General features: G+C 67.9%; 41 protein-coding genes and 1 pseudogene. 32 read left to right on the forward strand and 10 right to left on the reverse strand.

Features of this window, described 5'->3' with window-relative positions; translation table 11 throughout:
• Positions 1 to 224: 224 nt before the first annotated feature.
• Positions 225 to 1136 carry a diacylglycerol/lipid kinase family protein gene (locus C1876_RS14395; protein WP_114547420.1) on the reverse strand — a complete coding sequence of 304 codons (912 nt, stop codon included), beginning with the start codon at positions 1134 to 1136 and terminating at the stop codon, positions 225 to 227.
• 70 nt (positions 1137 to 1206) lie between these two features.
• Between C1876_RS14395 and rnd the strand changes: the two genes are divergently transcribed.
• The 6 genes from rnd (at position 1207) to C1876_RS14425 (ending at position 6632) form a co-directional block, all read left to right on the forward strand.
• The gene (gene rnd, locus C1876_RS14400) at positions 1207 to 2352 is read left to right on the forward strand and encodes a ribonuclease D (protein WP_114547421.1); all 1146 of its coding nucleotides are present in this window, start codon (positions 1207 to 1209) and stop codon (positions 2350 to 2352) included.
• A gap of 179 nt (positions 2353 to 2531) precedes the next feature.
• Positions 2532 to 3203, forward strand: coding sequence for a zinc metallopeptidase (locus C1876_RS14405; RefSeq protein ID WP_114547422.1), 672 nt, complete (start codon positions 2532 to 2534; stop codon positions 3201 to 3203).
• A gap of 9 nt (positions 3204 to 3212) precedes the next feature.
• Positions 3213 to 4586, forward strand: a complete 1374-nt coding sequence (xseA, locus tag C1876_RS14410) for an exodeoxyribonuclease VII large subunit (protein ID WP_114547423.1) — start codon at positions 3213 to 3215, stop codon at positions 4584 to 4586.
• On the forward strand, positions 4583 to 4840 hold the full coding sequence (xseB, locus tag C1876_RS14415; RefSeq protein WP_114547424.1) for an exodeoxyribonuclease VII small subunit: 258 nt from the start codon (positions 4583 to 4585) through the stop codon (positions 4838 to 4840). Before xseA ends, xseB begins: the two co-directional genes overlap by 4 nt.
• Positions 4841 to 4886: 46 nt before the next feature.
• Positions 4887 to 5240, forward strand: coding sequence for a histidine triad nucleotide-binding protein (locus tag C1876_RS14420; RefSeq protein ID WP_114547425.1), 354 nt, complete (start codon positions 4887 to 4889; stop codon positions 5238 to 5240).
• Positions 5241 to 5417: 177 nt separating this feature from the next.
• Positions 5418 to 6632: an acetate/propionate family kinase gene (locus tag C1876_RS14425; RefSeq protein WP_114547426.1), complete on the forward strand. Its 1215-nt coding sequence runs from the start codon at positions 5418 to 5420 to the stop codon at positions 6630 to 6632.
• A gap of 209 nt (positions 6633 to 6841) precedes the next feature.
• On the opposite strand, the gene pta is transcribed toward C1876_RS14425, so the two are convergent.
• The gene (gene pta, locus C1876_RS14430) at positions 6842 to 7843 is read right to left on the reverse strand and encodes a phosphate acetyltransferase (protein WP_114547427.1); all 1002 of its coding nucleotides are present in this window, start codon (positions 7841 to 7843) and stop codon (positions 6842 to 6844) included.
• A 159-nt stretch (positions 7844 to 8002) separates the two neighbouring features.
• Between pta and glf the strand changes: the two genes are divergently transcribed.
• Positions 8003 to 9217: a UDP-galactopyranose mutase gene (gene glf / locus C1876_RS14435; protein ID WP_114547428.1), complete on the forward strand. Its 1215-nt coding sequence runs from the start codon at positions 8003 to 8005 to the stop codon at positions 9215 to 9217.
• Positions 9218 to 9221: 4 nt separating this feature from the next.
• A complete protein-coding gene (locus C1876_RS14440; protein ID WP_114547429.1) occupies positions 9222 to 10244 on the forward strand; it encodes a glycosyltransferase family 2 protein in 1023 nt (340 codons plus the stop codon).
• Positions 10245 to 10325: 81 nt separating this feature from the next.
• On the opposite strand, the gene C1876_RS14445 is transcribed toward C1876_RS14440, so the two are convergent.
• Positions 10326 to 12041, reverse strand: a complete 1716-nt coding sequence (locus C1876_RS14445; RefSeq protein ID WP_114547430.1) for an OPT/YSL family transporter — start codon at positions 12039 to 12041, stop codon at positions 10326 to 10328.
• A 147-nt stretch (positions 12042 to 12188) separates the two neighbouring features.
• Here C1876_RS14445 and C1876_RS14450 point away from each other — a divergent pair, with 147 nt between their 5' ends.
• The 3 genes from C1876_RS14450 to cydC all read left to right on the forward strand — a co-directional run bounded on the left by C1876_RS14450 (position 12189) and on the right by cydC (position 17129).
• The gene (locus C1876_RS14450; protein WP_114547431.1) at positions 12189 to 12989 is read left to right on the forward strand and encodes a type III pantothenate kinase; all 801 of its coding nucleotides are present in this window, start codon (positions 12189 to 12191) and stop codon (positions 12987 to 12989) included.
• 147 nt (positions 12990 to 13136) lie between these two features.
• A complete protein-coding gene (locus C1876_RS14455) occupies positions 13137 to 13604 on the forward strand; it encodes a YbaN family protein (protein ID WP_114547432.1) in 468 nt (155 codons plus the stop codon).
• Positions 13605 to 13607: 3 nt separating this feature from the next.
• On the forward strand, positions 13608 to 17129 hold the full coding sequence (gene cydC / locus C1876_RS14460) for a thiol reductant ABC exporter subunit CydC (RefSeq protein ID WP_114547433.1): 3522 nt from the start codon (positions 13608 to 13610) through the stop codon (positions 17127 to 17129).
• Between the two features lie 170 nt (positions 17130 to 17299).
• Here the strand turns inward: cydC and yfcE are convergent, their stop codons facing one another.
• The 4 genes from yfcE to C1876_RS14480 all read right to left on the reverse strand — a co-directional run bounded on the left by yfcE (position 17300) and on the right by C1876_RS14480 (position 21588).
• Positions 17300 to 17830, reverse strand: coding sequence for a phosphodiesterase (gene yfcE, locus C1876_RS14465; protein ID WP_114547434.1), 531 nt, complete (start codon positions 17828 to 17830; stop codon positions 17300 to 17302).
• 58 nt (positions 17831 to 17888) lie between these two features.
• Positions 17889 to 18530: a TorD/DmsD family molecular chaperone gene (locus C1876_RS14470; RefSeq protein WP_114547435.1), complete on the reverse strand. Its 642-nt coding sequence runs from the start codon at positions 18528 to 18530 to the stop codon at positions 17889 to 17891.
• A gap of 109 nt (positions 18531 to 18639) precedes the next feature.
• Entirely contained in the window at positions 18640 to 19179 is a 540-nt protein-coding gene (locus tag C1876_RS14475; RefSeq protein WP_114547436.1) for a 4Fe-4S dicluster domain-containing protein, read from the reverse strand.
• Positions 19180 to 19182: 3 nt separating this feature from the next.
• Positions 19183 to 21588, reverse strand: a complete 2406-nt coding sequence (locus C1876_RS14480) for a molybdopterin-containing oxidoreductase family protein (protein WP_114547437.1) — start codon at positions 21586 to 21588, stop codon at positions 19183 to 19185.
• Positions 21589 to 21880: 292 nt separating this feature from the next.
• Between C1876_RS14480 and C1876_RS14485 the strand changes: the two genes are divergently transcribed.
• Complete coding sequence (locus C1876_RS14485; RefSeq protein ID WP_158544705.1) at positions 21881 to 23347, forward strand: helix-turn-helix transcriptional regulator; 1467 nt, start codon at positions 21881 to 21883, stop codon at positions 23345 to 23347.
• Here C1876_RS14485 and C1876_RS14490 read toward each other — a convergent pair.
• On the reverse strand, positions 23326 to 24552 hold the full coding sequence (locus C1876_RS14490) for a deoxyguanosinetriphosphate triphosphohydrolase family protein (RefSeq protein WP_114547439.1): 1227 nt from the start codon (positions 24550 to 24552) through the stop codon (positions 23326 to 23328). The genes C1876_RS14485 and C1876_RS14490 overlap by 22 nt on opposite strands.
• A 177-nt stretch (positions 24553 to 24729) precedes the next feature.
• Here C1876_RS14490 and C1876_RS14495 point away from each other — a divergent pair, with 177 nt between their 5' ends.
• Positions 24730 to 25170, forward strand: coding sequence for a helix-turn-helix domain-containing protein (locus C1876_RS14495; protein ID WP_114547440.1), 441 nt, complete (start codon positions 24730 to 24732; stop codon positions 25168 to 25170).
• A 7-nt stretch (positions 25171 to 25177) separates the two neighbouring features.
• Here C1876_RS14495 and C1876_RS14500 read toward each other — a convergent pair whose 3' ends face one another.
• On the reverse strand, positions 25178 to 26347 hold the full coding sequence (locus tag C1876_RS14500) for a baeRF8 domain-containing protein (protein ID WP_114547441.1): 1170 nt from the start codon (positions 26345 to 26347) through the stop codon (positions 25178 to 25180).
• A 199-nt stretch (positions 26348 to 26546) separates the two neighbouring features.
• On the opposite strand from C1876_RS14500, the gene C1876_RS14505 reads away from it, so the two are divergent.
• From C1876_RS14505 to C1876_RS14540, 8 genes are all read left to right on the forward strand, one after another.
• Positions 26547 to 26738: a hypothetical protein gene (locus C1876_RS14505; RefSeq protein ID WP_114547442.1), complete on the forward strand. Its 192-nt coding sequence runs from the start codon at positions 26547 to 26549 to the stop codon at positions 26736 to 26738.
• Positions 26739 to 26747: 9 nt separating this feature from the next.
• A complete protein-coding gene (gene dnaG / locus C1876_RS14510; protein WP_114547443.1) occupies positions 26748 to 28607 on the forward strand; it encodes a DNA primase in 1860 nt (619 codons plus the stop codon).
• Positions 28608 to 28679: 72 nt separating this feature from the next.
• Entirely contained in the window at positions 28680 to 29108 is a 429-nt protein-coding gene (locus C1876_RS14515; RefSeq protein WP_114547444.1) for an NfeD family protein, read from the forward strand.
• Between the two features lies 1 nt (position 29109).
• On the forward strand, positions 29110 to 30069 hold the full coding sequence (locus C1876_RS14520; RefSeq protein ID WP_114547445.1) for an SPFH domain-containing protein: 960 nt from the start codon (positions 29110 to 29112) through the stop codon (positions 30067 to 30069).
• A gap of 155 nt (positions 30070 to 30224) precedes the next feature.
• The gene (gene def, locus C1876_RS14525; protein WP_114547446.1) at positions 30225 to 30776 is read left to right on the forward strand and encodes a peptide deformylase; all 552 of its coding nucleotides are present in this window, start codon (positions 30225 to 30227) and stop codon (positions 30774 to 30776) included.
• A 1-nt stretch (position 30777) separates the two neighbouring features.
• Entirely contained in the window at positions 30778 to 31734 is a 957-nt protein-coding gene (gene fmt, locus C1876_RS14530) for a methionyl-tRNA formyltransferase (RefSeq protein WP_114547447.1), read from the forward strand.
• Entirely contained in the window at positions 31727 to 33157 is a 1431-nt protein-coding gene (locus C1876_RS14535; protein WP_114547448.1) for a transcription antitermination factor NusB, read from the forward strand. Before fmt ends, C1876_RS14535 begins: the two co-directional genes overlap by 8 nt.
• Before the next feature lie 28 nt (positions 33158 to 33185).
• The gene (locus tag C1876_RS14540; protein ID WP_114547449.1) at positions 33186 to 34616 is read left to right on the forward strand and encodes a winged helix-turn-helix domain-containing protein; all 1431 of its coding nucleotides are present in this window, start codon (positions 33186 to 33188) and stop codon (positions 34614 to 34616) included.
• Here the strand turns inward: C1876_RS14540 and C1876_RS14545 are convergent.
• Positions 34586 to 35599 (reverse strand): EAL domain-containing protein, encoded by a 1014-nt coding sequence (locus tag C1876_RS14545; protein WP_114547450.1) that lies wholly within the window; start codon positions 35597 to 35599, stop codon positions 34586 to 34588. The two genes, C1876_RS14540 and C1876_RS14545, sit on opposite strands and share 31 nt — an antisense overlap.
• A gap of 269 nt (positions 35600 to 35868) precedes the next feature.
• Between C1876_RS14545 and C1876_RS14550 the strand changes: the two genes are divergently transcribed.
• The 11 genes and pseudogenes from C1876_RS14550 to C1876_RS14600 all read left to right on the forward strand — a co-directional run bounded on the left by C1876_RS14550 (position 35869) and on the right by C1876_RS14600 (position 45711).
• Positions 35869 to 36450, forward strand: a complete 582-nt coding sequence (locus C1876_RS14550; RefSeq protein WP_114547451.1) for a helix-turn-helix domain-containing protein — start codon at positions 35869 to 35871, stop codon at positions 36448 to 36450.
• Between the two features lie 117 nt (positions 36451 to 36567).
• The gene (locus tag C1876_RS14555) at positions 36568 to 38349 is read left to right on the forward strand and encodes an AMP-binding protein (RefSeq protein WP_114547452.1); all 1782 of its coding nucleotides are present in this window, start codon (positions 36568 to 36570) and stop codon (positions 38347 to 38349) included.
• A complete protein-coding gene (locus C1876_RS14560) occupies positions 38349 to 39104 on the forward strand; it encodes a nucleotide-binding protein (protein ID WP_114547453.1) in 756 nt (251 codons plus the stop codon). Before C1876_RS14555 ends, C1876_RS14560 begins: the two co-directional genes overlap by 1 nt.
• Before the next feature lie 73 nt (positions 39105 to 39177).
• On the forward strand, positions 39178 to 39384 hold the full coding sequence (locus C1876_RS14565; RefSeq protein WP_114547454.1) for a 4Fe-4S binding protein: 207 nt from the start codon (positions 39178 to 39180) through the stop codon (positions 39382 to 39384).
• Between the two features lie 3 nt (positions 39385 to 39387).
• Entirely contained in the window at positions 39388 to 40467 is a 1080-nt protein-coding gene (locus C1876_RS14570) for a 3-methyl-2-oxobutanoate dehydrogenase subunit VorB (RefSeq protein ID WP_114547455.1), read from the forward strand.
• A gap of 3 nt (positions 40468 to 40470) precedes the next feature.
• Positions 40471 to 41319 (forward strand): thiamine pyrophosphate-dependent enzyme, encoded by an 849-nt coding sequence (locus C1876_RS14575; protein ID WP_114547456.1) that lies wholly within the window; start codon positions 40471 to 40473, stop codon positions 41317 to 41319.
• Positions 41316 to 41852 (forward strand): 2-oxoacid:ferredoxin oxidoreductase subunit gamma family protein, encoded by a 537-nt coding sequence (locus C1876_RS14580; RefSeq protein WP_114547457.1) that lies wholly within the window; start codon positions 41316 to 41318, stop codon positions 41850 to 41852. Before C1876_RS14575 ends, C1876_RS14580 begins: the two co-directional genes overlap by 4 nt.
• Before the next feature lie 12 nt (positions 41853 to 41864).
• Positions 41865 to 42416, forward strand: a complete 552-nt coding sequence (locus C1876_RS14585; RefSeq protein ID WP_114547458.1) for a helix-turn-helix domain-containing protein — start codon at positions 41865 to 41867, stop codon at positions 42414 to 42416.
• A gap of 193 nt (positions 42417 to 42609) precedes the next feature.
• Complete coding sequence (locus C1876_RS14590; RefSeq protein WP_114547459.1) at positions 42610 to 44283, forward strand: AMP-binding protein; 1674 nt, start codon at positions 42610 to 42612, stop codon at positions 44281 to 44283.
• Positions 44284 to 44432: 149 nt separating this feature from the next.
• Positions 44433 to 44717 (forward strand): annotated as a pseudogene (locus C1876_RS14595) (peptide chain release factor-like protein); the annotation flags it as partial.
• A gap of 133 nt (positions 44718 to 44850) precedes the next feature.
• Positions 44851 to 45711, forward strand: coding sequence for an aldo/keto reductase (locus C1876_RS14600; RefSeq protein WP_114547461.1), 861 nt, complete (start codon positions 44851 to 44853; stop codon positions 45709 to 45711).
• Positions 45712 to 45749: the final 38 nt, after the last annotated feature.

Genomic DNA, 45749 nt, shown 5'->3' on the forward strand with positions numbered 1-45749 from the left:
CCCCCCCCCATTGCGTTCGCGATGAGGGTCCATCCCCCTCCCTTTTTTTGCGCCCGCGATGGCGCTAAGGGATCAACCCGTCCTTCTGCGGGCGCAACCAGGGGCTTCCCCCCATGGCGCCCGCGAAGCGCAGGGAACCCGCACGTTCCCCTGCGGGCGCAAATAGGGGGGGGCGATGGCGTCAAGGGCACGACGGGGGGTCGGGCGTTCGCCCCGCTCCCTTTCTATTCTCCGGCGAACAGCTCGTAGCCTTCTTCGCTGACGAAGAAGCGGGCGGCTCTCGGTACGATGCGGGCTGAGAACGGCGTCATGAGGCGCGTGGCTTCGCCGTCGTACTGCACTTCCATGGGCGGGTCGGCCACGACGCGCACCTCGCGCGCGCGGTGAATCTCGAGGGCCCCCGTGCGGTCGGGGAATTCGCCGCCGCGGTCGAGCAGGCCGGCCAGCACGGCGGGGATCAGCTCGAAGGCCGTCTTCGCCTTGAGCACCACCACGTCGAACTCGCCGTCGCGCGGCGCGTTGTCGTGGGTCACCGTGATGTCGAACTGTATCTTCGAGAAGTTGACCAGCAGGATGCCCAACCCGTCGCTTTCCACCTGACGGCCGTCGAGGTCGATGGTGAAATGCGACTTCTGCGGCATCGGGTTGAAGACGGCGGCCGAAAGGTACGCCATGGGCCCGAACAGGCGCTTGCCCGCCTCGGCGCCGTGCATGATGGCCGCGTCGTAGCCTGCGCCCGCCATGATGCCGAAGCCGAACTTGCGGTCGGCCACCTCGATCTCGCCCAGGTCGAAATCGAGCGTGCGACCCTCCCGCACCATCTTCGCCAGCGCGTGGGGCTCCATGGGCGAGGCCAGGTTGAGGGCCAGCAGGTTCGCGGTGCCGGCGGGGAAGGGCAGGACGGGAACCTCGGTGTTCGCCAGCAGGTAGCTCACCGTGGCGACGGTGCCGTCGCCACCGCTCGCGATGACGGCGTCGAAGGACGCGGCGTCGTGCAAAAGCGCGCTCACGTCGGTGGTTCCGTCCGTCGAACGCAGGCACGCCTCGTCGCCGTCCTTGACGAACGCCCGCACGAAATCGTACACGGCGCCTTCTCCGAAGCCGGATGAGAGGTTGTTGATGACGAGCAGTTTCACAGATTCCCTTTCAGTTGCTATGATGGCATGGTACAACATGAGCAAGGAAACACAAAGTAAGGAACACCCGGTGTACATAGCAAACCAAGAAAACCTCGTGGCGTTCGTCGAGCGCGCCATGCATTCCAGCGTGCTCGCCATCGACACGGAGTTTCTGCGCGAGAAAACCTACTACGCGAAGCTGTGCTTGATTCAACTCGCAACCGACGACGAGACGGCCATCGTCGACCCCTTCGCAGTGGGCGATCTGCGCGTGCTGGCGCCCGTGCTGCGCAATGAAAACGTGATGAAGCTGTTCCATGCGGGCAACCAGGATCTCGAGATCCTGCTGCGCGAGGTGGGCGTGCTGCCGCGCCCGCTGTTCGACACGCAGGTGGCCGCCGCGCTTCTGGGGCACACGCAGCAGATCGGCTATGCGGCGCTCGTGCATGCCGAGTGCGGCGTGACGCTCAAGAAGATCGACTCCTTCACCGACTGGTCGCGGCGCCCGCTGTCCGACTCGCAGCTCGAGTACGCCGCCGACGACGTGGTGTACCTGCCGCGCATGTACGAGCGTATGCGGGCGCAGCTCGTGGAGCTCGGGCGACTCGCATGGCTCGACCGCGACTTCGAGGACATGGGCGACCCGAAGCGCTACGAGACGAACGAGCGCGAGCGCTACAAGCGCCTCAAGCGCGTTTCGCAGCTGTCGCGCCGCCAGCTGTCGGCGGCCCGCGAGGTGGCGGCCTGGCGCGAGCTGGAGGCCCAGCGACGCGACGTGCCCCGCAAGTGGGTGGTCACCGACGAGCAGATCGTGGAGGCGTGCAAGCGCGAGGCCCGCTCCATCGACGACCTGTTCATGGTGCGCGGCCTGTCCGACCGCCTGTCCACGAAGGACGCGCGCACGGTGGTGGCGCTCATCTCCGCGGCGGTGGACGCCTCGCCCGACTCGTGGCCCGAGCCCGACCGCTGCGGCAAGAACGAGCCGAACGTGGACGCGGAGCTCGACCTCATGTGCGCGCTCGTGCGCCTGCGCGCCAAGCAGAACGGCGTGGCGTTCCCCACGCTTGCCAGCCACGACGATCTGTCGCGCGTCGCGCGCGGCTATCGCGAGGGCGTCGATCTGCTGCGGGGGTGGCGACGCGCCCTCGTGGGCGAGGAGCTGCTCGAGCTTCTGGAAGGCAAGCTGAGCCTCAGCATCGACGGCACCGACCTCAAGGTGGAGCGCCGGGGCTGAGCGCGGGCGGCGCGCGTCCGCCGCAACGGTAACGGGACGGTGACGAGCGTTTGGTGATTTGACAGAGCTTGTCCCTGTGTTTTCGGGCGATTTGCCCATCCGGTATACTTGTCGAAGACAACGAAGCGCACGGCCGAACACGGCCGCGCGATACCCCTTTTGAAGGAGTGAAATACCCCATGTTCGGATTGAGTAGTGGATACCTGCTGCTGATCGTCGCGACGCTCGCCATCGGCGGCGTGGCAACCTGGTACGTGAACTCGCAGCTGAAGAAGTACACGCACGTGCCCATCTCCACCGGTCTCACCGGCGCCGAGGCTGCGCGCCGCATGCTTCGCTACTACGGCATCGGCGACGTGGAAGTGCGTCGCGGCGGCCCGGGCCAGGACTTCTTCGACCCGCGGTCGAACTCCGTCACGCTGTCGCCCGACGCCTTCGACGGCCGCTCCATCACGGCGACGGCCACCGCATGCCACGAAGTGGGCCATGCGTGCCAGTACGACCAGGGCTACGCGCCCATGAAGATCCGCGGGGCGCTCGTGCCCGTGGTGAACCTCGCGTCGAACGCGTGGATCTTCCTGCTGATGCTCGGCATCTTCATGCAGATCGCGCAGCTCACTACGCTCGCCATCATCATGTACGCCGCCGTGGTCATCTTCCAGCTGGTCACGCTGCCGGTGGAGTTCAACGCCTCGTCGCGCGCCATGGTCTACATGAACACGACGGGCCTGCCGCAGGCCGAGCAGACCGGCTCGTTCAACGTGCTGCGCGCCTGCGCCCTCACCTACGTGGCCGCGGCCCTCACCTCCATCCTGCAGCTCTTGTGGCTGCTCGGCCAGCGCCGGGACTAACGGCGCGCCATGGGGAACGGGGAGAAGGGCTCCGAAGCGCTGTCCGTGTCGGGCGCCATGGCGCTTGCGAAGGGCGCGCTTGAAGGCGTGACCGTGCGCCTGATGGGCGAGGTGTCCGAGGTGTCGAACAAGCCCGGCTACAAGGCCGTGTACTTCACCGTGAAGGACCCGAGCGCGGCGCTGCCGTGCATGATGTGGAACAACCGCTTCCAGGCGTCGGGCGTGCGCCTGGCCGTGGGTCAGCTCGTGGAGCTGACCGGGCGCTTCACGCTCTACGCGCCGAAGGGCCGCATGAACTTCGACGTGTTCTCCATCGCGCTCGCCGGCGAGGGCAACCTGCGCCTGCAGGTGGCGAACCTCGCCCGCAAGCTGGAGGCCGAGGGCCTCATGCGTCCCGAGCGCAAGCGTCCGCTGCCGGCGTATCCGGTGGCCATCGGCCTGGTCACCTCGCCGCGCGGCGCCGCCGTGCACGACGTGCTGCGCACGCTGCGCCGTCGCTTCCCCCTCGCGCGCGTGCTCGTGGCGGGTGTGGCGGTGGAGGGCGCGCAGGCGCCCGCGGGCATCGTCGAGGGCATGCGCGCCGTGGTGCGTGCGGGCGCCGAAGTGGTGCTCGTCGTGCGCGGCGGCGGCTCGTTCGAGGACCTCATGCCGTTCAACGACGAGGGTTTGGCCCGCATGATCGGGAAGTGCCCCGTGCCCGTGGTGACCGGCATCGGGCACGAGCCCGATACGTCCATCGCCGACATGGTGGCCGACGTGCGCGCCTCCACGCCGACGGCGGCGGCCGAGGCCGTGAGCCCGGCGCGCGAGAGCCTTGCGCGTCTGTTCGAGGCGCGGTGCGGCTCGCTGCGGGCCAGCATGGGACGCGCGCTCGACCGCGCGGGCGCCGAAGTGCGCCGTTGCGCCACGCGCCCGCTATTCTGCGATGCGCAGCTGCTGTACGCCACCGAGGCGCAGATGCTCGACATGGCCGCCGACCGCCTGTTCCGGGCGCTGCCGGCGAATCTCGCGCGCGACGAGGCGCTCGTGGAGCGACAGCGCGAGCGGCTCGCATGCGCGCTGCCGGCGAGCCTCGACCGCGATCGGGCGCGCCTCGAGCACGAACGGGAGCGCCTGGCCTCGTGCGGCGGCGCGCTCGTGCCGCGCTTCGGGCAGCAGGCGGCGCTCGCGGCGGCGCGCCTGCACGACCTGTCGCCCCTCGCCGTCATCGGCCGCGGCTACGCCATCGCGCGCACGCCCGAGGGCGCCGTGGTCAAAAGCGTGGACGCCGCGCCGCCCGGCTCGGCGGTGGACGTCACCGTGGCCGACGGCGTGCTGGCCTGCCGGGTGGAGCAGACGCGCCGCGTGGATACCGAAATCATCGAGTGGGAGGATGCATCATGATCGAGAACCCTGAATTGAAGCCCATCGAGGAGTTGACGTTTCGCGAGGCCATGGCCGAGCTCGACGGCATCGTGGGCGTGCTGGAAAGCAACTCGCTCGAGCTCGAGGACAGCCTGAAGAGCTACGAGCGCGGCGTTTCCCTGCTCGCGGCCCTGCAAGGCCGCCTCACGGAGGCGCAGCAGAAGGTGGACGTGCTCATGGGCGAGCTCGTGGCCGACGCCGACGACGGCGCGCGCGACACGAACCTGTCCTAGCGGGGAAAACCGGCGTTCGGGAAGCCGTTTCGAGAAGGAGAAGGATATGCGCAAGGAAGACTGCCTGTTCTGCAAGATCGTGGCGGGGGAGATCCCTTCGACGAAGGTGTACGAGGACGACCGCGTGCTCGCGTTCGAGGACGTGAACCCGCAGATGCCCGTGCACACGCTCATCGTGCCGAAGAACCATTACGACAACATCGGCGACGCCATCCCCGACGAGGAGCTGGGCTACCTGTTCAACACCGTGAAGAAGGTGGCGGACCTCAAGGGCATCGCCGAGAGCGGCTACCGCGTCATCGTGAACACGAACGACGATGCGCAGCAGTCGGTGCACCACATTCACGTGCACGTGCTGGGCGGCGCGCCCATGAACTCGGGCGACCCGTCGGCGAAGTAGCGTTTACCCTGTTGAGGAGCGTATTACGAGGCCGTTGCATCCCCTGGCGATGCGGCGGCCTCTTCCGTGTTTTCGGTGAGCGGCGCGCCGCTGGCCGATACTGAGGCCCGTTTGCATGCGGGCGTTGCCGCCCACGCCTAAAATAAGCGTTTTAGGAATACTGAAGGAGGCAGGTCGTTGAACGTACTAGTCATCAATGCGGGATCATCTTCCTTGAAGTACCAGCTGGTCAACGTCGAGCAGCAAGAGCTGCTGGCGAAGGGCATCTGCGAGCGCGTCGGTTCCGCCGAGGCGTTTCACAAGCACGGCCTCGATAAGAACGAGGAAGTCATCGACGCCAAAATGGCCGACCACGACGACGCCATGGCGCTCGTGCTCGACTCGCTGACGAGCGGCCCCGCGAAGGCCATCGACTCGCTCGATGAGATCGACGCCGTGGGACATCGCATCGTGCAGGGCGGCAAGTACTTCGACCGTTCCGTGCTCATCGACGCCGACGTCATCGAGAAGATCGACGAGCTGGCCGAGCTGGCCCCGCTGCACAACAAGGCCGCCCTCATGGGCATCAACGCGTGCCTGAAGCACATGCCGGAAACGCCCATGGTGGCCGTCTTCGACACGTCGTTCTTCCAGACGCTGCCCCCGAAGGCCTTCATGTACCCGCTGCCCTACGAGCTGTACGAGAAGTACGCCATCCGCAAGTACGGCGCGCACGGCACGTCGCATCGCTACATCTCCGAACGCGCCGCCGTCGTGCTCGACGAGCCGCTCGAAGACCTCAAGCTCATCACCTGCCATCTGGGCAACGGCTGCTCGATGTCGGCCATCGACCACGGCGTGGCCGTGGACACGTCCATGGGCCTCACCCCGCTCGACGGCCTCATGATGGGCACGCGCTGCGGCGCCGTGGACCCGGCCATCGTGCCGTTCATCATGGAGCACGAGAACCTGAGCGCCTCCGAGGTGAACGACCTCATGAACAAGAAGTCGGGCCTGCTGGGCATCTCCGGCATCTCGAACGACCTGCGCAGCGTCCGCGACGCCTCCGAGCAGGGCCACGAGCGCGCCATGCTGGCCTACGACATGTACTCGAACTCGGTGAAGAAGTACATCGGCCAGTACATCGCCGTCATGGGCGGCGTCGACGCCATCGTGCTCACCGCCGGCGTGGGCGAGAACTGCGAGAAGATGCGCCGCATGATCTTCACGGGCCTGCAGCCTCTCGGCATGATCCTCGACGAGGAGAAGAACCGCCAGCGCGGCTTCGAGCGCGAGATTTCCACCGAGAGCTCCCCGGTCAAGATCATCATCATCCCCACGAACGAGGAATACATGATCGCCCGCGACACCTACGAGATCCTCCACGAAAAAGTAGACGTTCCGCTGGTGTAAAGGGAAAAGAGAGAAGCCCCCGGCATGCCGGGGGCTTCTCTCTTTCGCTCCCTCTGGGGAGTCCCTTCCCGTTTTTTGCGCCTGGGAACGGCTCCGGGAGCCCCAAAAAAAGCGCCAGGCGCAACCAGGGAGTCTTCCCGGTTGCGCCCGGCGCACGATCACCAAATCCCCAGCGCGCCGTCAGGCGCAAAATGGGGGAGGGCGCCAGTTTACTCCGCGTTCTTCTTCGCTTGCGCTTGCACGCAGGTTATCGCGATCACGCCTACGATGTCGTCGGCGGTGCAGCCGCGGGAGAGGTCGTTCACGGGGGCGGCGATGCCCTGGGTGATGGGGCCGTAGGCTTCGGCCTTCGCGAGGCGCTGGACCAGCTTGTAGCCGATGTTGCCGGCGTCGAGGTCGGGGAAGATCAGCACGTTCGCGCGGCCGGCCACGGGGGAGTCGGGGGCCTTCGAGGCGCCGACGGAGCCCACGATGGCCGCGTCGAGCTGCAGCTCGCCGTCGAGCGCGAGCTCGGGCGCAAGCTCCTTGGCGATCTCGGTGGCCTCGACCACCTTGGCGGAGTCGTTGTTCTTCGCCGAGCCGTAGGACGAGTGCGACAGCAGCGCCACGGCGGCGTCGGTGCCCATGAGCGTCTTCCACGACTTCGCGGAGTTCACGGCGATGTGCGCGAGCTTCTCGGCGTCGGGCTGTACTTCCAGGCCGCAGTCCGAGAACAGGAACGTGCCCTGCTGCCCCAGGTCGCAGTCGGGTACCACCATGACGAAGAACGAGCTGACCAGCTTCACGCCCGGCGCGGTCTTGAGAATCTGCAGGCAGGGGCGCAGCACGTCGCCCGTGGCGTGGCACGCGCCGGCCACCATGCCGTCGGCGCCGCCCGTCTTCACCATCATCACGCCGAAGTACAGGACGTTGTCCATGAGCTCCTCGGCCTGCTCGGGCGTCATTCCCTTCGCCTTGCGCAGCTCGTAGAGCTGCGTTGCGAACCCGGCGCGCAAATCGGACGTGCGCGGGTCGATGACGCGCGCGCCGTCAAGCGCGTACGAGCTGGCTGCGATGGCGTCCGCGTCGCCCAGGATGACCAGGTCGGCGATGTCGTCGGCAAGGATGCGCTCGGCGGCGGCCAGCGTGCGCTCGTCGTCGCCCTCGGGCAGCACGATCGTCTGACGGTCCGCTTTGGCGCGGGCGAGCATCGTTTCCAGGAATGAACTCATCGGCTCGGTCCTTTCTAAACTTGTCGTTTTTCGGATACCTGTATGATAGTGCCCCGGCGGGGAGAAATCCCCTATATAATGCATTCTCGGTGCAGATGCGCATATTTTGGGCCGGAAAGGCCCTTTCAAACTACAGAAGAAAAAGAGGAAGGTTCCCCTATGGGCGTGCGGTACTGTGATTTCAGGGACATTGACCGAGGCGACTTCGACGCGGTGGTCGTGGGCAGCGGGTTCGCCGGCGGCGTCATGGCGCGCGAGCTGGCCGAGCGCGGCGGCAAGCGCGTCCTCGTCATCGAGAAGCGTTCCCACATCGGCGGCAACATGTACGACGAGGCCGACGAGGCGGGCATCCTCGTGCACCGTTACGGGCCCCATATCTTCCACACGAACGACGAGCGCGCCTTCGACTACGTGCGCCGCTTCACCGAGTGGCGCGACTACCAGCACGAGGTGCTGGCCGACTGGTACGGCACGTACATGCCGGTGCCATTCAACAAGAACTCCATGGAGATCGCCTTCGGCGAGGAGCGCGCCTCCGAGCTCATCGAGAAGCTCATCGCCACGTTCGGCGACGAGCGCAAGGTGACCATCACCGAGCTGCGCAGCCTCGACGACCCCGACCTCACCGAGGTCGCCGACTTCATCTACAAGAACGTGTTCCTCTACTACACGCAGAAGCAGTGGGGCCTCACGCCCGAGGAAGTGGACCCGAGCGTCACGGCGCGCGTGCCCGTGTTCCTGTCGCGCGACAACCGCTATTTCCAGGACGCCTTCCAGGGCATGCCGCTGCACGGCTACACCCCGCTGTTCGAGCGCATGCTCGACCACGAGAACATCGTCGTGTGCCTGGACACCGAGGCCGAGAACGTGTTCGAGCTGGAATTCGAGAGCGACGAGGAAAACGCGCCGCTGTCCGCCATCCTCATCAAGGACGCGCCGTTCACGGGCCCCATCATCTACACCGGCCCGCTCGACGAGCTGTTCCTGTCGCGCTTCGGCCGCCTGCCGTACCGCAGCCTCGACTTCGTGTACGAGACGCACGACGCCGAGCACGTGCTGCCTTGCGGCACGGTGAACTTCACGGTGACCGAGGACTACACGCGCATCACCGAGTTCAAGTACCTCACGGGGCAGGAAAGCGACAAGGCCACCATCATGAAGGAGTACAGCCACTCCTACGACGACCCGAAGAAGCAGACGCCGTACTACGCCATCATCAACGACGAGAACGCCGCGCACTACGAGCGCTACCGCGCGCTCACCACGTCGCTCGAGAACTTCCATCCGCTCGGGCGTTTGGCCGAGTACCGCTACTACAACATGGACGTCATCATCGGCCGCGCGCTGGCGCTCGCCGACGAGCTGGTGGGGTAGCATCATGAAGACCATCTCATTCGCCGTGCCATGCTTCAACTCGGCGGCGTACATGGACAACTGCATCGAGTCCATCCTCAAGTGCGGCGACGATATCGAGATCCTCATCGTCGACGACGGTTCCACGAAGGACGACACGGCGGCGAAGGCCGATGCCTGGCAGGAGCGCCACCCCGACCTCATCCGCGCCATCCACAAGGAGAACGGCGGGCACGGCTCGGCGGTGAACACGGGCCTGGCCAACGCGACGGGCCGCTACTTCAAGGTGGTGGACTCCGACGACTGGCTCGACGAGCACGCCATGGCCGAGATCATGGCCTACCTGCGCCGTCAGGCCGAGCTGCCGCATCCCACCGATCTCGTCATCGGCAACTACGTGTACGAGAAGGTGCACGAAGGCTCGCGCACCATCATGCACTACCGCAACGTGTTCCCCGAGGGCCGCGAGTTCGGCTGGGAGGACGTGGGCCACTTCGGGCAGAGCCAGTACCTGCTCATGCACTCGGTGATCTACCGCACCGACCTGCTGCGCGACATGGGCCTCAAGCTGCCGGAGCACTGCTTCTACGTGGACAACATCTTCGTGTACGTGCCGCTGCCGCACGTGAAGACCATCTACTACCGCGACGTGGACATGTACCGCTACTTCATCGGCCGCGAAGACCAGAGCGTCAACGAGAACGTCATGATGGGCCGCATCGACCAGCAGCTGCGCGTCACGCGCCAGATGATCGACGCGGTGCGCCTGCCCGACGACGTGTCCGAGCGGCGCCTCGAGCGCTACATGGAGAACTACCTGTCCATGATGATGTGCATCTGCTCCATCTTCCTGCGCATGATCGACACCGACGAGGCCGAGGACAAGCGCGAGGCCATCTGGGACTACCTCAAAGAGCACAACCCCGATGCCTACCGCCCCATCCGCCGCAGCACGCTCAACATGGGCACGAACCTGCCCACGAGCTTCGGTCGCCGCATCGGCATCACCGGCTACCGCATGGCCCAGAAGATCTTCAAGTTCAACTAGCGCGCGGGACGGATTCCGCCCCGAACGTAAGCGCCGCCGGATGATCCGGCGGCGCTTTTGCGTTCCGGCGCTCCTGCGCCTCTACGCGCCCAGTCCGGCGGCTACGGCGGCCAGGGCCACCAGCACGCCGACGATGGACTCGCCGCCCAGCAGGCCGGACGACACGATGAGGCCCGTCTCGCCCTGCGCCTTCTCCTTCTCGGCCGCCGCTTCGGGCGCGAGCTTCGCGCGGCGGCGCTTGCACACGGCGTCGTAGACCACCTTCGCCATGGCGCCGAGGAAGGCGGTGAACGACATGTAGAAGGGCAGGTAGATGCCCAAGCCCAGCATCATGGCGGGGAAGTTCAGCAGGTAGAGGCCGAAGCCGAGCGCCAGTCCCAGCGCGAAGGCAGGGATGGATGGGATGCCGGACACCATGGTGGCCACGACGGAGGCCTGCGCCGAGACGAACGAGGCCGTCGGTCCGAACGACTCGGGGCCGTAGGCGCTCACGAGGACGGCCATGACCGCCACGGCCACCACCGCGCCGATGACGGCGCCGATGGCCTGGCCGATCCACTGCGCTTTCGGGCTCGTGCCCAGCACGTGGCCGGCGTGGAAGTCGTTCATCACGTCGCCGGCGAGGCCGCACGCCACGGCCACGATGCCGGCCACGAAGAACAGCTGCACTTGCGGCAGGCTGGACACGGCGGCCACGGCCAGCAGCACGATGAGGCCGAAGATCTCCATGGGGTCGATGCCCGTCTGCCCCACGCTCTGCGCGCTCATGGCCGTGGCCACCCACGCGAGCGCCACCACGATGACGGCCGGCATGGGCCCCAGCTGCAGGCCGAAGCAGATGAGCAGCGCCACGGCGGCCACGGCGCATGCCGCGAGGCCGGCGGAGAGGCGCAGGCGGCTGCGCTTGGCGCCCTTCGGCTGCGCAGGCGCGTCGCCGTCGGCCGTGGCCGCGCCGAACGTCACCGCGCCGCGCGTGTCCTTGAGCATGCGGAACGCCTTCGGCAGGATGTTCTTGAAGATGACGCCCAAGCCCGCGCCCATCATGACGCCCATGCCGAGGCTCGACACGATGCCCTGACCGGCGGCGATGTCCCACAGCCCCGCGGCGGAGCCGCCTGCGATGATGCCGAAGTTCGCCAGCACCGCGCCCGCGAACCAGACGACGACGGCGCCCGTGCCCACGAGGAAGCCCACGGCCAGCAGCATGGGGGAGTTGTAGATGCCGAACGCGACGCCGGGGATGCTCACGTTGCCCAGCAGCATGGCCGGGATGAGCCCCAAGCCGTCGCGCAGGGCCGTGTAGATGCCGGCGAGGCCCATGGAGCCGAACAGCTTCCATCCGGTCTTGCCGCCCTTGTCGCCCGCGATGAGCGTCTGCGCGGCCGCTTCGCCGATGGGGTACTCCAGCTCGGCGTCTTCGATGAAGTGGCGGCGCAGAAGCACGGTGCACACGAGGCCGAGGATGACGCCCGACAGCGCCACGAGCAGCATCTCGTACCAGCCCACCTCGTCGGCGTATCCGAGCATCCAGATGCCGGGAATGGTGAACGCCAAACCGCCCGCCACCATGGCGCCCGCGCTCATGACGGTGTGCGTGACGTTGGCTTCGTTGAGGCTGGCCTTGCCGTGCCCGAGGGCTTTGAGGAAGAACAGCGAGATGATGGCCGCGAATACGATGGGCCAGGGGAGCGCCCCCATCTTGAGGGCGGTGTACACCGACGCAGCGGTGATGATGGCGCAACCGACGCAGCCTATGATAATGCCGCGCAGCGTCAGCTGCCCTTTGAGCGTGTCCATGTCTTCTCCTTTTCGTATATCCGCTTCCCCTCTCGTTCGGGAAGTCGGGTTACTGAACGGACGAGTACAGTATACTGGACGAAAACGGCGGAAAACATCGCTAAATTCGCATGAATGTGGCAAGAATCGCAGGAAAGGCAGGCGGCAATGGGCAACGGACGGGAAGCAGCGCGCACGGTGCTGTGCGTGGACGTGGGGAACTCGGACACGAACCTGGGGCTGTTCGTCGACGGCGATCTGGCGGCCACCTGGTCGGTGACCACCACGCCGCGCATGACGGCCGATGAGGCGCGCCTGCGCATGGCCGGCCTGTTCGACCTGCTCGCACGCGAGGGCGGCCCCGTATCCTGCGACGATGCCGTGGTGGCGTCGGTGGTGCCCGACCTCACCGACGCGTGGGTGTCGGCGCTGCGGTCGCTCACCGGGCGGCGTCCGCTCGTGGTGGGGCCGGGGGTGAAGACGGGCGTGAAGATGCGCTACAACGATCCCGGCGAGTTGGGCGCCGACCGCGTGGCCGACCTCGTGGCCGCGCGCGCGACCTACGAGGCGCCCTTCGTCGTGGTGGACCTCGGCACGACGACGAACTTCGAGGTGGTGGACCGCGACGGCGCATTCACGGGCGGCATCATCGCGCCGGGCGTGAAGCTGTCGGCGAAGGCGCTCGCGGATGCGGCGGCGCAGCTGGCGATGATCGACCTCAAGGCGCCCGCGTCGGTGGTGGGCAAGAACACGCGCGAGGCCATGCAGGCGGGCCTCGTCATGGGCGAGGTGGCGCTCATCGACGGCCTCATCGACATGGTGTGGCGCGAGCTAGGCTACGAGACCGACGTCATCGCCACGGGGTCGGACGCGGTCGCCTTCGCCGCGCTGTCGCAGCGCATCGGACGCACCGACGAGCACCTCACGCTCCGGGGCCTCAGCATGCTCCACGCGCTCAACCGGCGCTAGAGGAGCGCGGCGTGCGGGGCGAAGCGCCCCCGTTTTGCGCGCCCCGTACTTATGTAGAAATTAGCCATGGTTTACAAATTCGCCTTATTCGCGTATCATTTCACCTTTGTTAGATTAGGGAAACTATCGGGTGGAAGGAAACGCGCCATGACGAACGAGAGGGACAAGCGCGCAGGTCGCGGCGTGCGCGCGCTGTGGGCGGTGGGCGGCTTCGCCTGCTTCGGGCTGGGCGCGCTGGGAGCCGTGCTGCCCATCCTGCCGACGGTGCCGTTTCTGCTGGCCGCGGCGTTCTGCTTCGCTCGCAGCTCCGAGCGTCTCGACGTGTGGTTCCACGGCACGAAGCTCTACCGCACCGTGCTCGAAGGGTTCGCGAAGAAGCGCGCGATGACCGTGAAGGCGAAGCTCATGCTGCTCGGCCCGATCACGCTCGTGCTGGGCCTGTCGTTCGTCCTCATGGCGAACGTGCCGGTGGGTCGCATCGTCGTGGCCGCCGTGTGGATCGCGCACATCGTGTACTTCGGCTTCGTGGTGAAGACCGACCGCGCGGCAACCGGCGCTCCGGCTCCGCAGCGCACCCGCGAGATCGAGCGCAACCCCGAGCGGATGGAGGGCTAGGGGATGTTCAGCAAACGTCTGGCGGGCATGGTGCCCGCGGCGCGCAAGTACGTGGTGGCAAGCGTCGTGCTGCAATGGGTGGCGCTCGTGGCGAACATCGGCCTCATGCTGCTCATCGGCCTGTTCGTGCAAGCGCTCATCGAGGGCGGCAACGTGGCCGACGTGCAGTTCAACCTCGCGACGGCAGCCGTGGCGGCCATCGCCGTGCGCGTGGCGTGCCTGACGCTTGCGCAGCGCATGGGGCAGGCTGCTGCCGCGGCGGCGAAGCGCACCGTGCGCAAGCGTGTGTACGACAAGCTCGTGCGCCTCGGGCCCTCGTATTCGGAACGCGTGGCTACGAGCGAGGCCGTGCAGGTGAGCGTCGAGGGCACCGAGCAGCTGGAAAGCTACTTCGGCTCGTATATGCCGCAGCTGTTCTACTCCGTGCTCGCGCCCGTCACGCTGTTCGCCTGCCTCGCGCCGCTGTGCCTGCCGGCCGCCGTGGCGCTGTTGGCTTGCGTGCCGCTCATCCCCGCGTCCATCGTGGCCGTGCAGAAGATCGCGAAGCGCGCCATGGGCACGTACTGGGGCGCCTACACCGACCTGGGCGCGGCGTTCCTCGAGAACCTCCAGGGGCTCACCACGCTCAAGATCTACCGTGCCGACGAGGCGCGGCATCGTGCGATGAACCGCGATGCCGAGACGTTTCGCCAGGCCACGATGCGCCTGTTGCGCATGCAGCTCAACTCCGTGACCGTGATGGACGTGTTCGCCTACGGCGGCGCGGCCGTGGGCATCATCATGGCGCTCTGGCAGTTCTCGATCGGGCAGGTGCCGTTCTTCGCCGCCTTCGCCGTGGTGTTCCTCGCGGCCGAGTTCTTCATCCCGCTGCGCACGCTCGGGTCGTTCTTCCACACGGCCATGAACGGCATGGCGGCGGCCGAGAAGATGTTCGCCATCTTGGACACGCCCGAACCTGAGCGCGGCTCGCGCGTCATCGAGCCCGACCGCGCGTCGTTCGCGTGCCGCGGCGTGGGGTACTCCTACGACGGCGAGCGCACCGTGCTCGAAGCGGTGGACTTCGACGCGCCCGTCGGCTCGTTCACGGGCATCGTGGGCGAGAGCGGGTCGGGCAAGTCCACGCTGGCCGGCATCCTGTCGGGTCGCAACGCCGGGTTCTCGGGGTCGGTGGACGTGGGCGGCGTGCCGCTCGCGCAGGCGTCGCGCGCGGCGCTGGCCAGCACCGTCACCACCGTGCCGTACGCGAGCTACCTGTTCAAGGGCAGCGTGCGCTCGAACCTGCTCCTGGCCGACCCGCAGGCGAGCGACGAGGAGCTGTGGAACGCGCTCGCGCGCTGTCGCGTGGACGGGTTCGTGCGCGCGGCGGGCGGCTTGGACGCGGAGATAACCGAGGAGGGCGGCAACCTGTCGGGCGGTCAGCGGCAGCGCCTTGCGCTCGCTCGCGCGCTCTTGCACGACACGCCGGTGTACGTGTTCGACGAGGCGACGTCGAACGTCGACGCCGAGAGCGAGCGCGCCATCATCGAGGCCATCCACGAGCTGGCGCGCACGAAAACCGTGATCATGATCTCGCATCGCCTGGCCGCTGTGGCCGATGCCGACCGCATCTACGTGCTGGACGACGGACGCGTGGTGGAAGCGGGGCCGCATGCCGACCTGCTCGCGCAGGACGGTGCGTACGCGCGCCTGTGGAACCAGCAGGTGGAGCTCGAGCGGTTCGCGGGCGCGGTCGACGTAGGCGAGCCTGAGGACGAGGAGGGGGCGTCCGTCGCCGGGGAGCCGGCGGCTTCCGCGACCGGGGCGGCGCGCTGCCCCGATTGCCCCGTCGCTCACGAGGCGGGCGAGGACGAAGCGGCGCCGGCGCGCCCGCGTCGCTCGCATGCTTCGGTGATGCTGCAGCTTGTGAAGCTCGTGCGGCCGCTTGCGCCCTGGATGGTGCTGGCCATCGTGCTCGGCGTGGCCGGCTTCGCGGCGGCCATCTTCCTCACGGTGTTCGGCACCTACGCGCTCGTCGACCTGGCGGGCTACCCGCAGGCGGTGGGGTACGGCGCGGCGTTGGTGCTCGTGGCCGTGTGCGGCGTGGTGCGCGGGCCGCTGCGCTACGGCGAGCAGCTGTGCAACCACTACCTGGCGTTCAAGCTGCTCGCGCTCGTGCGCGACCGGGTGTTCGCGGCGTTACGGCGCTTGGCGCCCGCGAAGCTCGAGGGGCGCGACAAGGGCGACCTCGTGTCGCTCGTCACGAGCGACATCGAGCTTTTGGAGGTGTTCTACGCGCACACGCTGTCGCCGGCGATCATCGCGCTCATCGTGTCGCTGGGCATGACGGCGTTCGTGGCGGCCATCTCGCCGCTGCTGGGGCTGCTGGCGTTCGTCTCCTACGTGCTCGTGGGCGTGGTGGTGCCGTTTGCGGCGTCGAAGGCGAGCGGGTCGGGCGGTCGCGAGCTGCGCGAGGGCATCGGCTCCATGAACGCGTTCGTGCTCGACAGCCTGCGCGGCCTGCGCGAGACGCTGCAGTTCGGGCGCGCGGCCGATCGCTCGCGCGAGCTCGATGACCGCATGGACGAGCTGGCGCGGGCGGAAGAGCGCCTCAAGGGGCGCGGCGCGCTGGCGATGTCGCTGACGAACGGCCTCGTGCTGGCGCTCGACGTGATCATGGTGCTGGCGTCCGGCGCGCTGTGCCTTGCGGGCGCGATCGGCCCGGACGCGGCGCTCGTGGCTTCGGCTGCGCTCATGTCGTCGTTCGGCCCGGTCATCGCAGTGGCGAACCTGGGCTCCACGCTGCAGCAGACGCTCGCTTCGGGTGCGCGCGTGCTCGAGCTCATCGACGAGCGCCCGCAGACCGAGGAGGTTGACGACGGCGTTGACCTCGAGGCCTTCACGGGCGCGGCCGTGCGGCGCGTGGACTTCTCGTACGACGGGCATCCCGTGCTCGACGACGTGGACCTGCGCATCGAGCCGGGCAGCGTCGTGCATCTGGCCGGTCGCAGCGGGTCGGGCAAGTCGACGCTGTGCAAGCTGCTCATGCGCTTCTGGGACGCCACGCGCGGCGTGGTGGAGATCTCGGGCACCGACGTGCGCCGTGTGAACACGGCGAGCCTGCGCGCGGTGGAGGGCTATATGACGCAGGAGACGCACCTGTTCGCCGGCACCATCGCCGAGAACATCCTCATCGCGAAGCCGGACGCCACGCCCGACGAGCTGGCCGAAGCCTGCCGCAAGGCAGCGCTGTCGGGCCTTGTGGAGCGGTTGGGGAAGGGCCTCGACACGCCGGTGGGCGAGTTGGGCGAGACGCTGTCGGGCGGCGAGCGCCAGCGCATCGGCTTCGCACGCGTGTTCTTGCACGACGCGCCGTTCGTGCTGCTCGACGAGCCCACGTCGAACCTCGACAGCCTCAACGAAGCCGCCGTGCTGCGCGCCCTCGCCGAAGGCCGCACGGGAAAGACCATCGTGCTGGTAAGCCACCGAGCCTCGACCGCCGCCATAGCAGACGTGAAGTACCAGGTGGACAGGGGGAGAGTGAGCTAGGGAGCTTTCCCTTTCCATGCGTCCGGCGGGGGCTTGCCGGTTAAAACCCGCCTTGCCGGACGCAACCAGCAAGCCTCCCAGGTTGCGCATGGCGCAAGCGGCATCAATCCCCGGCGGTCCCCCATGCGCAAGAAGAGGAGAAGGGCAGTCCCCCATACGCAACCTGGGGGCTACCACCCCTTCTCTGCCAGCACTGCTCCCTCGAGGGTTTTCAGCTTGAACGCGTTGTTCTCGTACACGGCGTAGCTGGCGGTGCCGTCTTTGGGGATGGACGTGCTTCCGGGGTTGACGTAGAGCACGCCTTCGCGGTTGTCGAGGGTTTTCACGTGCGTGTGGCCGGACAGGAAGGCGCTGCCGGGGGCGAGGCGCGGCGGGTCGCCGAGGTGGCCGTGGGCGAGGTAGAGCTCGTGGCCGTCGACCTCGACGAGGGCGTAGTCGGCCATGCAGGGGAAGTCGAGCACCATCTGGTCCACTTCGGCGTCGCAGTTGCCGCGCACGGCCACGATGCGCTCGGCCAGGCCGTTGAGCACGGCGATCACCTCTTTGGGCGCGTAGCCTGCGGGCAGGTCGTTGCGCGGGCCGTGGTACAGCAGGTCGCCCAACAGCACGATGCGGTCGGGCGCCTCGGCCTCGATGTGCGCGGCAAGCGCGTGCACGGCGGGAGCCGCGCCGTGCAGGTCGGATGCGATGAGCAGCTTCACGGGCATTCCTTTCTTCGAAGTTCTGCCAGTGTAGCGCAACCCTCCGCGCGGCGCGACCTCAGAGCGCGGCCAGCACCTCGCGGTCGGCTTCCACCTGTTGGCGCGTGAGCGCGGCGAGGCCGCGGTAGAACGACGTGCGCGCCCTGCCTTCCACGTCGTCGCAGAACGCGGGCACCCAGGCGCCCAGGTGGTCGTTCACGAAGGCGCGCTGAAACGCCGCGAGCTCGGCGGCGGCAGCCTCGTCGCCCTGCTCGCTCGCCCTTGCGGCGCGCTCGGCCAGCTCGCCCACGAACGCGCATTCGAGCGCGAGGTGATCCTCCGGCAGGCCGAAGTCGTCGGGCGCGTCGAGGCCTTGCGCGCGGTAGGCGGCCAGCACCTCGTCGCGGGCGTCCTGCATGAGCAGGCCTTCGGGGCTCGTGTACACCGACTCGTACGGCGGCACGGGGTGCGGCCCCATCCCTAAGAACAGGCGGTTGTAGTCGGCGGCCAGGTCGATGCGCAGCGCTTCGTCGTCCGCGGCGTCCCGGTCGGCCAGCTCGGCGAAGAACGGCGCGAGCGCATCGTCGGCAGGACGCGCTTCGCCGGCGGCGCGCAGCGCGGCGACGAACGCCGCGTCGGGCGCGGTGCGGTAGGCGCGCGAGAGGAAGCGGTAGGCGAGCGCGCGCTCGCCCATGAGCTCGGTGAAGTCGCAGGATTCCATGGAAGCTCCTCGTGGTTGGATGCGAACAGGCGGCCCGAGAGGCGCTCGCGCGCCCCTCGGGCGGGGAGGGAGGAGGCTGCGGGGAGGTGCAGCCTCCGAATCGTCGATCTTAGGACACGTACACGCTCGGGTTCGTCTCGCCCTCCATGCGCGCGCCGCCCTTCGCGACGGCCTGCTCCTCCATCTCGGAAAGCGGGCCGAAGTGCAGCGCCTGCATCGGGCAGGCCGCCACGCAGTGCGGGTCGCCGTCGTCGTTGCGGCCGATGGACAGGCACGTGTCGCACTTGTCCATCTTCAGCCCGCCGCCTTCCACCTCGCGGTACTGCGGCACCTCGAACGGGCAGGCCAGCGAGCAGGTCTTGCACCCGATGCACTTCTCGTCGTCCACCACCACGATGCCGTCTTCCTCGCGCTTGCTGATGGCGCCCTGCGGGCACTTCGCGAAGCAGGCGGGCTCTTCGCAGTGCATGCAGGACAGCGACTCGAACGTGCGCTTCACGGCGGGGAAGGTGCCCTCCACCGTCTCCTGCACGTTGCGGCGCGACACGGTGCCGGCCTCGATGTCGTGCCACTGCTTGCATGCTACCTGGCAGGCCCAGCATTTGATGCAACGGCTCGTGTCGACGTAGAATCCGTATTGCTCAGCCATCGTTTACCCCTCACTCTTCGAAATCTTCACGAGCGTCTGCTTGGCCATGGCCGAGGTGAACCCGTCGTAGTTGGCGATGTCGTCGTCGTAGAGCACGTTCACTTCGCTGCCGCCGTCGAGGCTGCCGTATCCGGGAAGGCCGAGCTCGTCGCAGGGCTCCCACCAGCCGCGCTTCGTCATGAGCACGTCGGGCGCGATGGGCTCGAAGTAGCGCGCCACCATCTTGATGGAACCGTGGGGCGACTCGATCTTCATCCAATCGCCGTCGGCGATGCCGTACTTCGCGCCGGTGGCGGGGTTGATCTTCACCCACGGCTCGGGCTGCAGCTCGCGCAGGTAGGGCACGTCGTGGTAGTAGCTGTGGTTGCACAGGCGGTAGGCGTGCACGTCGGAGATGACGAGCGGGTACTCGGCCGCCACGTCGGGCGTGCCGTCGAGGCTCTCGGGTGCGCCCTTGTACTCGGGCAGGCGCGAGATGGTGCCCGTGTCGGTGGCGTTGGGCTTGTCGCCGATCCAATCGTTGGCGCACTGCATCTTGCCGCCGGGCAGGTTCTCGAACATCTTCGCGTAGTTCTGGTACTCGGGCTCGGTGGGCTTGGCGCCGTCGGTGCGCTCCTTGAACACGTAGCCCTTTTCGCGCAGCTCTTCAAGCGTCACGCCCGAGCCGTCCAGCTGCTCGTTCAGCATCTTGTCGATGTCGCCGTCCCAGAAGTCCGCCCCGTAGCCCATCTTCACGGCCAGGTCGAGGTAGTACTGCCAGTCGGAGCGCGTCTCTCCCGGAGGCTCGGAGATCACCTGGTTGATGCCGATGAACGTGCCGGCGGGGGAGTTCTTCGTGGCGAACTGGTCGGCCGATTCGTACTGGGTGGTTGCCGGCAGCACGATGTCGGCGTAGTCGCACGACGAGTTCCACGCCGTGTCCATGACCACGTAGTAGTCGAGCTTCTTGAGCGCCTCGGCGATGGTCTTGGGCTGACGGGTGGCCGACATCGGGTTCGAGGACTGGCCGAACACGAATCGCAGCGGGTAGGGGTCTTCGGACAGGATGGACTGCAGGCCCTTGTTGTAGGCGGTCGTGGGGCCGGACTCCTGCGTCACCATGTCCTGGAACCAGCGCGGCGTCTCGGGCGCCACGAGCTTGGACACGCCGGCCATCCAGCCGTTCGCCTTGTCCTCTTCGCTCTCGGGCAGGCGGTCGGACAGCAGGTCGATCTCCTTGGTCTTGATGAGGGGTTCGGGCATGACCATGCCCGCCCCGCCGCCGCCGGCGATGCCGAGGTTGCCGGTGATGGCCTCGATGATGCAGGCGCACGCCACGGTCCAGTGGCCGTCGGCCGACTGGTCGCCGATGCCGTTGCCGCAGTTGATGCCCATGGGCTTCACGGTGCCCATGAGACGGCCGACTTCGACGATCTGCTCTTCGGGCAACCCGGTGATCTCGGCGGCCCAGGCGGGCGTGTACTGCTTCACGTGCTCGGCCAGCTCGTCGAAGCCGTTCGTCCAGTTCTCGACGAAGTCGTGGTCGTAGAGGTCCTCGCCGATGATGATGTTGAGGAAGGCGAGGGCCAGCGCGCCGTCGGTGCCGGGACGCACGGGCAGCCAGTAGTCGGCGTGCGCGCCGAGGCCTTCCTGCATCGGGCGGATGTCGACGATCTGCATGCCGTTTTCCTTGGCGTTCAGGCGGCCGTTCGGATTGCCCTGGTTGATGGCGGAGTTCTCGGAGTTGAAGCCCCAGACGATGAGCAGCTTCGTCTTGCCCAGCTGCCCGGGGGCCGTGTCGGTGGCCTTGCCGTGCACGGGGCCGCCGATGGTGACGAGGCGCGAGAACATGCGCTGCGAGTTGCAGATGGCCGAGTGCAGGTAGTTCGGCGAGCCGTGCACGTTGAGGAAGCGGCGGCCCAGGCTGCCCAGCACGGCGTAGTACTGCGGCGACAGCACGCCGTAGGATTCGGCTCCGTACTGTTCCTTTTGCTCCTTGAGCTTGGCGGCGATCTCATCGAGCGCTTGATCCCACGTGATCTGCTCGAACTTGCCTTCGCCCTTCTCGCCCGTGCGCTTCATGGGATAGAGCAGGCGGGTGGGCGAGTACACGGTGTGCATGGCGGCGTTGCCCTTGGCGCAGAGCGAGCGCGAGCCGCGGCCGTAGTTGTTGCCGGCTTCGGGGTTGCCCTCGACGTGCACCCAACGGCCGTCCTTGATGGTGCAGAGCGTGGAGCAGTGCGTGCGGGCGGGGCCGCACATCTTGCACCAGGCGTGCTTGACTTCGACGACGGCGTTGTCGTCGCCCGATGCCGCGGCGTCCTTGGTCTCGGACTCCTTCATCTCCTGCGGGGCGCACCCGCCCAGCATGGCTGCGGCACCCAGCGCGGCAGCGCCTTTGAAGAACGTTCTCCTCGTCAGTTCTGACATGATCCCTCCTCTTGGATCGAGTGGTTCGTGCGCGTCCCGTCCGTCGGCCCGTGCGGCTTGAGCCGCCCCTCCTTCGTGCACGTCTCCGACGTTTCCCCACGTTGCGCGCTCGAATCGCTTATGCGATGGCTCCACTTTAGGAAGCGCGCCGCCGTTTTGGAATCGTAGGTTTCTTAGCGTGGGAAAATCGTTTTCCCACCTGGGTCGACATAGGTTTTATATGAGGCGCGTTTGCGGTACAATGGCCGCCGACGCATGGCTGCCGCATCAAGCGGCACGGGGAGGGGGAGCCATGGAAACGGGAATCGTGGAGCGGATGGCCGCGGTGAAGCGGCATCTGAAGGCCGTCACGCTGGCCGACGTGTTCGACGTGCGCGCGCTCGGCTTCGCGCTGACGCTCGCGTGGTCGTCCATCGTGTTCTTCAGCACCATCGTGCACTTCTCGACGCGCAACGACGTGAGCCACTTCAACAGCGTGGTGGGCTTCTCGAGCGTAGGCGTGCTCGCGGTGCTGCTGCTGGGCGCGCTCATGCCGAAGCGCTTCGCCCGCGTCATGCGCCGCGGCCCGGTGCGCGCGCTCGCGCCGGCCGTCATGGCGGCGTCCACCGTCGTGCTCGTCGTGGTGGACCTCAACTTCTTCACGCAGCCCTGGTGCTCCCTCACGTCCACCGCGGCGGGCGCGGGGCTCGGCGTGCTGTATCTGGCCTGGGGCGACGAGTTCCGGCGGCTTGCGCCGGCACAGGCGGTGGTGAAGACGGCGTCGTCGTTTCTGCTGGCCGCCATTTTGTTCGCGCTCGTGGTCGCGCTGCCGCGCGCCGTGGGCGTGGGCGCCACCGTGCTGCTTCCCGTGGCGGTGGGCTTCATCCTGTTCGGGAAGGTGGGCGTGTGGAAGCGCGACGACGAGCCCGCCCCCGCCGCCTCGGCGTCGCTCAGGCGCGGGGCGTTCTCGCTGCGCGCGCTGCTGTCGCTCGGCGTGCTCTCGTTCGCCGAGTCGCTCATCCGCGCGCTGTTCTTCAACGCGTCGCCCATCATCAGCGAGGGCAGCTACCCGTGGCTCTTCCTCGTGGCCACCATGGCGTCCATCGCGCTCGTGTGCGTGCCGCTGTTCTCGGCGCGCGAGCTGGACGTGGCCGCGGCCTACCGCGCGGCGGTGCTCGCGCTCGGGTTCATGTTCCTGCTGCTGCCCATCCTCGATTTGGGATCGATGGCCGCCGACATCGTGGCGCTCACCATGTACGCGACGGTGACGCTGCTCGTGTGGATCGTGCTCGTGCGCATCACGGGGCTGTACGGCCTCGTGGCGCTGTTCTCGTTCGGCGTCGGGTGGGGCGCGCACGTGGCCGGCTCGCTCGCCGGCACGTTCGGCGGGGCGCTGCTCAGCTCGTTTCTCGACCTCGCGCCGCGCCTGCTGAGCATCGTGGAGCTCGGATGCGTGTGCCTGTTGTTCCTGGCCTACCTGTTCCTGTTCACCGACCGCTCCATGACGAGCCTCTTGGGCGTGCGCGCCTCAAGCGGCCGCCAGCCGTTTCGCGAGCGGTGCGAGCACGTGGCGGCCGACTACGACCTGACGCCGCGCGAGCAGGAGATCATGGCGCTCGTGGCGAAGGGCCGCTCCACGCCGCGCATCCAGGAGGCGCTCGGGCTGACGGCGGGCACGGTGAACACGCACCTCGCGCACCTGTACCGCAAGCTCGACGTGCACGACAAGCAGGAGCTCATCGACCTGCTGGAACGTCCTCAGGCCAAGTCGGAGCAGTAGCCGCGCTCCAGGATGCGCTTGTCGCTTTCGGGGAACAGGTGGGCGTACAGCGCCATGAAGTAGCTGTCGGTCATCGAGGCCATGTAGTCCACGACGATCTGGTTCGGGTCGCTCGCCAGGTACTCGTCGGCTGTGACCGCGCGCGACTTCGCGGCGAGCGAGGAGACGTGGTGCTTGAACACCGGCGAGCTCTCGTCGCCCGCTTCCAGGTCGGCCAGCAGGCGCGCGTACAGCTCCTCGAACATCTCCTCCACGATGTTGTCGCTGCCCTCCACCATGCCCTCGCGCTCGTAGATGAGCTCGTAGTTCTGGCGCTTGGCCAGCTTGAGGTCGGCGAACACCTCCTCGCTCAGCGCGATGCGGTCGGTGCCGTAGCTCGAATTGACGAGGTCCACCGTGAGGTTGTTGATGATGCGCGCGTTGTCGCGCCCGATCACCGTGCTGTCGAACACGTCGAGCGAGTCGATGACGCCCATGTCGAGCGCGTCGGCGCGGTCCTTGCCAACGTAGGCGATCATGTCGCTCACGCGCACGACGCAGCCCTCGAGCGTGGAAGGGCGCAGCGTCTTGATGGTGCGCTCGTCGGCGTTGCACGCTTCCACGAGTTCGTCGAGCGCGGCGAAGTCGGCCGTATCGCCCATGCGCAGCACCTGCTGGGCGAACTCGCCGTTGTGGCAGAGCACGCCGTCGAGCGTCTGCAGGCTCACGTTGCGCCGGTACAGCTGGTCGAGCACGCGCACCGAGTGCACGTTGTGGTTGAAGTAGCGTCCCGTGCGCCGGTGGTAGCACGCGCTCAGGTAGCGCTCGCCGGCATGGCCGAACGGCGTGTGCCCCACGTCGTGGCCGAGCGCGATGGCCTCGATGAGCTCCACGTTGAGGCCCAGAAGCGAGCCGATGCCGCGCGCCACGCGGCTCACCAGCTGCACGTGCAGGCCGCGGCGGCTGATGTCGTCGTTCTCCACGAACGAGAACACCTGCGTCTTGTCGGCGTAGCGGTTGTAGGCCGGCACGTTGAGTATCTTTTCGATGTCGCGCGCGAATGCGGGGCGCGTGAGCGTGGCGTCGTCGTGCGGGTTCTGCTCGCGGCGGAGCACCCGCGCGTCGTCGAAGCGGTGCGGATGCATGCGCCCGGCGGCGCGGTCGGCCCGGATGGCCTGCTCGATGGCGGGATCGAGCGTGAGGTAGGGGATATTCTCGTGTTCCATGCGCGTCCTCTTTCGTGTTGTTCGAGGACATTGTAGCGCATGGATGCACCCCGTACAAATGTTTCACGTGAAACATCGGCCGCGGGACGCATCCTCCGGTATTCTCCGTTCGGGGGATGGTATCCTCGGCGCCCGCGCGCTATCGTGGGCCCATCGGAACCATCGGGAGGAACGGCTATGAACCAAGCGGTAACCGGGCGCTACATCCATCGGAAGCGCAAGGAGAAGAACCTGACGCAGGCGCAGCTCGCCGAGCGGCTGGGCGTGTCGAACAAGACCGTGTCGAAGTGGGAGAACGGCAAGTGCATGCCCGACTACGGCATCGTGGAGGACCTGTGCGACGAGCTGGGCGTCACCATCGCCGAGCTCATGGACGGCGCGAGCGCCGCCGAGCGCGCCGGAGAGGGCGCCGTCGCCGCGCCCGACCGCGACGAGGCGCAGCGCACGGCGTTCGCCGGCATGCTGCTCGTCGCCATCGGCATCGCGCTGCTGGCGGTGTCGCGCACCCTCGGCGGCTCCGACGTGCGCGACCTGCTCTCCGGCGCGCTCATGGGAATCTCGCTCGCCGTGACGCTGGCAGGCGCCTACTGCATAGGCAAGACCCTGCGCAAACGCTAGAGGCTCTTTAGTAGCGGTACAGGGCGGCTATGCCGGTGTCGCCGGGCACCTGGGAGGCGTCGAGCTCGATGACCTCGGCGTCCTGGGCGAGCGCGGCGCGGGCGAACTGGTCGGCCAGCTCGGGGCCCTGGAAGCGGCCGTGCGGCTCGCGCTCGAACAGGGAGACCTCGCCCGTCTCGTCGTTGAAGCCGCCCGGGATGTAGGCGCCTTCGGCCAGGAACAGGGCGCGCACCTTGCGCTCCACGAGCGCGAGCCCGATGGCCTCGAGGTCCGATGCCGCCCCGCCGCGCCCGACGGCGTCCTCGTAGGCGCCCAGCAGCTCGACGGCGTGCGCCTCGCGGGCGTTCTCGATGACGTCTTTCGCGCGGGCCAGCAGCTCGGGCGCCTCGATGCCGCCCACGTCCTTCTCGATGCCCTCGTCGAGCAGGTGCTCGATGGTGGAGATACGGCGGAACATGGTCTGGTGCTCGGGCAGGCTCACCAGGATGACGGGCAGGTCGGTGCCCTGCACGAGGTGCTCGGCCACGGCCTTGTTCACGTAGCGGAAGAACTTCTCGGCCTCTTCCTTCTTCACGTCGTTGCGCGACTTGTACCCGTGGTAGGGCGGCAGGTGGTTCTCGAGCGACTCGTAGTCGAGCGCGCCCTCGTGGCCGTCGTAGACGAGCGGGAACTCCTCGCTGAACTCGTCGAGCACGCCCTGGGGCAGCTCGACGCGCTCAAGCGAACCGAAGTCGCCGTGGATGAACGCGAACCGGTCGGCCGACAGGCCCAGCAGGAAGTAGCGCGAACCCCAGCGGAAGTGCTTGAGCAGCGGCTTCACGTAGAAGCGCTCGCCCACGAGCGCGAGCGGCTCCACCGGGTAGCCCAGCTGGTATATATAGGTGCGATCGTTCGACACGAGGATGGCGAGCGCCCCCTCGGCCGCGGGTCCGAACAGCTCGTCGAGATGCGTGGCCACGTAGTCGAGCCGCGCGTCCACCCCCGTGTGCTCGCGATGCTCGCGTTGCTGGGCCAGCTTCTCCTTGGCCTCGTCGAGCAGGTTCTTGAACTGGATGCGGTCCTGATCGGTGTCCTGCGTGCGCCCGTGCGTGGGCAGGTACAGCGATACGAGGGGCGGCTCGACCTGCTCGAACAGGGCAGAATCGAAGTCCGCCAACAGCGTGATGTCGTCGTTCATGGCAAACCTCCATGTCAGTGATCGTGCGGAACGCCGCCGAAATCGGTCGGCCGATTCAGCATAGCAGCGCCCTCGGGCGCGTCCGAAACTGCCGCGGTTTTGTCAGCGTTCGTTAGGCGTCCTGTTAAGCGCGGCCCGTCGCGCGCCGTCGCGCGCGCTTGCGCTATACTGGGAGCCGTCAAACACGGAAAGGGAGCACATGAAGAACAAGGAGCGGATCTACGCGATCGTCGCGGTGCTGAGCTTCGTCGCGATGACGGCGAGCCTCGTGCTGGCATCCATGAACGCCGGTGAAGCGGGCCTCGGCTTGCGCGAGCTCGGTCCGGCGTTTGCGTGCGGGTTCGTGTTCCTGGTCAGCGTCGTGCTGGCGAAGCAGAACAGGCGGAGGTAGGGCGCACCCATGGCAGGCGGCATCAGCGAAGAGGACATCCAGAAGGTACGCGAGGCGAGCGATCTCGTCGCGGTCATCGGCGAACGCACGCCGGTGAAGCAGCGCGGGCGCGATTTCTGGTGCTGCTGCCCGCTGCACAACGAGAAGACCCCGTCGTTCAAGATCGATCCCGCGCTGCAGCTGTGGCATTGCTTCGGCTGCGGCGAGGGCGGCGACGTGTTCGGCTTCATCATGAAGACCGAGGACCTGTCGTTCCCCGAGGCCGTGCGCCGGCTGGCCGAGCGCGCGCACATCGAGATCGCCGAGAGCGGCGGGCGCAAGAGCATCGGCAGCAGCCGCAAGGCGCGCCTCAAGGCCATCTGCGACGAGACGGCCGCGTTCTACCACGCCCAGCTCATGCGCAACCCGAGCTCCGACGCGGCGGCGGCGCGCAGCTACCTGGGCGCCCGCGGCCTGGGCGGCGACGTGCCCAAAACCTGGCAGCTCGGCTTCGCGCCGGGGCGCGGCCAGCTCGTGCGCCACCTGTCGGCCAAGGGCTTCAAGCCCGACGAGATGGTGCAGGCCAACGTGGCGCTGTCGGGCGACGGCGGCAAGCTGCGCGACCGCTTCTACAACCGCGTCATGTTCCCCATCAACGACCCGCAGGGCGAGTGCATCGCCTTCGGCGGGCGCGTGGTGGGCAAAGGCGAGCCGAAGTACCTGAACTCCCAGGAAACGCCCCTGTTCCACAAGTCGCAGGTGCTCTACGGCATGGACAAGGCAAAGGCCGCCATGGCCTCCTCGGGCGTGGCCGTGGTGGTGGAGGGCTACACCGACGTGATCGCGCTGCACGAGGCGGGCGTGAAGAACGCCGTGGCCACGCTGGGCACCGCGCTCACCATGCGCCACATCCGCCTGCTGTCGCGCCACGCGCAGCATCGGATCGTCTACCTGTTCGACGGCGACGAGGCCGGGCAGCGCGCCGCCGACCGCGCGCTCGCGTTCATCGACGACTCCATGACCCCCGAGGCCGGCAAGAGCCGCATCGAGCTGGCCGCGGTCACGCTGCCGGACAACCTCGATCCGGCCGACTTCGTGGCCCATCGCGGGGCCGAGGAGCTGCAGAAGCTCATCGCGCATGCGCAGCCGCTGCTGAAGTACGGCATCGAGCGCCGTCTCGCGCGCCACGACCTCGGCCGCGCCGAGGGCCGCGCCGCCGCCCTCGCCGACGCGCTCGAGGTGCTCGCGCCCATCAAGGACTCCATGCTCGCGCGCGACTACGCCGTGCAGATAGCCACGAGCGTGCGCGCCCGCGAGCAGGACGTCATCGACCAGCTCGAGCACCTCAAGGCCCCGCGCGCCGAAGGCGAGCCCGACGAGCAGGCCGAAAGCGCCTCCGCCGCTCCCGCGTACGCGCCGCGCAGCCTGCCGCGCGCCGAGGTCAACCGCCGCCGCTTCGAGCGCCAGCTGCTCACGCTGGCCGCGCGCCGCCCCGACCTCGCGCTTCTGCACGCCGACGCGCTCGCGCAAACGCAGTGGCACGAGCAGGCGCACGCCGTGATCGCGCAGAGCATGCTCGACACCCTGGCCGACGACCCCGCCTCCTCGTCGGCGCGCCTCGTCACGGAGGCGTCGCGCGCGCTGCCGTCCGCCGCGAGCGTGCTCACGTCGGGCACCGTGTCGGAGACGTCGACGCCCGAGCGCCTGGCCGCATTCCTCGTGGAGGAGCTGGCCATCGGCGACGTCGAGGACGCCATCGGCTCGCTGCGCGCGCAGATCGCCGACCCCTCGCGCCTCGACCCCGACGAGCTCGAGATGCTCTACGAGACCGTGGCCGCCATGCAGCGCGACCTCAAGCTGCGCCGCGCCGCGCACAAGCCGCTTTCCTAGCCGGGTTGCCCGCGCCCCGCGTCCGGGCGGCGTGCGGGATGGTATACTCGACGAAGGAGAAAGGAGGAGCCCGTGAGCCCCTTCATCTGGTTAGCCGTCGCCGCCATCATGGCGGTGGCCGAGGTGGCGTCGTTCGGCCTCATCACCATGTGGTTCGTCATCGGCGCGCTCGTGGCGTTCGCCGCGAACCTGCTCGGCGTCGACCTGCTCGCCCAAATCGTCGTGTTCCTCGTCGTGTCCGTGGTGTGCCTCGTGGCCCTGCGCCCCGTGTTCGTGAAGTACCGCGACCGCGGCAAGCTGGAAGAGCCCACGCACGTCGGGCAGACCGCCATCGTGGTGGAGGACGTGAACAACGAGGGCCTGACCGGTCGCGTCGAAACCGACAACCGTATGACCTGGGCCGCCCGTTCCGCGGACGGTTCGTTCATTCCCGCAGGCGACGTCGTGCGCATCGTGGGGCAGGAAAGCGTGAAACTCATCGTCGAAAGGAAGGTGTCCTGACATGTTCACCCTCGATCCGCTGTTGATCGGCATCATCGTGGTGGTCGTGCTCGTGGTGCTGTTCTCCATCACGTGCATCAAGATCGTCCCGCAGGCCGAAGCCGCCATCGTCGAGCGTTTGGGCTCGTATCTGGCCACGTGGAACAACGGCCTGCACATCAAGGTGCCGTTCATCGACCACGTGCGCCCCTTCATCTCGCTCAAGGAGCAGGTGTTCGACTTCCCGCCGCAGCCCGTCATCACGAAGGACAACGTCACCATGTCCATCGACACGGTGGTGTTCTTCAAGATCATGGACCCGAAGCTGTACTGCTACGGCGTGGAGAACCCCATCATCGCCATCGAGAACCTGTCGGCCACCACGCTGCGCAACATCATCGGCGACTTGGACCTCGACACCACGCTCACCTCGCGCGACACCATCAACGCGAAGATGCGCTCCATCCTCGACGAGGCCACCGACGCGTGGGGCATCAAGGTGAACCGCGTCGAGGTGAAGAACATCACGCCGCCCGCCGCCATCCAGCAGGCCATGGAGAAGCAGATGAAGGCCGAGCGCGAAAAGCGCGAGGCGGTGCTTTTGGCCGAAGGCGAGAAGCAGGCCGCCATCACCATCGCCGAGGGCAACAAGCAGGCGCAGATCCTCGCCGCCGAAGGCGAGAAGCAGAAGGTCATCCTCGCGGCCGAGGCCGACCGCGAGAAGCAGATCCGCGAGGCCGAGGGCCAGGCCCAGGCCATCAAGGACGTGCAGCAGGCCACGGCCGACGGCATCCGCATGGTGCGCGAGGCCGGCGCCGACAACGCCGTGCTCACCCTGCAGGCGTTCGAGGCGCTCAAGAAGGTGGCCGACGGCAAGGCGACGAAGCTCATCATCCCCTCGGATATCCAGGGTTTGGCCGGCTTGGCCGCCAGCCTCAAGGAGATCGTGGTGGACGAGAAGAAGGACGGCGGCATCGCGTAGAAGCGCAGACGTCTCTTCCCCTTCCCACCTCGCGTTTTGTGGAGCTTTCGGCGATGATATGGACAAGCCGCGCTCAAAACCGGACAATACGAATCCAGCGATTGTAACCGCGCCGCCCTCATTCGGGCGGCGCGTCCCATAGAAACCCGAAGGACGTGTTGACCGTGATTTCCATCGTGCAATCTCCCAACCCCATTCTGAACCAGGTGTGCGACCCGTGCGACCTGGACGACAAGAGTCTGAAGAAGCTGGCCAAGCAGATGGCCCGCGCCATGTACAAGAACGACGGCTGCGGCATCGCCGCGCCGCAGCTCGGCGTGACGAAGCGCCTCGTGGTGATCGACTGCGATCAGGACGACGGCGAGCAGAACCCCATCGCGCTCGTGAACCCCGTGCTCGTGGACACGCAGGGCGATCCCATCGTGGTGGGCGAGGGCTGCCTGTCGTGCCCCGGCATCTCGGTTCCCATCGCCCGCCCGCCGTTCGCGCGGGTGCGCTACTTCGACCTCGACGGCGAGGAGTGGGAGATCGAGGGCGACGAGCTGCTCGGCCGCTGCCTGCAGCACGAGCTCGACCACCTCGACGGCGTCACCATGTTCGAGCGCTGCGATCCGCTCGTGCGCATCCAGGCGCTGCGCGATTACGAGATAGCGCTCGCCGCCGGTGCGAAGCCGGGCGAGACCTCGCTCGAAGCGCGGGTGCGTTAACATGCGGGTCGTGTTCATGGGCACGCCGGAATTCGCGGCGACCATCCTCGACGACCTGGTGCAACATCATGACGTGGTAGCCGTCTACACCCGTCCCGACGCGGTGCGCGGCCGCGGCAAGCGCCTTGAGCCGTCGCCGGTGAAGGTGGTGGCCGAGCGCCATGGGCTCGCCGTGCTCACGCCGCGCACCCTGCGCGACGAGGAGGCGCAGCGCGAGCTGGCCGCCTTCCGGCCCGACGTCATCTGCGTGGCGGCCTACGGCGCCATCCTGCCGAAGGCCGTGCTCGACATCCCGACGCACGGCTGCCTCAACGTGCACGCGTCGCTGCTGCCCCGGTGGCGCGGCGCCGCTCCCATCGAGCGCGCCATCCTGGCGGGCGACGAGGAGGCGGGCGTGTGCATCATGCGCATGGAGGAAGGCCTCGACACGGGGGCCTACTGCGTGTGCCGCACGGCCGTCGTGGGACGCAAGAACGCCGCCGCCCTCACCGACGAGCTGGCGAATCTGGGCTCGCATGCCCTGCTCACCGCGCTCGTGCACGTGGAGGAGGGCGCGGCCGACTGGACCGAGCAGGACGAGGACGAGGTGACCTACGCTTCCAAGATCGAGAAGCGCGAGCTCGACCTGGCGCCGGACGATGCGGCCGTGACGGTGGAGCGCAAGGTGCAGGCCTCGAGCGCGGCGCACCCGTCGCGCGCGGTGGTGGCCGGCCGCGGCGTGACCGTGCTCGACGTTTCGGCGCCCGAAGGGGCGCAGGCGCGCGAGCTGGCGGCGGGGCTCGAACCCGGCGCTGTGCGCTTCGCGGGAAAGCGCCTGTTCCTCGGCGCGGCCGACGGAGCGGTGGAAGTACATGAAGTGAAGCCTGACGGCAAGCAGGCCATGGACGCGCGTTCGTTCGCCGCGGGCATCCAGGGAATCAAAGACGGCGGCCTGACGTGGGAGGAACTGCATGCCTGAGAAACTTGAACGACCCGAGAACCACCAGCCGAAAGGCTATGCCGGCCCCGCCGGCGCGCCGAAGAAGCAGCGTTCCAAGGCGAGCCCCGCCCGCCTGGCCGCGCTCGACGTGGTGCGCGCCGTGCGCGAGCGCGACGCGTTCGCGCAGGACGTCATCGGCACGCGCATCGACCGCTCCGACCTCTCGTCGGAAGATCGCGCCTTCGCCACGAAGCTGGCTCTGGGCGTGGTGAGCTCGACGGGCGCCCTCGACGACGTCATCGACCGGGCGCTCAACGATCCGGCCGACGTGAAGCCCGACGTGCGCGACGCGCTGCGTCTCAGCACCTACGAGATCATCTTCCTGGGCAAGTCGCCGCATGCGGCCGTCGACCAGGGCGTCGAGCTCGTGCGCTCGTTCGCGAATAGCGCGAGCGGCCTGGCCAACGCGGTGCTGCGCAAGGTCGTGCTGCTGCGCCAGTCGTTCCCGTTCGGCGATCCCGCGCGCGACCTCGAGGCGCTCGCCCGCCTGCACGCGTTTCCCGTGTGGCTCGTGCGCAAGCTCGTCGCCGATCTGGGGCCGCAGGCGGCCATCGAGTTCATGCGCGCCTCGAACGACCAGGCGCCCCTGTTCATCGCCGTCAACGCCGCGAAGACGAACGACGAGGCGCTCGTGGCCGCGTTCGCGAAGCTCGACGAGGACCTCGAGCCCGTGGCCATCGATGACGGGATCGTGCCCGGCTGCTACCGCGTGCTCGACACGCGCGCGCTGCTGCTGCCCGAGGTGAAGCGCCTGTTCTCGCAGGGCAAGATCCTCGTGTCCGACGCCGCCTCGCAGCTGGTGGCAGCTTCGGTGCTGCCCGAGCAGAAGCCCGGCTCGCTGCTGGAAGTGGGCGCGGGCCGCGCCACGAAAACCATCCTGCTGCAGAGCGACGCGACGCGCGCGTACGGCTCGCAGCTCGTGCTCGCCACGCTCGACAACCACGCGTTCAAGACGAAGCTGCTGCTCGAGCGCGCCGAACGCTACGGCGCGGAGGTGGCCGAGGCGCTCACGGGCGACGCGCTCGAGCTGGACGCCGTGGTGGGCGAGCGCCGCTTCGACGAGATATTCATCGACGCGCCGTGCTCGGGGCTGGGCACGCTGCGCCGCCATCCCGAGATCCGCTGGCGCATCGCGCCCGCCGACATCGTGGAGTTCGCGCGCGTGCAGCTGGGCATGCTGCAGGCGGCCGCCCCGCACGTGGAGGTGGGCGGTACGCTCGCGTACGCCACGTGCACGGTGACGCGCGAGGAGAACAACGGCGTGGTGAAGGCGTTCCTCGAGAGCGAGGCCGGCAGCGGCTTCGAGCTCGCGCCCATCAACGGCCGCGCCTGCGTGGCCACGCGCCTGTCCGTCGGATCGTCGGACGCGCACTTCGCGGTGCGGTTCGTCCGCACGGCGTAGCGCCGGGCGCTCGGGCGCCGTGCCGGGCATGGAGGAGAAGACCACGCTGTTCGCGTACGTCTACTGGAGCATCCAGCAGGACATCGTCGCCGGCGTGCTGCCGCACGGCTCCGCGCTGCCCTCGCTGCGCCAGCTTGCGGCGCGCTACCACGTGGGCATGCGCACCGCGCGCGACGTCATGGCCGCGCTGCGCGAGGACGGCTACATCGAAACGCACGAGCGCAGGCGCGCCACGGTGCGCTACGGCGACGGCGCGTCGGACGAGGCGGCGCAGGCGGCTGCGGCGCTGCTCGCGCGCCGCGCCACCATCGAGCAATCCCTGGACACGATGGCGCTCGTCATGCCGGCGGCGTTCGCGGCCTGCGCGGCGGGGCGCTTGCGGGGCGGCCGCGGCTCGTTTCGCCTCGACGGGGGCGGTCGGCGCACGTCGGCGGACGACCTGGGAACCTCGTCCATGGTGCTGCACGAGGTGCTCGAGGCGGCGGGCAACGCGACGCTGTCCGCGTGCTACGCGCGGCTCGAGCGCGCGGCCGTGCTGCCGCAGGTGCGGGGGTTCGCCCATCCCCACGAGGAGGCGCGCCGGGCGGGCCGCGGCCTGTACGCCGGCGCCGTCGCGGCGCTGTCGGCGGGCGACGAGGAGCTGACGCGGACGCGCTTCGAGGCGCTGTACGCCGATGCCGTCGAGCGCGCGGCCCGGTACTTCGACGCGGTGGCAGCCGCGTTCCCTGAGATCGAGACGCTGCCGCCCGCGTTCGAATGGAACGCGAAGGCGGGGCGCGTGTACGCCCACGCCGAGGTGGCGCGCGACCTCGTGGCGTCCATCGCCACGGGCGCGTTGGCGCCGGGCTCGTTCCTGCCGTCCATCGACGAGCTGTCCGCGCGCTACGCCGTGTCGCCCATCACCGTGCGCCGGGCGCTCGGCATGCTGCGCGACCTCGGCGTGGCCGAAACCATCAACGGCCGCGGCACGCGCGTGGCCTCCTCGACGCTGCGCTTCGAGGGCGGTGCGGGCGGCGAGAACGCGTTTCGCGCGGGCATCGAGGTGTTCCTCGACGCGCTCGAACTGCTCGTGGAGGTGCTGCCCCTCGCCGCGCGTCAGGCGTTCGGTGCGCTCGCGGCCGCGCCGGAGGCGGGCGATGCCGCAGGGCGCGCAGGCGGCGACGGCGAGGACTGGTCGCTCCCGGGTGACCTCATGCGGGCGCTTGCCGCCGCCCAGCCGCTCCAGCCCTTCCGCGTCATCCTCGAAGAGCTCGAGGAGCTGCTGCACTGGGGCTACGTGTTCCTGTTGGCCCGTCCCGGCAGCGACGCGCGCCGGCAGCTCATGGCCTGCGCGCGCCGTGCGGCGCACGCGCTCGCGGACGGCGACGAGCGCGCCTACGCCGACGCCCTGGCGGCGTACTACCGCACCATGCTCGTGGAAATCCGCGGCTACCTCGCGCAGACCGGGATCTCGGCGTAGCGCTCGCGGGCCCATGCCTCGAACTCGTCCACGGGCAGCGGCGCCGCATGCACGAACCCCTGCACGGCGTCGCAGCCGATGGCGCGCAGAAACGCAACCTGCTCCGGCGTCTCCACGCCTTCGGCGACCGCCGACACCCCCAGCTTGTGCGCCAGCTGCACGATGCTCTCCACCACGTCGCGGGTGCGTTGCGTCTCGTCGAGGAAGAAGGTGCGATCGAGCTTGACGGCGTCTACGTCGAACCGCGCGAGCAGCCCGAGCGACGAGAAGCCGGCCCCGAAATCGTCGAGCGAGCAGCGGAATCCGTGGCGGTGCATCTCGCGCACCGCCCGCGCGACGCGCTCGATGCCCTCGTCGTCGAGGAACACGGACTCGGTCAGCTCCATCTCGATGATGCCGGGCGCCCCGCCGTAGCGGTGCGCGATGCGCGCGAACCGCTCGATGAACGCGTCGTCCTGCACGTGCAGGCGCGAGAGGTTGACCGAGAGGGGGAGCGCCGCGCCCTTCTCGCGCATCCATCGCGCTTCGAGGGCGCAGGCCTGCTCGAACATGTGAAGATCGAGATCCAGGATGCCGCCGCTGCGTTCGAGCGCGGGGATGAACGCAGCGGGGGAGATCATGCCGCGCTCGGGATGCGCCCAGCGGACGAGTGCCTCCGCGCCCGCGAGCGACCCGTCGGAGGGCCGCACCTTCGGCTGCAGGTAGAGGACGAAGTCGCCGCGCTCGAGGGCGGCGTCCAGCTCGTCGTCGAACTCCTCCTCGCGTTGCGGGCGTCCGACCTCGTCCGCATCGCAGGATGCGCCGCGCACCCCCTGTTCGGCGGCGGCACGTTCGAGGCGGCGCCTCATGCGCCGCTCGCGCTTAAGGGCCGCGCTCAGGGCGGTATGCCCCGCGGCGCGGCGGCGCGACGCTCCGGCCGCCTTGCGGCGCCGCGTGCGCGATTGCGCCCGCGCGTCAACGGTTCTCCTGCGATCATCTCCCATAGGCGCTCCCTTCCGGCTCCTAGCTTGTATATGACGTACACAGATTTTACTTTGGAACCTACCAGAAACGGCGCGCTTGCGCAAGACGGGGCCTGCCGTTCGTGGATGCGCGCAGATATTTCCTCCATTTCCGCCCTATTCCAACCGGCTTGCTATACAATAGGAAAACTTTCCACCTGGATATATGGACGAGCGCCCGTTGCGACGGGGGCGTCCTTCGTGGAAGCTCATACGGTCGAACAGCGCATACGCAAAGGAGGTCTGAGGTTATGGAGCCGAACATCAAAGAGGTGGCGGGCCGCATTCGCGCGCTGCGCGAGGACCTGGACCTGACCATGCAGGAGATGGCCGACGCGACGGGTCGCTCGGTTGCCGAGTACGCCGCGCAGGAATCGGGCGAGCAGGATCTGTCGTTCACCTTCCTGTACAAGTGCGCCCAACGCCTGGGCGTCGACGTCATCGAGCTTTTGACCGGCGAAGACCCGCACCTGACGGGCTATTCGCTCACGCGCGCCGCCGAAGGCCTGTCCATCAAGCGCCGCGCCGGGTTCGAGTACCTGCACAAGGCGCCCCACTTCAAGAACAAGCTGGCCGAGCCCTTCCTGGTGACGGCCCCGTTCCTCGAAGAGGAGCAGCGCGAGCCCATCCACCTATCCTACCACAAGGGCCAGGAACTCGACTTCATCATCTCGGGCCGCATGCGCTTCGCCTACGAAGACCATATCGAAGAGCTCGAGGCGGGCGATCTGCTCATGTACGACTCGAGCCGCGGCCACGGCATGATCGCCGTCGGCGGCGAGCCGTGCACGTTCCTCGCGGTCGTCATGAAGCCGAACGGGGAGATTATCTAGGCGCTGCCCGACGGGCCGCGACCCGCGTCGCGCGCCCTGCACAGCGCCTCGCATCCGATGATCCCATCCGTCTCGCGGCGGGTCCTTCCGCTGCATCCGCGTAAGAAAGACACCATCATGAGAAACATCAACCTCCGCTTCGTTCAGGAAACTTACGACGAGGACGGCATCTTGACCGACTTCGAGGTCACGTGCCCGCCCGATTTCAACTTCGGCTACGACGTGGTGGACGACATCGCCGAGAACGATCCCGACCGCCGCGCCATGGTGTGGTGCAACCCCGAGGGCGAAGAGCACGTGTTCACGTTCGCCGACATGAAGCGCTGGTCGGACAAGACGGCGAACTTCCTGGCCGCCCAGGGCATCGGACGCGGCGACATGGTCATGGTCATCCTGCGCCGCCACTACCAGTTCTGGTTCGTGGCCCCGGCGCTCGCGAAGCTCGGCGCCGTCATGGTGCCCGCCACGTTCATGCTCAAGGAGCACGACCTGGAGTACCGCCTGAACGGCGCGTCCATCAAGGCCATCATTGCCACGTCGCTCGGCGACATCGCCTCGGTGGTGGACAACGTGGCCGACGCGTGCCCCACGCTCGAGTGCCGCATCCTCGTGAACGGCGCGGGCGGCGGCCTCACGCCCGAGGACGAGAACGGCGCCCTCGTGTTCCCCGACGACGGCCTGCCCCTGGGGGCGGCGCTGTCCGGCCCGGACGGCGTGTGCGCCTCGCCCGTCGAGCGCGCGGGATGGCTCGACTTCAACACCTGCGTGCGCGAAGCGCCCGAGCACCTCGAGCGGCGCGAGACGGCGGCGGCCGACCCCATGCTCATGTACTTCTCGTCCGGCACGTCGGGCAACCCGAAGATGGTGCTGCACGATTCCGAGTACGCCATCGCGCACCTCGTCACGGCGAAGCACTGGCACAACGTGGAGCCCGACGGCCTGCACTTCACCATCGCCGACACCGGCTGGGGCAAGGCCGTGTGGGGCAAGTACTACGGCCAGTGGCTCATGGAGGCGTGCGTGTTCACGTACGACTTCGACCGCTTCCATCCCTCCGACATCCTGTCGCTCATCGGCCGCTACGGCATCACCACGCTGTGCTGCCCGCCCACGATGTACCGCATGATGATGACGGAGAACATCGACGGCTACGATCTGAGCTCGCTCGTGTACTCAACGACGGCGGGCGAGGCGCTCAACCCCGACCTGTTCGACTTCTGGAAAGAGCACACGGGCCTCACCATCTACGAGGGTTTCGGCCAGACCGAGACGCCGCTCACCATTGCGAACCTCACCGGATCGACGCCGCGCCCCGGCTCCATGGGCAAGCCCGTGCCGCTGTACAACGTGGAGATCCAGCGCGACGACGGCACCCGCTGCGACACGGGCGAGACGGGCGAGGTGTGCATCGACATCCACGGGAAGGCCGCCGGCATCATGCTCGAGTACTACCGCGACCCCGACAAGACGGCCGCCGCCATGCACGACGGTTGGTACCACACGGGCGACACGGCCTGGTGCGACGAGGACGGCTTCTTCTGGTACGTGGGGCGCAACGACGACGTCATCAAGTCGAGCGGCTATCGTATCGGGCCCTTCGAGATCGAGAGCGTGCTGCTCGAGCACGAGGCGGTGCGCGAGTGCGCCGTCACCGGCGTGCCCGACCCCACGCGCGGCAAGGCCGTGAAGGCCACCATCGTGCTGGCCGACGGCTTCGCGGGCTCGGGCGGGCTCACGCGCGAGCTGCAGACGTGGGTCAAGCGCAAGACGGCGCCCTACAAGTACCCCCGCATCGTCGAGTACGTGGACGCGCTGCCCAAAACCGTGAACGGCAAGATCCGCCGCGCGGCCATCCGCGAGTCGGACGAGGCGGCGAAGGCTCCCGAGGGGCTCGTGTGATGGGGGAGGACGCCCTCGAGGCCTTGCGCCCCGTCTTTGCCGCTCCCGTGGTCGTCGTGTGCGGCCATTACGGGGTGGGCAAGACGAACCTCGCGCTCAACCTGGCCCTCGACGCGGCCGACGCGGGACGCGCGGTGACGCTCATCGACCTCGACGTGGTGAACCCCTTCTTCCGCTCGAGCGACTATCGAACGCTGCTCGACGAGCGCGGCATCCGCTGCATCGCGCCCATCTTCGCGGGCACGAACGTCGACGGGCCCAGCCTGTCGGGCACCATCGCGCCGGCCATCGAGGGGGCGGGGCGCGCGTGGGAGCAGGGCGACGAGCGCCCGCTCGTGCTCGTCGACGCCGGCGGCGACGACGTGGGCGCCACGGCGCTCGGCCGCTTCGCGCGCACGGTGGAGGCGGCTCCCTACGAGATGCACTACGTGGTGAACCGCAGCCGCAACCTCACGCAGGAGCTGGCCGAAGCGGTGGAGGTGCTGCGCGAGATCGAGGAGAAATCCCACCTGCGCGCCACCTGCGTGGCGAACAACACGCACCTGCAGGGCGACACCGACGCGGCCCTCGTGGAGGCGGGCATCCCCTTCGCCTGCGCGGTCGCCGATGCCGCCGGGCTGCCCCTCGCCTATACGACGGTGCCCGCCGCCCTCGCTTCGCAGGTCGCCGACCGACAAACTACCCACCACGCACCGAATGGGGATCGGCAAACGCTCTATCCTGTGCAAGTATATGTAAGAACTCCCTGGGAATAGACGAGAGAGCTGCGCGCCGGACGCATCGCGTCCGGCCGTTGTGCATGAAGAGACGAGACGAGGAAGGCGAATCATGGCGAGAATCAGCGTAGACGACTCCTTCTGCAAGGGGTGCGGCCTGTGCGTTGACGCGTGCCCCGAGCAGATCATGGCGCTTGATCACGATAAGATCACCGCGAAGGGCTACCACCCCGCATACTGCACCGACATGGAAGCGTGCACGGGCTGCATGTCGTGCGCGACGATGTGCCCCGACGTTGCGATCACGGTAGAGAGGTAGACCATGGCAGAGAAAGTGCTCATGAAGGGTAACGAGGCTCTGGCGGAAAGCGCCCTGCGCGCAGGCTGCCGCTTCTTCTTCGGGTACCCCATCACGCCGCAGACCGAGCTTGCGGCATACATGTCCAAGCGCATGGAGAAGGTCGGCGGCACGTTTTTGCAGGCTGAAAGCGAGATCGCGGCCATCAACATGGTGTACGGCGCGGCTGCGGCCGGCGCCCGCGTCATGACGTCGTCCTCCTCGCCGGGCATCTCGCTCAAGGGCGAGGGCATCTCCTACATGGCCGGCGCCGACCTGCCGGGCGTCATCATCAACGTGCAGCGCGGCGGCCCGGGCCTCGGCGGCATCCAGCCGTCGCAGGCCGACTACTGGCAGGCCACGCGCGCGCTCGGCCACGGCGACTTCCATGTGGTCGTGTATGCCCCGTCCACCGTCCAGGAAATGGCCGACTACGTGTACTCCGCCTTCGACGTGGCCGACGCGTACCGCACGCCCGTCATGATCCTGGCCGACGGCATGCTCGGCCAGATGATGGAGCCCGTGGTCATGCCCGAGCCGAACGACGTGCTGCCCGAGAAGCCCTGGGCAACCGTGGGCCACGGGCACAAGCGCGCGCACAACGTGGTCAACTCGCTGTACCTGACGGCCGAGGCCCTCGAGGACCTCAACGTCGAACGTTACAAGCGCTACGCCGCCATCGAGCGCGACGAACAGCGCGCCGAGTCGTTCCTCACCGAGGACGCCGACATCGTGGTGGTGGCGTTCGGCGCGAGCGCCCGCGTGGCCCGCAGCGCCGTGGTCGCCGCCCGCGAGAAGGGCATCAAGGCCGGCCTCATCCGCCCCATCACCCTGTGGCCGTTCCCCGTGGACGCCATCGAGGCCACCGTTCCCCAGGCGAAGGCGTACCTGTCCGTGGAGATGAACATGGGCCAGATGGTGGACGACGTGCGCCTCGCGCTCGCCGGCCGCCGCCCGGTGGACTTCTACGGCCGCACCGGCGGCGTCATCCCGACGCCGGTCGAGGTGCTGGCCAAGCTCGAAGCTATGAACGAGGAAATCGCTACCTGCAAAGGAGGGGAGTAAGCCATGGCTGAGAAGGAAATGAAAGTCGTGTTCGAGAGGCCCCATGCGCTGCTGCCCGTCGTGACGAACTACTGCCCCGGCTGCTCGCACGGCATCGTGAACCGTCTCGTGGCGGAATGCCTCGACGAGCTCGACGTGGAAGGCGAGACGGTGGGCATCGCGCCCGTCGGCTGCACCGTCACGTCCTACGACTTCTACGGCTGCGACATGATCGAAGCCGCCCACGGCCGCGCGCCGGCGGTGGCCACCGCGGTCAAGCGCGTGCTGCCCGACGGCGTGGTGTTCGCCTACCAGGGCGACGGCGACCTCGCCAGCATCGGCATGGCCGAGACCGTGCACGCGGCCACGCGCGGCGAGAACATCACCATCATCTTCGTCAACAACGCCATCTACGGCATGACGGGCGGCCAGATGGCCCCCACGAGCCTGCCGAACCAGGTGACGCAGACGTCGCCCTACGGTCGCGACACCGAGACCGCCGGGTTCCCCATCCGCGTGTGCGAGCTGCTGAGCTCGCTCGACGGCGTGGCGTACCTCGAGCGCGTCACCGTGGACTGCCCGAAGAACGTGCGCAAGGCGAAGAAGGCCATCAAGAAGGCGTTCCAGACCCAAATCGACAAGCGCGGCTACTCGCTCGTGGAAATCGTGGGCACCTGCCCGACGAACTGGGGCATGACGCCGCAGGACGCATTCGCCTGGATGAACGAGAACATGCTGCCGTACTACCCGCTGGGCGTGTACAAGGATGTGGTGGCCGACGGCTACGCGAACGCGGCCGAGGCTGCCGCCGACCGCGCCGCCGCATGCCCCATCGCGAACCCCGCACCGGCTACGGAAGGAGGCGCGCGATGAGCCGCTCCCTCAACATCGTGCTGGCCGGCTTCGGCGGCCAGGGCGTGCTCTTCGCCGGCAAGCTGATCGCCTACGCCGGCCTGCTCGAAGACCGCGAGGTGTCGTGGCTGCCCTCGTACGGCCCCGAGATGCGCGGCGGCACGGCCAACTGCAGCGTGTGCCTGTCCGACGACGCCATCGGAAGCCCGCTCGTGCTCGTGCCCGACGTGCTCGTGGCCATGAACCAGCCCTCGCTCGACAAGTTCGAGACAAGCGTCGCTCCCGGCGGCATCGTGGTGGCCGACTCCACGCTCATCCAGAGCGTCCCCGAGATCGAGGGCGTGCGCATGTGCGCCATCCCCGCGACGGCCATGGCCGAGGAGGCGGGCTTCAAGAAGCTCGCGAACATCATCCTGGCCGGCAAGCTGTTCGCCGAGACGAGGTTCTGCGAGGAAGAGACGCTGTGGAAGGCCATCGAGAAGTGCGTGCCCGCCAAGAAGACCGCCATGCTCGACATGAACAAGCGCGCGCTGCAATTGGGTATCGACGCGTAGGGAAGGACACTGATGGTAGCTGAACTGGCCGAGATCGGCCTGCGCATCAAGGGGCTGCGTGAGGCGTGCGACGTATCGCGCGAGGACATGGCGGCCGAGCTGGAGGTGCCGCTGGAGACGTACGTGCGCTGGGAGGAAACCGGCGACGACGTGCCCATCTCGGCCATCTACCACATGGCCCACCACTTCGGCGTGGAGTTCACCGAGATCCTCACCGGCACGGCGGCGAAGCTCGACACGTACCAGGTGGTGCGGTGGGGCGAAGGCCGCGAGGTGGACCGCTATCCGGGGTACCACTTCGAAGACCTCGCCTGGCGCTACACCGGCAAGATCATGCAGCCGCTGCTCGTGGTGCTCGACCCGTCCGACGAGCCCGCGAAGCTCGTGTGCCACACGGGCCAGGAGTTCAACCTCGTCATCGAGGGCACCGTTGTGGTGACCTGGGGCGACAAGGAGTTCGAGCTCAATGCCGGCGACAGCATCTACTTCAACCCGGAGCATCCGCACGGCCAGCGGTGCGGCGGCGACGTGCCCGCGAAATTCGTGACCATCATCGCCGAGTGATGCGTTCCGCCGTTCTCCGAACGGCGGAACTGCTCGACGCTGCGAAGCGTTGTGGCGGCTCATCTTGCCGCTCCAAGCCCTCGTCGCGTACCCAAGGTACGCTTCCTCGGGCTTTCACGGCAATCTGAACCACCACAACGCTTCTCGCTGACTTTGCTGGACCGGTAAGGCGTGAGAAAGGAAAGCGCGACCCGTGAACCATATTCTGAAACAGTACTGCCCCCGCATCGAGTTCGACTCCTACGAGGACTTCTTCGAGAACTTCCAGATCAACGTGCCCGAAGCGTTCAATTTCGGCTTCGACGTCGTGGACGAGTGGGCGCGCGTCGAGCCCGAGAAGCGCGCGCTCGTCTGGTGCGACGACGCGGACGAGGAGCGCACGTTCACGTTCGCCGATCTGTCGCGCCTGTCCAACCAGGCGGCCAACGCGTTTCGCGCGCTCGGCATCGGCAAGGGCGACGTCGTCATGATGATCCTGCGCCGCCGCTGGGAGTACTGGGTGTGCGCCGTGGCGCTGTGCAAGCTGGGGGCCACCATCATTCCCGCGTCGCTGCAGCTGACGAAGAAGGACATCGTCTACCGCGCCGAGAGCGCGCAGGTGAAGATGATGATCTGCGTGAACGACGACTACGTGTGCGGGCAGACCGAGCTCGCGTGTCCTGAGGCGCCGTCCATCCAGCAGCGCATCATCGTGGCGGGCGAGCGCGACGGATGGACGCCGTTCAACGAGCTCGTCGACGGCGCGTCCGACGTCTTCGAGCGCCCGACCGGCGAGGCCGGCGTCACGAGCAAGGACACCATGCTCATCTACTTCACGTCCGGCACCACGGGCATGGCGAAGGCCGTGTGCCACAACTTCGCGCACCCGCTCGGGCACATCATCACGGCGAAGTACTGGCAGCAGGTGGAGGAGGACACGCTCCACATGAGCGTGACCGACAGCGGCTGGGCGAAGTTCGGCTGGGGCAAGATCTACGGCCAGTGGATCGCCGGCGCCACCATCTTCGCCTACGACATGGACAAGTTCGTGCCCACGAAGCTGCTGCAGAAGATCCAGGACTACCGGCTGACCACGTTCTGCGCGCCGCCCACCATGTACCGCTTCATGCTGCAGGAGGACGTGAGCGCCTACGACCTGTCGAGCGTGCACAACTTCGCCACGGCGGGCGAGCCGCTCAACGCCGAGGTCACCATCGCCTGGAAGCGTCTGACGGGTAAGAACATCCGCGAGGGCTTCGGCCAGACCGAGGGCCCCGTGCTGCTGGCCACGTTCCCGTGGGTGGAGCCGCGCCCGGGTTCGATGGGCAAGCCCTCGCCGCTGCTCAACATCAAGCTGCTCGACGACGAGGGCGTGGAGGTGCCCGACGGCGAGGAGGGCGCCATCTGCGTCACGGGCCTCAAGGAGGCCTACCCGCCGGGCCTGTTCACGGGCTACTACCGCGAGCCGGAACGCACGCAGGAGGCCGTGGGCGGGGAGTACTACAACCTTCACGACATGGCGTGGCGCGACTCGGACGGCTACTGCTTCTTCGTGGGCCGCAACGACGACGTCATCAAGTGCTCGGGCTACCGCATCGGCCCCTTCGAGGTGGAGAGCGCGCTCATCGAGCACCCCGCCGTCGTGGAGTGCGCCGTCACGGCTGCGCCCGACCCCATCCGCGGCAAGGTGGTGAAGGCCACCGTCGTGCTCGCGCGCGGCTTCGAGCCAACCGAGGAGCTGGTCAAGGAGCTGCAGAACCACGTGAAGAAGACGACGGCACCGTACAAGTACCCGCGCATCGTCGAGTTCGTGGACGAGCTGCCGAAAACCATCGGCGGCAAGATCAAGCGCAAGCTCATCCGCAACAACGACGGCATCGAAGACTGACGAGGAAGGGCGCCTGCAGGGGCGCCCTTTCCGCTTCTTCCGCGTGGTATCATGCCCTCATGGAACCTACCGATCCGACATACCGCGACTTCGCCCGATGGGCGCGCCAGACGCTCGAGGACGTCGCGCGCGACTGCGACGTACAGGTGTTCCGCGCGAGCGGGCCGGGCGGGCAGTGCGTGAACACCACGGATTCGGCCGTGCGCATGACGCACGTGCCGAGCGGCCTCACGGTGGTGTCGCGCGAGTCGCGCAGCCAGTTCCGCAACCGGCAGCTGTGCCTGCAGAAGCTGCGGGCGCAGTTCGAGCGCAGGGCCGTGCCGCCGAAGGTGCGCCGCGCAACGAAGGTGCCGCGCCGCGCCAAAGAACGCCGTCTTGCGGAGAAGCGGCAACGCTCCCAAACGAAGGCGCAACGGGGCCGCATCGACGAGTAACGCTTGCGTGCCTGTTGCCCTACGAACGCCGCACGGTTCGGCGACCGCCTTCGATCTCGACGTATCGTGAAGCCGTTACGACGGAAAGCGCCTGATCGGAGAATCGGCGCGCTTGCGATATAGGAGGAAGCGCATGGCGGATTTGCAAAGCCCGAAGGACCGGATCACCCTGCGGAACGGCTACGGCATCCCGTGCCTGGGATTCGGCACGTGGAAGATGCCCGACGGGGAAGTGGGGATCGACGCCGTTCACCAGGCGCTCCACGACGGGTATCGCCACATCGACACGGCGGCGGCCTACGAGAACGAGGGCACGGTGGGCAAGGCGCTCGCCTCGGGCGACGTCTCCCGCGAAGATCTGTTCATCACCACGAAGGTGTGGAACTCCGACCGCGGCTACGACGCCACCCTCAAGGCGTTCGAGAAGTCGCTCGACCGGCTGCACCTCGACTACGTCGATTTGTACCTCATCCACTGGCCGGCCGCCGAGCACCGCGACGCGAACTGGAAGAGCACGAACGCCGACACCTGGCGCGCGCTCGAATCGCTCTACCTCGACGGCAAGGTGCGCGCCATCGGCGTGAGCAACTTCAAGCCCGAGCACCTCGAGCCTCTCATGGACACCGCGCAGATCCTGCCCATGGTGGACCAGATCGAGCTGCATCCCGGCTGCAACCAGGAGGTCACGCGCGAGTTCTGCAATCGCCACGACATCGTGGTGGAGGCGTGGTCGCCCCTCGGCTCCGGCCGCGTGCTGGAGAACCAGCTGCTCATCGACATCGCGGCCAGCTACGGCTGCACCGTCGCGCAGCTGTGCCTGCGCTGGTGCCTGCAGCGCCGCGCCATCCCGCTGCCGAAGTCCACGGACCCGGCGCGCATCGCCGAGAACGCCCGCATCTTCTGGTTCAACATCACCGACGAAGACCTGCAGCGCATCGACGAGCTGGACCCCCTCGGCCAAAGCGGCCTCGACCCCGACACCATCGACTTCTAAACCACCTGCCGCGCACAGCTGCACCCCCTCCCCGAAGG

The organism is Eggerthella sinensis, assembly GCF_003339815.1.
Classification (GTDB): domain Bacteria; phylum Actinomycetota; class Coriobacteriia; order Coriobacteriales; family Eggerthellaceae; genus Eggerthella; species Eggerthella sinensis.

Excerpts from the sequence above, each read along its gene's own strand:
- pta (WP_114547427.1), bottom strand. The coding sequence starts at position 7,843 with ATGAGTTCATTCCTGGAAACGATGCTCGCCCGCGCCAAAGCGGACCGT.
- C1876_RS14585 (WP_114547458.1), top strand. The coding sequence starts at position 41,865 with ATGGTAGCTGAACTGGCCGAGATCGGCCTGCGCATCAAGGGGCTGCGT.
- glf (WP_114547428.1), top strand. The coding sequence starts at position 8,003 with ATGGGCGTGCGGTACTGTGATTTCAGGGACATTGACCGAGGCGACTTC.
- C1876_RS14555 (WP_114547452.1), top strand. The coding sequence starts at position 36,568 with ATGAGAAACATCAACCTCCGCTTCGTTCAGGAAACTTACGACGAGGAC.
- C1876_RS14540 (WP_114547449.1), top strand. The coding sequence starts at position 33,186 with ATGGAGGAGAAGACCACGCTGTTCGCGTACGTCTACTGGAGCATCCAG.
- dnaG (WP_114547443.1), top strand. The coding sequence starts at position 26,748 with ATGGCAGGCGGCATCAGCGAAGAGGACATCCAGAAGGTACGCGAGGCG.
- C1876_RS14570 (WP_114547455.1), top strand. The coding sequence starts at position 39,388 with ATGGCAGAGAAAGTGCTCATGAAGGGTAACGAGGCTCTGGCGGAAAGC.
- C1876_RS14405 (WP_114547422.1), top strand. The coding sequence starts at position 2,532 with ATGTTCGGATTGAGTAGTGGATACCTGCTGCTGATCGTCGCGACGCTC.
- C1876_RS14560 (WP_114547453.1), top strand. The coding sequence starts at position 38,349 with ATGGGGGAGGACGCCCTCGAGGCCTTGCGCCCCGTCTTTGCCGCTCCC.
- C1876_RS14565 (WP_114547454.1), top strand. The coding sequence starts at position 39,178 with ATGGCGAGAATCAGCGTAGACGACTCCTTCTGCAAGGGGTGCGGCCTG.
- C1876_RS14545 (WP_114547450.1), bottom strand. The coding sequence starts at position 35,599 with ATGGGAGATGATCGCAGGAGAACCGTTGACGCGCGGGCGCAATCGCGC.
- C1876_RS14445 (WP_114547430.1), bottom strand. The coding sequence starts at position 12,041 with ATGGACACGCTCAAAGGGCAGCTGACGCTGCGCGGCATTATCATAGGC.
- C1876_RS14475 (WP_114547436.1), bottom strand. The coding sequence starts at position 19,179 with ATGGCTGAGCAATACGGATTCTACGTCGACACGAGCCGTTGCATCAAA.
- C1876_RS14450 (WP_114547431.1), top strand. The coding sequence starts at position 12,189 with ATGGGCAACGGACGGGAAGCAGCGCGCACGGTGCTGTGCGTGGACGTG.
- C1876_RS14500 (WP_114547441.1), bottom strand. The coding sequence starts at position 26,347 with ATGAACGACGACATCACGCTGTTGGCGGACTTCGATTCTGCCCTGTTC.
- C1876_RS14520 (WP_114547445.1), top strand. The coding sequence starts at position 29,110 with ATGTTCACCCTCGATCCGCTGTTGATCGGCATCATCGTGGTGGTCGTG.
- C1876_RS14440 (WP_114547429.1), top strand. The coding sequence starts at position 9,222 with ATGAAGACCATCTCATTCGCCGTGCCATGCTTCAACTCGGCGGCGTAC.
- C1876_RS14495 (WP_114547440.1), top strand. The coding sequence starts at position 24,730 with ATGAACCAAGCGGTAACCGGGCGCTACATCCATCGGAAGCGCAAGGAG.
- xseB (WP_114547424.1), top strand. The coding sequence starts at position 4,583 with ATGATCGAGAACCCTGAATTGAAGCCCATCGAGGAGTTGACGTTTCGC.
- C1876_RS14580 (WP_114547457.1), top strand. The coding sequence starts at position 41,316 with ATGAGCCGCTCCCTCAACATCGTGCTGGCCGGCTTCGGCGGCCAGGGC.
- fmt (WP_114547447.1), top strand. The coding sequence starts at position 30,778 with ATGCGGGTCGTGTTCATGGGCACGCCGGAATTCGCGGCGACCATCCTC.
- C1876_RS14420 (WP_114547425.1), top strand. The coding sequence starts at position 4,887 with ATGCGCAAGGAAGACTGCCTGTTCTGCAAGATCGTGGCGGGGGAGATC.
- C1876_RS14490 (WP_114547439.1), bottom strand. The coding sequence starts at position 24,552 with ATGGAACACGAGAATATCCCCTACCTCACGCTCGATCCCGCCATCGAG.
- C1876_RS14535 (WP_114547448.1), top strand. The coding sequence starts at position 31,727 with ATGCCTGAGAAACTTGAACGACCCGAGAACCACCAGCCGAAAGGCTAT.
- C1876_RS14550 (WP_114547451.1), top strand. The coding sequence starts at position 35,869 with ATGGAGCCGAACATCAAAGAGGTGGCGGGCCGCATTCGCGCGCTGCGC.
- C1876_RS14575 (WP_114547456.1), top strand. The coding sequence starts at position 40,471 with ATGGCTGAGAAGGAAATGAAAGTCGTGTTCGAGAGGCCCCATGCGCTG.
- C1876_RS14600 (WP_114547461.1), top strand. The coding sequence starts at position 44,851 with ATGGCGGATTTGCAAAGCCCGAAGGACCGGATCACCCTGCGGAACGGC.
- C1876_RS14480 (WP_114547437.1), bottom strand. The coding sequence starts at position 21,588 with ATGTCAGAACTGACGAGGAGAACGTTCTTCAAAGGCGCTGCCGCGCTG.
- xseA (WP_114547423.1), top strand. The coding sequence starts at position 3,213 with ATGGGGAACGGGGAGAAGGGCTCCGAAGCGCTGTCCGTGTCGGGCGCC.
- cydC (WP_114547433.1), top strand. The coding sequence starts at position 13,608 with ATGTTCAGCAAACGTCTGGCGGGCATGGTGCCCGCGGCGCGCAAGTAC.
- C1876_RS14455 (WP_114547432.1), top strand. The coding sequence starts at position 13,137 with ATGACGAACGAGAGGGACAAGCGCGCAGGTCGCGGCGTGCGCGCGCTG.
- C1876_RS14485 (WP_158544705.1), top strand. The coding sequence starts at position 21,881 with ATGGAAACGGGAATCGTGGAGCGGATGGCCGCGGTGAAGCGGCATCTG.
- C1876_RS14470 (WP_114547435.1), bottom strand. The coding sequence starts at position 18,530 with ATGGAATCCTGCGACTTCACCGAGCTCATGGGCGAGCGCGCGCTCGCC.
- C1876_RS14505 (WP_114547442.1), top strand. The coding sequence starts at position 26,547 with ATGAAGAACAAGGAGCGGATCTACGCGATCGTCGCGGTGCTGAGCTTC.